Source organism: Cupriavidus sp. FW306-01-F10A, from assembly GCF_058782785.1.
On record NZ_JBYSYA010000001.1, the window covers coordinates 223,257 to 277,800 of the forward strand.

General features: G+C 68.3%; 55 protein-coding genes and 1 tRNA gene (1 of these 56 running past the window's edge). 25 read left to right on the forward strand and 31 right to left on the reverse strand.

What is annotated here, in order from left to right; genetic code table 11:
• Positions 1 to 1,550, reverse strand: the 5' portion of a protein-coding gene (locus AC3WLF_RS01060; protein ID WP_492317147.1) for a methyl-accepting chemotaxis protein. The gene continues 79 nt to the left of window position 1, outside the view; the window shows 1,550 of its 1,629 coding nt (coding positions 1-1,550); its start codon is at positions 1,548 to 1,550; the stop codon falls past the left edge of the window.
• Between the two features lie 230 nt (positions 1,551 to 1,780).
• Here AC3WLF_RS01060 and AC3WLF_RS01065 point away from each other — a divergent pair, with 230 nt between their 5' ends.
• Entirely contained in the window at positions 1,781 to 3,628 is a 1,848-nt protein-coding gene (locus tag AC3WLF_RS01065; RefSeq protein WP_492317146.1) for a phosphodiesterase, read from the forward strand.
• Here the strand turns inward: AC3WLF_RS01065 and AC3WLF_RS01070 are convergent.
• Positions 3,625 to 4,380, reverse strand: a complete 756-nt coding sequence (locus AC3WLF_RS01070; RefSeq protein ID WP_492317145.1) for a response regulator transcription factor — start codon at positions 4,378 to 4,380, stop codon at positions 3,625 to 3,627. The genes AC3WLF_RS01065 and AC3WLF_RS01070 overlap by 4 nt on opposite strands.
• A gap of 431 nt (positions 4,381 to 4,811) precedes the next feature.
• Between AC3WLF_RS01070 and cls the strand changes: the two genes are divergently transcribed.
• The 4 genes from cls to AC3WLF_RS01090 all read left to right on the forward strand — a co-directional run bounded on the left by cls (position 4,812) and on the right by AC3WLF_RS01090 (position 7,907).
• Complete coding sequence (gene cls / locus AC3WLF_RS01075; protein WP_492351905.1) at positions 4,812 to 6,248, forward strand: cardiolipin synthase; 1,437 nt, start codon at positions 4,812 to 4,814, stop codon at positions 6,246 to 6,248.
• Positions 6,249 to 6,376: 128 nt separating this feature from the next.
• Entirely contained in the window at positions 6,377 to 7,021 is a 645-nt protein-coding gene (locus tag AC3WLF_RS01080; protein WP_492351906.1) for a TetR/AcrR family transcriptional regulator, read from the forward strand.
• 314 nt (positions 7,022 to 7,335) lie between these two features.
• Positions 7,336 to 7,647 (forward strand): hypothetical protein, encoded by a 312-nt coding sequence (locus AC3WLF_RS01085; RefSeq protein WP_011617106.1) that lies wholly within the window; start codon positions 7,336 to 7,338, stop codon positions 7,645 to 7,647.
• A gap of 77 nt (positions 7,648 to 7,724) precedes the next feature.
• On the forward strand, positions 7,725 to 7,907 hold the full coding sequence (locus AC3WLF_RS01090; RefSeq protein ID WP_492317141.1) for a hypothetical protein: 183 nt from the start codon (positions 7,725 to 7,727) through the stop codon (positions 7,905 to 7,907).
• A 51-nt stretch (positions 7,908 to 7,958) separates the two neighbouring features.
• Here the strand turns inward: AC3WLF_RS01090 and AC3WLF_RS01095 are convergent, their stop codons facing one another.
• Entirely contained in the window at positions 7,959 to 8,384 is a 426-nt protein-coding gene (locus tag AC3WLF_RS01095; RefSeq protein WP_035823937.1) for a hypothetical protein, read from the reverse strand.
• 241 nt (positions 8,385 to 8,625) lie between these two features.
• The gene (locus AC3WLF_RS01100; RefSeq protein ID WP_492357669.1) at positions 8,626 to 9,753 is read right to left on the reverse strand and encodes a site-specific integrase; all 1,128 of its coding nucleotides are present in this window, start codon (positions 9,751 to 9,753) and stop codon (positions 8,626 to 8,628) included.
• Between the two features lie 113 nt (positions 9,754 to 9,866).
• Between AC3WLF_RS01100 and AC3WLF_RS01105 the strand changes: the two genes are divergently transcribed.
• The 3 genes from AC3WLF_RS01105 (at position 9,867) to AC3WLF_RS01115 (ending at position 11,915) form a co-directional block, all read left to right on the forward strand.
• Complete coding sequence (locus AC3WLF_RS01105) at positions 9,867 to 10,832, forward strand: DNA-binding protein (protein WP_492357670.1); 966 nt, start codon at positions 9,867 to 9,869, stop codon at positions 10,830 to 10,832.
• Positions 10,833 to 10,929: 97 nt separating this feature from the next.
• Complete coding sequence (locus AC3WLF_RS01110; RefSeq protein WP_492317120.1) at positions 10,930 to 11,445, forward strand: Xre family toxin-antitoxin system antitoxin; 516 nt, start codon at positions 10,930 to 10,932, stop codon at positions 11,443 to 11,445.
• The gene (locus tag AC3WLF_RS01115) at positions 11,442 to 11,915 is read left to right on the forward strand and encodes an RES family NAD+ phosphorylase (protein ID WP_492317119.1); all 474 of its coding nucleotides are present in this window, start codon (positions 11,442 to 11,444) and stop codon (positions 11,913 to 11,915) included. The genes AC3WLF_RS01110 and AC3WLF_RS01115 overlap by 4 nt, the downstream gene beginning before the upstream one ends.
• Positions 11,916 to 11,918: 3 nt before the next feature.
• On the opposite strand, the gene AC3WLF_RS01120 is transcribed toward AC3WLF_RS01115, so the two are convergent.
• The gene (locus AC3WLF_RS01120; protein WP_492352750.1) at positions 11,919 to 13,496 is read right to left on the reverse strand and encodes a fatty acid--CoA ligase; all 1,578 of its coding nucleotides are present in this window, start codon (positions 13,494 to 13,496) and stop codon (positions 11,919 to 11,921) included.
• 235 nt (positions 13,497 to 13,731) lie between these two features.
• On the opposite strand from AC3WLF_RS01120, the gene AC3WLF_RS01125 reads away from it, so the two are divergent.
• Both AC3WLF_RS01125 and AC3WLF_RS01130 read left to right on the forward strand, forming a co-directional pair.
• Positions 13,732 to 16,002, forward strand: coding sequence for an ATP-dependent DNA helicase (locus tag AC3WLF_RS01125; RefSeq protein ID WP_492357671.1), 2,271 nt, complete (start codon positions 13,732 to 13,734; stop codon positions 16,000 to 16,002).
• Positions 16,003 to 16,126: 124 nt separating this feature from the next.
• Positions 16,127 to 16,450, forward strand: coding sequence for a thioredoxin family protein (locus tag AC3WLF_RS01130; protein ID WP_010809389.1), 324 nt, complete (start codon positions 16,127 to 16,129; stop codon positions 16,448 to 16,450).
• A 17-nt stretch (positions 16,451 to 16,467) separates the two neighbouring features.
• On the opposite strand, the gene AC3WLF_RS01135 is transcribed toward AC3WLF_RS01130, so the two are convergent.
• On the reverse strand, positions 16,468 to 16,899 hold the full coding sequence (locus AC3WLF_RS01135; RefSeq protein WP_010809388.1) for a VOC family protein: 432 nt from the start codon (positions 16,897 to 16,899) through the stop codon (positions 16,468 to 16,470).
• A gap of 121 nt (positions 16,900 to 17,020) precedes the next feature.
• Here AC3WLF_RS01135 and AC3WLF_RS01140 point away from each other — a divergent pair, with 121 nt between their 5' ends.
• Positions 17,021 to 17,905 (forward strand): LysR family transcriptional regulator, encoded by an 885-nt coding sequence (locus AC3WLF_RS01140; RefSeq protein ID WP_492357672.1) that lies wholly within the window; start codon positions 17,021 to 17,023, stop codon positions 17,903 to 17,905.
• A gap of 10 nt (positions 17,906 to 17,915) precedes the next feature.
• Here the strand turns inward: AC3WLF_RS01140 and AC3WLF_RS01145 are convergent, their stop codons facing one another.
• The 7 genes from AC3WLF_RS01145 to AC3WLF_RS01175 all read right to left on the reverse strand — a co-directional run bounded on the left by AC3WLF_RS01145 (position 17,916) and on the right by AC3WLF_RS01175 (position 23,801).
• A complete protein-coding gene (locus AC3WLF_RS01145; protein ID WP_492357673.1) occupies positions 17,916 to 18,251 on the reverse strand; it encodes a cupin domain-containing protein in 336 nt (111 codons plus the stop codon).
• A gap of 105 nt (positions 18,252 to 18,356) precedes the next feature.
• On the reverse strand, positions 18,357 to 18,563 hold the full coding sequence (locus AC3WLF_RS01150) for a hypothetical protein (protein WP_492357674.1): 207 nt from the start codon (positions 18,561 to 18,563) through the stop codon (positions 18,357 to 18,359).
• A 92-nt stretch (positions 18,564 to 18,655) separates the two neighbouring features.
• Positions 18,656 to 19,009, reverse strand: coding sequence for a hypothetical protein (locus tag AC3WLF_RS01155; protein ID WP_492357675.1), 354 nt, complete (start codon positions 19,007 to 19,009; stop codon positions 18,656 to 18,658).
• Positions 19,010 to 19,190: 181 nt separating this feature from the next.
• Positions 19,191 to 20,654 (reverse strand): efflux transporter outer membrane subunit, encoded by a 1,464-nt coding sequence (locus tag AC3WLF_RS01160; protein WP_492357676.1) that lies wholly within the window; start codon positions 20,652 to 20,654, stop codon positions 19,191 to 19,193.
• A complete protein-coding gene (locus tag AC3WLF_RS01165; protein WP_492357677.1) occupies positions 20,651 to 21,559 on the reverse strand; it encodes an efflux RND transporter periplasmic adaptor subunit in 909 nt (302 codons plus the stop codon). The genes AC3WLF_RS01160 and AC3WLF_RS01165 overlap by 4 nt, the downstream gene beginning before the upstream one ends.
• Positions 21,556 to 21,774 carry a DUF1656 domain-containing protein gene (locus AC3WLF_RS01170; RefSeq protein WP_492317109.1) on the reverse strand — a complete coding sequence of 73 codons (219 nt, stop codon included), beginning with the start codon at positions 21,772 to 21,774 and terminating at the stop codon, positions 21,556 to 21,558. Before AC3WLF_RS01170 ends, AC3WLF_RS01165 begins: the two co-directional genes overlap by 4 nt.
• A gap of 26 nt (positions 21,775 to 21,800) precedes the next feature.
• Positions 21,801 to 23,801: an FUSC family protein gene (locus AC3WLF_RS01175; RefSeq protein WP_492357678.1), complete on the reverse strand. Its 2,001-nt coding sequence runs from the start codon at positions 23,799 to 23,801 to the stop codon at positions 21,801 to 21,803.
• Positions 23,802 to 24,010: 209 nt separating this feature from the next.
• Here AC3WLF_RS01175 and AC3WLF_RS01180 point away from each other — a divergent pair, with 209 nt between their 5' ends.
• A complete protein-coding gene (locus AC3WLF_RS01180) occupies positions 24,011 to 24,916 on the forward strand; it encodes a LysR family transcriptional regulator (protein WP_492317107.1) in 906 nt (301 codons plus the stop codon).
• A 21-nt stretch (positions 24,917 to 24,937) separates the two neighbouring features.
• Here the strand turns inward: AC3WLF_RS01180 and AC3WLF_RS01185 are convergent, their stop codons facing one another.
• Complete coding sequence (locus AC3WLF_RS01185) at positions 24,938 to 25,492, reverse strand: hypothetical protein (protein WP_492352756.1); 555 nt, start codon at positions 25,490 to 25,492, stop codon at positions 24,938 to 24,940.
• 180 nt (positions 25,493 to 25,672) lie between these two features.
• Here AC3WLF_RS01185 and AC3WLF_RS01190 point away from each other — a divergent pair, with 180 nt between their 5' ends.
• Complete coding sequence (locus AC3WLF_RS01190; RefSeq protein ID WP_492317105.1) at positions 25,673 to 26,179, forward strand: GNAT family N-acetyltransferase; 507 nt, start codon at positions 25,673 to 25,675, stop codon at positions 26,177 to 26,179.
• Between the two features lie 11 nt (positions 26,180 to 26,190).
• Here the strand turns inward: AC3WLF_RS01190 and AC3WLF_RS01195 are convergent, their stop codons facing one another.
• Entirely contained in the window at positions 26,191 to 28,533 is a 2,343-nt protein-coding gene (locus AC3WLF_RS01195) for a cytochrome P450/oxidoreductase (protein ID WP_492317104.1), read from the reverse strand.
• Positions 28,534 to 28,604: 71 nt separating this feature from the next.
• Positions 28,605 to 29,591 carry a Bug family tripartite tricarboxylate transporter substrate binding protein gene (locus tag AC3WLF_RS01200; RefSeq protein WP_492317103.1) on the reverse strand — a complete coding sequence of 329 codons (987 nt, stop codon included), beginning with the start codon at positions 29,589 to 29,591 and terminating at the stop codon, positions 28,605 to 28,607.
• Positions 29,592 to 29,772: 181 nt separating this feature from the next.
• On the opposite strand from AC3WLF_RS01200, the gene AC3WLF_RS01205 reads away from it, so the two are divergent.
• On the forward strand, positions 29,773 to 30,609 hold the full coding sequence (locus tag AC3WLF_RS01205) for an IclR family transcriptional regulator (RefSeq protein ID WP_011617123.1): 837 nt from the start codon (positions 29,773 to 29,775) through the stop codon (positions 30,607 to 30,609).
• Positions 30,610 to 30,795: 186 nt separating this feature from the next.
• On the opposite strand, the gene AC3WLF_RS01210 is transcribed toward AC3WLF_RS01205, so the two are convergent.
• The 7 genes from AC3WLF_RS01210 to phnG are packed head-to-tail and all read right to left on the reverse strand — an operon-like array spanning position 30,796 to position 36,674.
• Positions 30,796 to 32,013, reverse strand: coding sequence for an alpha-D-ribose 1-methylphosphonate 5-triphosphate diphosphatase (locus AC3WLF_RS01210; RefSeq protein WP_492317102.1), 1,218 nt, complete (start codon positions 32,011 to 32,013; stop codon positions 30,796 to 30,798).
• 24 nt (positions 32,014 to 32,037) lie between these two features.
• The gene (gene phnL, locus AC3WLF_RS01215) at positions 32,038 to 32,766 is read right to left on the reverse strand and encodes a phosphonate C-P lyase system protein PhnL (RefSeq protein WP_492357679.1); all 729 of its coding nucleotides are present in this window, start codon (positions 32,764 to 32,766) and stop codon (positions 32,038 to 32,040) included.
• Between the two features lie 5 nt (positions 32,767 to 32,771).
• Complete coding sequence (gene phnK / locus AC3WLF_RS01220) at positions 32,772 to 33,548, reverse strand: phosphonate C-P lyase system protein PhnK (protein ID WP_492352759.1); 777 nt, start codon at positions 33,546 to 33,548, stop codon at positions 32,772 to 32,774.
• Positions 33,545 to 34,447, reverse strand: a complete 903-nt coding sequence (locus AC3WLF_RS01225) for an alpha-D-ribose 1-methylphosphonate 5-phosphate C-P-lyase PhnJ (RefSeq protein ID WP_492317099.1) — start codon at positions 34,445 to 34,447, stop codon at positions 33,545 to 33,547. The genes phnK and AC3WLF_RS01225 overlap by 4 nt, the downstream gene beginning before the upstream one ends.
• A complete protein-coding gene (locus AC3WLF_RS01230; protein WP_492317098.1) occupies positions 34,444 to 35,568 on the reverse strand; it encodes a carbon-phosphorus lyase complex subunit in 1,125 nt (374 codons plus the stop codon). The genes AC3WLF_RS01225 and AC3WLF_RS01230 overlap by 4 nt, the downstream gene beginning before the upstream one ends.
• A gap of 1 nt (position 35,569) precedes the next feature.
• A complete protein-coding gene (gene phnH, locus AC3WLF_RS01235; protein ID WP_492317097.1) occupies positions 35,570 to 36,187 on the reverse strand; it encodes a phosphonate C-P lyase system protein PhnH in 618 nt (205 codons plus the stop codon).
• Position 36,188: 1 nt separating this feature from the next.
• Entirely contained in the window at positions 36,189 to 36,674 is a 486-nt protein-coding gene (phnG, locus tag AC3WLF_RS01240; RefSeq protein WP_492357680.1) for a phosphonate C-P lyase system protein PhnG, read from the reverse strand.
• A 179-nt stretch (positions 36,675 to 36,853) separates the two neighbouring features.
• Here phnG and phnF point away from each other — a divergent pair, with 179 nt between their 5' ends.
• From phnF to phnN, 3 genes are all read left to right on the forward strand, one after another.
• Positions 36,854 to 37,588, forward strand: coding sequence for a phosphonate metabolism transcriptional regulator PhnF (gene phnF, locus AC3WLF_RS01245; RefSeq protein ID WP_492352760.1), 735 nt, complete (start codon positions 36,854 to 36,856; stop codon positions 37,586 to 37,588).
• Positions 37,589 to 37,718: 130 nt separating this feature from the next.
• A complete protein-coding gene (locus AC3WLF_RS01250; protein WP_492317094.1) occupies positions 37,719 to 38,444 on the forward strand; it encodes a DUF1045 domain-containing protein in 726 nt (241 codons plus the stop codon).
• Positions 38,441 to 39,031, forward strand: a complete 591-nt coding sequence (gene phnN / locus AC3WLF_RS01255; RefSeq protein ID WP_492352761.1) for a phosphonate metabolism protein/1,5-bisphosphokinase (PRPP-forming) PhnN — start codon at positions 38,441 to 38,443, stop codon at positions 39,029 to 39,031. The genes AC3WLF_RS01250 and phnN overlap by 4 nt, the downstream gene beginning before the upstream one ends.
• A 41-nt stretch (positions 39,032 to 39,072) precedes the next feature.
• Here phnN and AC3WLF_RS01260 read toward each other — a convergent pair whose 3' ends face one another.
• The 6 genes from AC3WLF_RS01260 to AC3WLF_RS01285 form a co-directional block, all read right to left on the reverse strand.
• Positions 39,073 to 39,537: a GNAT family N-acetyltransferase gene (locus tag AC3WLF_RS01260; RefSeq protein ID WP_492317092.1), complete on the reverse strand. Its 465-nt coding sequence runs from the start codon at positions 39,535 to 39,537 to the stop codon at positions 39,073 to 39,075.
• The gene (locus AC3WLF_RS01265; RefSeq protein ID WP_010809362.1) at positions 39,534 to 40,070 is read right to left on the reverse strand and encodes a phosphonate degradation HD-domain oxygenase; all 537 of its coding nucleotides are present in this window, start codon (positions 40,068 to 40,070) and stop codon (positions 39,534 to 39,536) included. Before AC3WLF_RS01265 ends, AC3WLF_RS01260 begins: the two co-directional genes overlap by 4 nt.
• A gap of 4 nt (positions 40,071 to 40,074) precedes the next feature.
• A complete protein-coding gene (phnE, locus tag AC3WLF_RS01270) occupies positions 40,075 to 40,887 on the reverse strand; it encodes a phosphonate ABC transporter, permease protein PhnE (RefSeq protein WP_013952925.1) in 813 nt (270 codons plus the stop codon).
• Between the two features lie 80 nt (positions 40,888 to 40,967).
• The gene (gene phnD, locus AC3WLF_RS01275) at positions 40,968 to 41,960 is read right to left on the reverse strand and encodes a phosphonate ABC transporter substrate-binding protein (RefSeq protein ID WP_492317091.1); all 993 of its coding nucleotides are present in this window, start codon (positions 41,958 to 41,960) and stop codon (positions 40,968 to 40,970) included.
• A gap of 55 nt (positions 41,961 to 42,015) precedes the next feature.
• Complete coding sequence (phnC, locus tag AC3WLF_RS01280; protein WP_492317090.1) at positions 42,016 to 42,870, reverse strand: phosphonate ABC transporter ATP-binding protein; 855 nt, start codon at positions 42,868 to 42,870, stop codon at positions 42,016 to 42,018.
• A gap of 128 nt (positions 42,871 to 42,998) precedes the next feature.
• Complete coding sequence (locus AC3WLF_RS01285; RefSeq protein WP_492317089.1) at positions 42,999 to 43,763, reverse strand: SDR family oxidoreductase; 765 nt, start codon at positions 43,761 to 43,763, stop codon at positions 42,999 to 43,001.
• Positions 43,764 to 43,929: 166 nt separating this feature from the next.
• Here AC3WLF_RS01285 and AC3WLF_RS01290 point away from each other — a divergent pair, with 166 nt between their 5' ends.
• From AC3WLF_RS01290 to AC3WLF_RS01315, 6 genes are all read left to right on the forward strand, one after another.
• Complete coding sequence (locus tag AC3WLF_RS01290) at positions 43,930 to 44,862, forward strand: LysR family transcriptional regulator (protein ID WP_492357681.1); 933 nt, start codon at positions 43,930 to 43,932, stop codon at positions 44,860 to 44,862.
• Between the two features lie 168 nt (positions 44,863 to 45,030).
• The gene (locus AC3WLF_RS01295; RefSeq protein ID WP_010809356.1) at positions 45,031 to 45,510 is read left to right on the forward strand and encodes an Lrp/AsnC family transcriptional regulator; all 480 of its coding nucleotides are present in this window, start codon (positions 45,031 to 45,033) and stop codon (positions 45,508 to 45,510) included.
• Between the two features lie 165 nt (positions 45,511 to 45,675).
• Positions 45,676 to 48,372, forward strand: coding sequence for an alpha-ketoglutarate dehydrogenase (gene mdeB / locus AC3WLF_RS01300; RefSeq protein ID WP_492317087.1), 2,697 nt, complete (start codon positions 45,676 to 45,678; stop codon positions 48,370 to 48,372).
• 179 nt (positions 48,373 to 48,551) lie between these two features.
• Positions 48,552 to 49,742, forward strand: a complete 1,191-nt coding sequence (gene ampC / locus AC3WLF_RS01305; protein WP_492317086.1) for a class C beta-lactamase — start codon at positions 48,552 to 48,554, stop codon at positions 49,740 to 49,742.
• 157 nt (positions 49,743 to 49,899) lie between these two features.
• Positions 49,900 to 50,343: a CopM family metallochaperone gene (copM, locus tag AC3WLF_RS01310; protein WP_492317085.1), complete on the forward strand. Its 444-nt coding sequence runs from the start codon at positions 49,900 to 49,902 to the stop codon at positions 50,341 to 50,343.
• 36 nt (positions 50,344 to 50,379) lie between these two features.
• Positions 50,380 to 51,759, forward strand: coding sequence for a YncE family protein (locus AC3WLF_RS01315; RefSeq protein ID WP_492357682.1), 1,380 nt, complete (start codon positions 50,380 to 50,382; stop codon positions 51,757 to 51,759).
• A 35-nt stretch (positions 51,760 to 51,794) separates the two neighbouring features.
• Here AC3WLF_RS01315 and chrA read toward each other — a convergent pair whose 3' ends face one another.
• The gene (chrA, locus tag AC3WLF_RS01320; RefSeq protein WP_492317083.1) at positions 51,795 to 53,024 is read right to left on the reverse strand and encodes a chromate efflux transporter; all 1,230 of its coding nucleotides are present in this window, start codon (positions 53,022 to 53,024) and stop codon (positions 51,795 to 51,797) included.
• Positions 53,025 to 53,580: 556 nt separating this feature from the next.
• On the opposite strand from chrA, the gene AC3WLF_RS01325 reads away from it, so the two are divergent.
• The gene (locus tag AC3WLF_RS01325; protein ID WP_492317082.1) at positions 53,581 to 53,832 is read left to right on the forward strand and encodes a hypothetical protein; all 252 of its coding nucleotides are present in this window, start codon (positions 53,581 to 53,583) and stop codon (positions 53,830 to 53,832) included.
• Between the two features lie 207 nt (positions 53,833 to 54,039).
• Positions 54,040 to 54,186, forward strand: coding sequence for a DUF3096 domain-containing protein (locus AC3WLF_RS01330; RefSeq protein ID WP_010809333.1), 147 nt, complete (start codon positions 54,040 to 54,042; stop codon positions 54,184 to 54,186).
• 109 nt (positions 54,187 to 54,295) lie between these two features.
• Here the strand turns inward: AC3WLF_RS01330 and AC3WLF_RS01335 are convergent.
• Positions 54,296 to 54,371 (reverse strand) — tRNA-Met (locus AC3WLF_RS01335).
• Between the last annotated feature and the right edge of the window lie 173 nt (positions 54,372 to 54,544).

The following is a 54,544-nucleotide window of genomic DNA, read 5'->3' on the forward strand; positions in this document are numbered from 1 at the left end:
TCGACCAGCGCCGCGTTCTGCTGGGCGGTCTGGCGCAACTGCGATAAGGATTGTCCGGCGGCCTGCACGCTGCCGGCCTGCTCGTCGGCAAGCGTGCGCAAGGTCTCGGCCAGCGCATGGCTGTGCCCGACGGTAGCCGCGATGCGGTCCATTGCCGCCACCACGCTGGCGCTCAGGCGCGCGCCTTGCTCGATCTCGTGGGTAGCGGTGCCGACGATGCCGCCGATCTCGCGCGCCGCATCGGCGCTGCGCTGGGCCAGCGCGCGCACTTCTTGCGCGACCACCGCAAAGCCGCGGCCGGCGGGGCCGGCGCGGGCCGCTTCCACGGCGGCATTCAGCGCCAGGATATTGGTCTGGAAGGCGATGCCCTGGATCACGCCGACGATCTCGGCGATATGGCGCGAGTGGCCGTGCAGCGTATCCATCGCGCCGCGCATCTGCTGCACCACGGCAGCGCCGGCATCGGTGGCGGCGCGTGCCTGGCTGGCCATCTGGCTCGATTCGGTGGCCTGGGCGTGCGCGTCGGCCACGCGTGCGGCCAGTGCCTGCATGCTGCCGGTGGTGGCATCGAGCGCGCTGGCCTGCCGCTGGGTGCGCGCCGACAAGGCGTGGTTGTCTTCGGCGATCTGCTGGCCGGCCGCGGTGATCTCCTGGGCGCTGGCCTGGATACGGGCCAGCACGCCGGCAAGCTGGTCGCGCATGCCGGCCATGTGGTGCAGCATGCTGCTGTGGTCCGACGGGCGCAGGGCGATGGTGGCGGTCAGGTCGCCGGCGGCTATGCGGCGAGCGATCTCGGCGGCGTCGCGCGGCTCGCCGCCAAGTTCGGCACGCAGGCTGCGCGCCGCGATCCACGCCAGCGCGGCGGCCGCCAGCAGGCTGGCGCCGAGCAGGGCGGCCATCCATGCCTGCGCGCGCAGCTGGCTGGCCGCCACGCTGGCCACCGTGGCGGCGGCCTTTTGTTCCTGCTGCTGGCGCACGGCTTCCACCTGCCGGCTGAGGGATTGCAGCTGTTCAGTAACGAAGTGGCCGTCGACCGAGACCGCGCTGTCGAATTGCAGCGAGTCCAGCGGCTGCTTGCGCAGCAGCGCCACGTAGGCCTGCACCAGCTCGCCGGTGCGCTGGCGTTCGCGCAGCAGCGGCGCGGCCTGTGCCGCTGCGGCCTGGCGTACGCCGGCCAGCGCAGCATCGAGCTGCGACAGGCTGCGCGCGACGTCGGCGGCGGCATCGTCGCGCTCGGTGCTGCTAGTGGCCATGGTCAGCGCCAGTTGGGCACGGCCAAGGGTGGCCAGTGCCGACTGCGCGCGCTCGGCCGAGATGGCACCGTGCATGTCGTGCTGGTACAGGGTGTCGGTGCGCGCCTTGATCGACACCAGGTTGGCGATCCCCGTCAACCCGACCGCGGCACCGAACAAGTACACCAGGGCAAAGGCGCCGCACAGGCGCGCCACCAGCGGCAGGCGGCCCAGTCGTACGGAAAACCGCGTGAACAGCCGAGCGGGGGCAGCTGCCCGGCTGCGGCCGGGCAGGCGTGTCTTGATGACTTGCAACACGGAGAAGACTCCAAACGGGCGTGCTGGCTCCAGAAGGATGCACGGCCCGGGCTTGACCCGAATTGCCGCGCGCGCTGTCCTCTGTCCGGGACGGTCGCAGGCGGCGCACGGATGGTCGGTCATCAACGTGACGCCGGCGTGACATGGGATGAGGATTTTTGTCATCACGCTGTCATATCCATGTCATGCAATGTCGCTCGCCCTCTTGCTCTATCCCCGGATTTCCCGCCATGACAGGCCTGCCTGCCGCCACGCCTTTGCACGACCGCGCACCTGTCGCAGCTGGTACCCCCATCGCGGCGGCGCTCGCGCATGCGCGGCTGCCGCCGCTGCATGCGGTATTCCAGCCGATCGTGCAGGCGGACAATGCCGAGATCCTCGGCTACGAGGCGCTGATCCGGGGCCCGGCTGGCTCGCCCTGGGCGAGCCCGGACGCGTTGTTCCGGCTGGCGCAGGGCGTTGCCGCGACCATGGCGCTGGAGATCCACGCGGCGCGCACCGCGCTGGCCGCCTGGCGTAGCCTGGACCTGCCCGGCAAGCTCTTCCTCAATTTCAGCCCCATGACGTTGCGGCACCTGCTGGCCGAGCGCGGGCGGCTGATGGCGGCGCTGCTGGAGGCCGGCATTGCGCCGTCGCGCCTGGTGATCGAAATCACCGAACAGACCCCGATCGGCGATGCCGCCAGCTTTGCCCAGGCGATGGCGGTGCTGCGCGAGCTTGGCATGCAGTACGCGCTGGATGATTTCGGCACCGGGCATGCCAACCTCGACCTGCTTGCGCACCTGTCGCCGCAGTTCGTCAAGATCGACAAATCGCTGGTGCGGGGCATTGCGTCCTGTTCGCGGCGGCTGGAGATCCTGCGCGCGCTGCTGCGCGTGATGAGCGCCTTTGGCGGGCGCGTGATCGCCGAAGGCATCGAGGACGAAGACGAGCTCGCCGTGATCCGCGACCTGGGCGTGGCCGGCGCCCAGGGCTACTACGTGGGCCGGCCCTCGGCGCGGCCGGCCGCGCAGGCGCCGCAGCACGTGCACCAGACGCTGGCTTCGAGGCATATCGCCGTGTTTCCGCAAATGGTGCGCTCAGGCTGGTCGGGCATCACCGCCGGGCGCCTGCTGCGGCCTGCGCCGACGGTGTCGCCTGCCACCAGCAACGATGCGGTGCTGCGCGTCTTCCAGGACCAGCCCGACCTGCAGGCCGTGGCCGTCGTCAATGACGAAGGCCGGCCGCTGGCGATCATCAGCCGCCAGGCCTTTATTGACCGCTACGCGGCGCCGTTCCATCGCGAGCTGTATGGCAAGAAGGCCTGCATCGCCATGGCCAACCGCGAGCCGGCCTGCTTTGACCATCGCGCCAGCCTGGAGGAGATGGCGCAGATCCTGTCCGGCGAGAACACGCGCTCGCTTGCCGATGGTTTCGTGATTACCGAACAGGGCCGCTATATCGGCCTGGGCACCGGCGCTGACCTGATCCGGGCCATCACCGAAGTACGCATGGAGGCGGCGCGCTACGCCAATCCGCTGACCTTCCTGCCCGGCAATATCCCGCTGAACCAGCATATCGAGCGCCTGATCGAAGCCGCCAGCGAGTTCCGCGCATGCTATGTCGACCTGAACCACTTCAAGCCCTTCAACGACAAGTATGGCTACTGGAAGGGCGATGAAATGCTCAAGGGCGCGGCCGCCATCCTGGCCGAGGCCTGTGATCCCGCACGCGATTTTCTCGGCCACGTGGGCGGCGACGACTTCCTGGTGCTGTACCAGAGCAGCGACTGGGCCGCGCGCCTGCAAGCTGCGATCCGGCGCTTCAACGACGCGGCGCGCGCCATGTATTCGCCCGCCGATCGCAGCGCCGGCGGCATGCATGGCGAAGACCGCCACGGGCGGCCGGTCTTCTTTGCGCCAGTGTCGATGGCGGTTGGCGTGGTGTGTGTGAGCGGCGAGGGCGTGGCGGGCCTGCAGCGGCTGGGCAGCCAGCATATCGGCGCCGCGGCGGCGGCGGCCAAGCGCGAGGCCAAGCGCTCGGCAACCGGCATGGCCGTGCTGGATTTCCTGTCGCTGGCCGCGACGCTGTCGGTCTAGCGGTCCGGCTGCCTGCGCCTGGTGACCCGGCGGTCCGCCGCGGGCAGCCTGGGCGCGGCGCCCCCTTCCAGTACGTCGAGCCGGTAGCCGTGCGCGTAGACGACGGTGATGACGATGCCGTTGGCGATGCCGATGCGCAGGGTCTTGCGCAGGCGCGAGATCAGTCCCGCCAGTGCCCGCGACAGCGGCGCCAGTTCATGCCGCCACACGGCTTGCTGGATGCGGTCGCAGGACAGGACCCTGCCGACATTGGAAAACAACAGCATGGCCAGGTCGAATTCCTTCGGCGTCATTTCGATGCGCTCGTCGCGCAGCGTGGCAAAGCGGCCCACGCTGTTGAGCTGGTAGGGGCCCACGCGCACCACCAGGCCCTGGCGCAGGCGCTCGCCGGTCACCCGGCGGCGCAGCGCCGTGATGCGTGCCATCAGCACGCGCACATTGAGCGGGCGGCACACGTAGTCATCAGCGCCGGCATCGAGTGCATCGATGAGGCCGTCTTCACTGCTGTCGGCCGCAAGCATGATGATGGGTACATCGCGTGAGCGCGCACAGCGCACGGCACGGATAACGTCGATGGCCGGCAGGTCTGGCAATTCATCATCGATCAGCAGCATGTCGAACGGTACCTGGCTGACACCGTGGATCAGGTCGCGGCCCGTTTCAAACACGTTGCAACGATAACCGGAACGTGCCAGCAGTTCCGGCACCGGCCGGAGTTGGGGCGACTTGCCCATGAGCAGCGCAATATTCATCGATGGCGAAATACGAGAGCCGTGGCAGGGACGGCCGGACCGCGGCAGGGCTGGAGCCGGACAGCGAGGGAACGAAGGCAGGCGCCAGGCGTGCGCGCAGCACTACCGTTCGCATGCAGCAAGCGTACAAAAAGTGTGGTCCACAGGACAATCAGACATTTCTGAGATTTCTGCTGTTTTTTGATGGTGCTCGCGTTGGTCGCGTGACGAGCGTTTGTCGGCGGGGCCGATGGCGATATGGAAAGTTGTCCACAGCTCCTGTGGACAAGCCAGTGCGCAGTGGCCGGACTGCGGCCTGGCACCGTGGTGCTGTCGGCGTGCCAAAAAAGAAGGCAGCGCGCGGGCACTATGGGCGCCGTGCTGTCAACATTCGGGCAGGGTGTGCCAAAATAGCGCGCATCGCGTTCCGGTCCGGGGACTCAAGCCCACCGATGCTGCAGAGCCCGAGTGTCATCGCCATCATCGTCCTGTGCTTTCACGTCGTCGGCGTGGTGGCTGCCCTGCATGCCGTCATGACGGTGCGCACCGCGCCCGGCGCGATCGCGTGGGCGGGGTCGCTGCTGATGATGCCGTACTTCACGCTGGTGCCCTACCTGATCTTCGGGCGCAGCACCTTCGCCGGCTATGTCGACGCCCGGCGCTTCAATGACGACCACCTGCGCGAGCTGCGCCACGGCATGACCCCGCGCGAGCGCGAGGCGCGCAGCGCCTGCGTGGTCCATGCGCCGGCGCAGGCCTGCATGCGTGCACTGCCCCGGCTGACCGGCATGCCGTGCCTGGCCAACAATGACGTGCGCTTGCTGGTCAACGGCGAGCAGACCTTCGAGGCGATCTTTGCCGCGATCGCGCGGGCCAGCCAGGTGCTGATCGTGCAGTTCTTCATCGTGCATGACGACGCGCTGGGCCAGCGCCTGCAGGCGCTACTGTGCGAGCGCGCGCGGGCCGGCGTCAAGGTGTACTTCCTGTTCGACCGCATCGGCTGCCACGCGCTGCCGCGCCGCTACGTGCGCACGCTGGCCGAGGCCGGCGTCGATGCGCGGGCGTTCTCCACGCACCGCGGCTTTGTCAACCGGTTCCAGCTCAATTTTCGCAACCATCGCAAGCTGGTGATCGTCGATGGCAGCGAGGCCTTTGTCGGTGGCCACAACGTCGGCGTCGAATACCTGGGCGAACGCCCGCCACTGGCGCCGTGGCGCGACACCCATATTGCACTGCGCGGCAGCGCCGTGCTGGACCTGCAGATGGCCTTTGCCGAAGACTGGTTCTGGGCCGCGCGCGAGGTGCCGCACCTGCTGATGCCGCCGCCAGAAGTGGGCGGGCGCATGACCTGCCAGGTGGTGCCGTCAGGCCCTGCCGACGCGCAGGAGACCTGTTCGCTGTTCTTTGTCGAGGCCATCCAGGCGGCGCGCCACCGGCTGTGGATCACGTCGCCGTATTTCGTGCCCGACGAGGCGGTGTTTGCGGTGCTGCGGCTGGCCGTGCTGCGCGGCGTGGATGTGCGCATCCTGATTCCGGCGCGGCCCGATCACCTGGTGGTCTATGCCGCCTCCACCATCTATGCGTACCAGGCCGTGTCCGCGGGCATCAAGCTGTATCGCTACCAGCCGGGCTTCCTGCACCAGAAGGTCATCCTGATCGACGACGAAGCCGCGGCCGTCGGCACGGCCAACCTGGACAACCGCTCGTTCCGGCTCAACTTCGAGCTGATGGTGATGACTGCCGACAAGGGCTTTGCCGCGAGCGTGGCCACCATGCTCAAAGCCGACTTCGCCCAGGCCCAGCGCGTCGGGCTGAACGAGTTCCTCGATGCGCCGGCGCCGCTGCGCGTGGCGATGCACGTCGCCAAGCTGTTTGCGCCCATCCTCTGAAGCCCGCTTCCGGTCCGCTGGTTCCTGCAATCCTCAATGCAACAGACTTGTTGCGGCCTGATTGTGTACACTGTTCACTATAAGCGTATGCACATCATGAACCGTTATCCATATTCAAGGGGAGCCGCATGACCCGGGCTGTCCCCGCGCCTCCGGCGCGCGCCACCTACCGCCACGGCGACCTGCGCCGCGCGCTGCTGGAAGCAGGCATCGACCTGGCACGCGAGGGTGGCCCCGACGCCATCGTGCTGCGCGAGGCCACACGCCGTGCCGGCGTGGTGCCCAATGCCGCGTACCGGCACTTCGCCAGCCGGCAGGACCTGCTGCAGGCAGTGCGGGCCTCGGCCTTGTCGTCGCTTGCCATTGCCATGGAAGGTGAAATCGGCGGGCTGCGCCCGGGCCGTGGAGCCGCTGCGCATGCGCGTGCCTGCCTGCGTGCGGTCGGCACCGGCTACCTGCGCTTTGCGCTGGCCGAGACCGGACTGTTCCGCACCGCGTTTTCGATGCCGGATGAAGTGGAAGATGATGCCGATCCGGCCAAGGCAGGCAACAGCGGCCTCAATCCGTTCCAGCTGCTGGGCGCGGCGCTGGACAAACTGGTGGAAGCCGGCGTGCTGCCGCCCGAGCGCCGGCCGGGTGCGGAGTACCTGGCGTGGTCGGCCGTGCATGGCTTGGCCATCCTGCTGATCGACGGCCCGCTGCGCAGCCGCGCCAGGGAGCAGGCAGAGATCCTCGGGCAGCGCCTGCTCGACATGGTCGAGAAGGGCCTCTAGCGCCTGCAGCAGGATCACGGCGAAAAAAATGCCACGATGGCGAGAACCATCGTGGCAGTGTAAGGAACCAGGAAGGGGGTCAACCTGGCTCTGTCGGGGCACCCGCGGGCCGGGTGCAAGAGGACTGTATTCCGTTGCTTCTCATCTGAATATCGGACATTTCTTAAATATCGCCCTGAATTGTCTCGATCTACGCACGTCGATTGCCGCGCGCTATCAGGGCGCGTCCGCATTTCGAGGAATTGCGCGGCCTGCAGAACAGTCTAACTGGCTGTCAGGCAGCCGAACGCCGGCGCCACGGTGAGGAGCGGATCATGCGATATGGATTGGGAGCGGCCCTCTGCGTGGCAGTGCTGGCTGGCTGCGTCGCCTATCCCTATGCAGGCGACTCTTACTATCCGGCTTATCCGGCTTATCCGGTTTCCTCTGCCTACTATGACGGTTACCCGGCGCCGGCGTACTACCCGTACTACCGTCCTTGGCCGGGCTACGGTGGTTTCTACGGCAGCTTTACCTATATCCACGGCGGCAGCTACGGCAGGCATGGCGGGCATCACTGGCATGGCGGTGGTGGCCGTGGGCACGGCGGCTGGCATGGGGGCGGGCGCGGCGGCAGGGGGCGATGAGCCTGCGTCGCCGTGATGGCAATGCGGCCTGCACGGGACTACCATCGGCTCATGGATGCCAACGGAGCCCCATCGCCATGACCAAGCCCGCAACGCAGAAGCACCAGACGCCAGCCTCCCGTGAACAACAGCGCAAGGATGAACTGATCGAGCGCGAACTGGACGAGGGGCTGAAAGAGACATTCCCGGCGAGCGACCCGGTGGCAGTCGATACCCATGCGCCGCGCAAACCCAGGCCGGAACCGAAACCGGCGAAGTAGGCGGGCAGGCTATGCCGCGGCGCGCGCAACGCGCCCGCGCGGTCCGGCGTGCTATGGCAACTGGCGCAGCTGCCCGATCACCGACATCAGCCGTCCGTGCGCCACGATGACGCCGGACTCGTCCTGCAGGGCTTCCTGGTAACGCTTGCGAAAGGCCGGGTCAGAACCGTCGCTGAACAGTCTTTCCGCTGCGCGTCCGACTGCACGGCAGGTTTCGTCGTGGTGTTCCTTGGCCTCCAGCTCTTCGTCGATCTCGATGATCAGGCGCGACAGCGGGTCAAGCCAGCGGAAGTAGTTGTCTTCAGTCACCAGTTGCACAAACAGGCCTGCAGGAATCGGGCCGTTCAGGCGCTCATACTGGGTCCTGTCATAGCCGATGACTTCCTTGTGAACCTGCAGCAAGGCAGCCCGCAGGGCTTTCAGCCCCGAGCGCCGGGTTTCCTGGGTGGCGAGGAATTGTTCGTTGGGCATCCCCATCTCCGCGTTTCTACTTGTTCCGGTCCAGGCAGGCGGTGCGCAATTGCATCCCATGGGCCGCCGCATCGTGCCAGTGGCGATTGCCTGCCGGATTCTCCGGGCGCGGCCGGCCATGCCTGGCACTGTGCGGCGCGCTGCCAGTATAGGCACCCCCCGCAGCCCGAGCCAGCGCTGCCAGCTAGCGAAATACCCGTATTTGCGCCGGCTGCGCGGCATGATTGGCGCCAGTTGCAAGCCGCCCTCAGTCGCCTCCGGCGGATTGCGGCGCTTGCGCCAGCAGGTCGGCAGCACGCGAGCGCCGTGCGTCCGCGGCGCGGAAGTAACGCACTACCGTCGACACGCTTGCGTGGCCGGTCATGGCCATGGTCTCGGCCAGTGGCACCTGTTGCGCAGCAGCCTCGGTGACAAAGCCCGAGCGCAGTGAATGCGCTGAGTAGTCGCCCTCCAGTCCCGCCAATGCGCAGCGCGTCTTGACGATGCGGCTGACCGCCGCATCGGACAAACCTTCTCCCACATGCCCGCCGCGGCGGATGCGGCGAAACAGCGGCCCGCTGTTGATGCCGGCGGCAGCAAGCCATGCCTCCAGCGCCTGGCCGGCGGCACCGGTGACGGGCTTGGCGGTATCGGCGCGCTCGTTGCCTGACTGGTTGGTCTTGGACCAGCCCAGTGCATAGACGAAATCACCGGGGCCGAGCCGGGTGAGGTGGCCGAGGGTCGCGCGCGCGACTTCAGAGCGGCGGCGCCCGCCACTGGCCCAGGCAAACAGCAGCAGCGCGCGGTCGCGCAAGCCGCGCAGCGAGTCATCGCAGGTATCGAGCAGGCGCAGCAGCGGATCGCGGGACAGCGCCGCCTTGCGCGCCTGGCGCTGTCCGCGGCGCGCATAGGCGCGCCGGATGCCAGCCATCAGTTCGCGCACCGCAGCTTCGGCGCAAGGGTTGGGCAAGGCCTGCAGGCGGTGGGCCTTGGCCAGTACCGCCAGCCGGTGCGTCAGCGTGGACAGCGCGGGCGGGCCGGGTCGTGCCTTGTATCCGTCATCGACCAGCGCCTGGTCGATGACCGCGGGCATCTCGCAGACAGGGCCTTGCGGCGTCTGTCGCGTGGCGTGGTCGACGATGAACTGGATGACGACGGCAGGCGCGAGCGGGAGCTGCACAGGTTGTCGGTAGCGCAGGACATACCAGGCAGACCAGTAGCGCAGTGCGGACCGGTAGCTTGCCACCGTGTTTCGGGATTCGCCTTCGCGGCGCAAGGCATTGGCCGCTTGCTCGGCAAGGGGATCCAGTTCGGACGGGCGAAGCGGCGCCGGTAGTTCGACATCGGATGCAATCGGTGGAAAGTAGGCTTCGTGGGCTTCTCGGATTTTTATCATATTAAATATGATGTATGCTGTAATATATCATACGAAATAGACAAATAACAGCCGATAAGTCTCCATTATCGAACCTTATTTGCCTTCCTCAAAGACTTTTGCCGGATCCCATCATGGAAACCCTCCGCAGCCGTGGCATTACCCGAGACGACGTCTGGCAGGCCGCCGACAGCCTGCTCAAGGCCGGCCAGCGGCCCACCATCGAACGCATCCGCCTGCACCTGGGGCGGGGCTCGCCCAATACGGTCAGCCCGCACCTGGATGCCTGGTTTGGGGCGCTGGGTGGACGTATCCAGGATCCACAGGGCTTTGCGCCCGCACCCGGATGCCCGGAGCCAGTCACGGAGGCAGCGCGCTACCTGTGGGAAGCGGCGCTGCAGGTGGCCAAGGCTTCGGCCGAGGCCGCGCTGGTGCAGCGTGAGGCGGCGCTGGCCGAGGCCCGGGCGGCTCTGGACCAGGAGCGCGAAGCCCTGGAGCAGGAGCGCCAGGTCATGCAGGCCCGACTGGAAGGGGCCGAGGCGGCAATGGCGGAACTGACACGTGCCCGCGACGTCGCCACGGAGCGCGCCGCGCGCGCTGAAGCCGCAGCCACCGCCCTGCAGCATCAGGGGGAGACAATGCGCGCAGAGTCGGCCGCGGCTCTGTTGGCACACAACGCGATGCAGCAGGATTTCGCCGCGCAGCGGGCGGCGTGGGACCAGGAGCGGGAAACCATGACCCAGCGCGCCGCCGCCAATGAGCGTCGTATGGCGCTGGAGCTGGACGCGGCGCGTGTGGCGGCCAAGGAGACCCAGAAGCTGCTGGAAGCCGAGCGCAAGGCGGCCGTTGAGCGGCTGACGCGTGCCGCCGAGGCCGCGTCGCGGCAGGGCAGCGAGATGACCCGCCTTGGCCAGGCGCTCGCCGTTCTGGAAGAACGGGTGCGGCAGCGGGAGAGCCTGCTGGCCGAGTATCGCGACCAGGCGGGTGCCGCAACCACGGCCACCGCTGGCCCCGTCAGTCCGGCCGTCCGCCGCACACGGCCTGCCCGCGCTGCACTGGCTGCCGGCAAGGGCAGCCGGCGATACACGCGAGGCTTATAATGTGCCTGGCAGAGCAACCACCCACGGATGCATGGCGGGTGCGCAGGCGGCTTTTGTCAATTGAGCTATACTGAATGCTCATTTGATGGGGGCTGCCATGCCGCTCACACTCACTCCCGACGGCCGTTATCCGCTGGCTCATGAACGCCCGGCTCCGCCCGAGCTGAGCGTCAACAACTACGTCGCCGTCTATGAGGCCAGCCTGTCGACGCAAGGCGCCATGTCGGTCATCCGCGCGATTCGTGAAGGCGTGCCGGCTTCAGACCTGACCCGCCTGGCCGAATCCATGGGCACCACCAAGGAGCAGCTAATCAAGACACTGGACTTGCCGCGCGCCACCGTGGACCGCAAGGCGCGGGCGCACCAGAACCTGTCGAGCGAGCAGAGCGAGCGTGTGCTGGGCATGGCGCGGCTGGTCGGGCAGGTCCAGGCGCTGGTGGAAAGTTCGGGCGATCCGCGCGGGTTCAGCGCGGCACAGTGGGTGGCGCAGTGGCTGGAGCAGCCGTCGCCGGCGCTGGGCGGGCGCCGCCCCGCTGAGCTGATGGATACGCTCGCCGGCCAGCGCATCGTTTCCGACCTGGTGGCCAGGATGCAGAGCGGGGCGTACGCGTGAGGCCAGCCTGGCGGATCGCGACCGACACCCCAGACTACACTGCGGACGATGCCAGCGGCGCCGGCGCCAAGGCTACCGGCGGGCGCTGGAACCGGCAGGGCACGCCCTTGATCTATGCGGCGTCCAGCATCGCGCTGGCTTGCCTGGAAACGCTGGTCCACCTGGGCGCGGGCGGGCTGCCGCTGAACCGCTACCTGGTCCGGATCGACATCCCCGACGAGCTATGGGCGGCCGCGCAGCAACTGAGCGCGGACACCGCCCCCGTTGGCTGGGATGCCATTCCCGCCGGCAAGACCAGCCTCGACACCGGCGAAGCCTGGACCGCCGCGGGCACCAGCGCCTTGTTGCTGGTGCCTTCCATCGTCATTCCCGAAGAGCACAACGTGCTGGTCAACCCGGCACACCCCGACGCCGCGCGGCTGGCCTACGTCAAGCTGCGCCGCTGGCAGTACGACGCGCGCCTGGTCTGAGGCTCAGGCGGTGGCGCCGGCGCGCAGCATGTGCTTCTGGATCTTGCCGCTGGTGGTCTTGGGCAATGCATCCAGGAAGTGATAGCGGCGCGGGCGCTTGTACGCTGCCAGCCGGTCGCCCTGCAGCAGGAAGGCGTCGAGCTGCGCCGCGCTGACCGGTGCGTCGCCGTGTGTCACCACATAGGCGCCGACGACCTGGCCCCAGGTCGGATCGGGTTCGCCCAGCACCGCTACTTCCAGCACGGCCGGGTGCTCGATCAGCGCGTCTTCCACCTCGCGCGGATAGACGTTCTCCGCGCCGGAATTGATCATGTAGTCGATACGGTCGCGGATCCACAGGTAGCCGTCCGCATCCAGGCTGCCGAGGTCCCCGGTGTGGTACCAGCCGTGCGCGAGCGCGCGCGCATTGGCTTCCGGGCGGTTCAGGTAGCCCTGCATCATGCAGGGGCCACGCACCAGCACTTCGCCGACTTCACCGGGCGCGCACGGCTGCATGGGGTCGGTCGGCTCGCCGTCGTCGCGCAGCCTGGCCACCACCAGGTCATGGCCGAGCGCGGGCAGGCCTGCCGAGCCGGCGTGGCTCAACTGCTCATGCGGGTAAAGCACCGACATGCACGGGCCCATTTCCGTGGTGCCGTACACCTGCACCAGCCCGGCGCCGACCTTGCGGTCCCATTCGCGGATCAGGTGCGGCGCCATCGACGCGCCGCCGTATTCCACCAGCCGCAATGAAGACACGTCGCGTTTTTCGGCATCCGGATGGTTCAGCAGCATGCCCACCATGGTCGGCGCGGCAAAGAAATGCGTGACGCGCTCGCTTTCCACCAGTCGCCAGGCCTCGCCCGCGTCGAAGCGGCGCTGCAGCACCTGCGTGGCGCCAAGCTGCAGCCGCGGCAGGAAGCTGGTGTGCAGCTCGGCGGTATGGTTCAGCGGCGCCACCGACAGGCCTACGTCCTCGCGCGACAGCGTCATGGCCTGGTGCATCATCGCGTTGTGCTGCAGCTTGCTGCGATGGGTGTGCACCACGCCCTTGGGGCGGCCGGTGGTGCCGCTCGTGTACATCAGGATGCAGGGGTCGTCTTCGTGGACCGTCACCGCGGGCAGCGTGGCCGGCTGGCCCACAACCAGCGTGTCGAGCCGATGTGTGGCAAAGGCGGGCGCGGCATCGGGGTCGGCATAGATGCGCAGCGCGGTGACGGGGGCCAGTTCGGCCGCCTTCTCGACGACGCCCGCGCCTTCCTGCTCGAACAGCACTGCCTTGGCACCGCCATCGTTCAGGATGTATGCCAGTTCCTGCGCAGCCAGGCGGTAGTTGACCGGGTTGTAGACCGCGCCGATGCGCGCCGTGGCCAGCAGCGTGAAGACGAAGGCCGGAGTGTTATAGAGGAAGGCCGCGACTACGTCGCCCTTGCCGATCCCCAGCGACTGCAGTGCGTGCGCGTGGCGGTCGACCTCGGCATCGAGCTCCGCGTATGTCCACGCGCGTCGCCCGGCGCCAATGCCGCTGACCAGCGCGGTCTTGCGGGGCAGGTAGCGCGCGGGCCAGGAGAGGGTGTCGCCAAGGGTGATGCCGCGGGTCAAGGTTGTGCTCCGGTCATGGTCCGCCGCCGGCTTGCCGGCAGGCGGTTGTTGTCTTGTAAGCCGGACAATATAGAGCGGCGGGTGGGGCACATGGAAATAACGTTTTGCTCTTTCCTTATGCCGGAGCGGCGGTCACGCGATAAGGCTCTTGCGTGATACTGTATATTCATACAGTTACCGCCGCGCCCCGTTTCCTGTGTCCGCCGTCCCGCCACCCATTCCAGCCCCGCCTGCCATGCCAGCCGCACCGGCCTACGTGGTGGCCGTGCGCGCGCTGTGCGAATTCACCGCCAAGGCGGGCGACCTGGACCTGCGCTTCGTGCCGACGCCATCGGCGCAGGAGGGCGTGGCCGGGCATGCGGTAGTAACCAGCCGGCGCGGGGAGGCCTACCAGGCCGAAGTGGCGCTTGCCGCCGATTTCGGGCCCTTGCGTGTGCGCGGCCGTGCCGACGGCTACGATCCCGTCGCCAACCGGCTCGAAGAAATCAAGACCGTGCGCGGCGATGCCGCGGTGCCGGACAACCACCGCCACCTGCACTGGGCGCAGGCCAAGGTCTATGGCTGCCTGCTATGCCGCAAGCTGGGGCTCCCCGGGCTGGAGATCGCGGTGGTCTATTTCGACATCATCAGCCAGCGCGAGCACCCGGTTGCGGAGCACTTCACTGCGCAGGCGCTTGAAGCCTTCTTCGTGCAGACCTGCGAGCAGTTCCTACACTGGGCGCAGGCGGAACTGGCCCACCGGCAGGCACGCGATGGCGCGCTGGCGCAGCTGGCCTTTCCGCACCAGGGTTTTCGCCCGGGCCAGCGGGAACTGGCGCAGGCGGTCTACAACGCCAACCGCGCGGGCCGCCACCTGCTGGCGCAGGCGCCCACCGGCATCGGCAAGTCGGTCGGCACATTGTTCCCGGTGCTCAAGGCCATGCCGGGGCAGGGCATCGACAAGGTGTACTTCCTGTCGGCCCGCTCCACCGGGCGCGGGGTGGCGCTGCACGCGGCCAATGCGCTGCGCGGCCACGGCGCGCAGCCGCTGCATGTGCTGGAGCTGGTGGCCCGCGACAAGGCCTGCGAGCATCCGGAGCTGGCCTGCCACGGCGAGTCCTGCCCGCTGGCGCGCGGCTTCTATGACCGCCTGCCGGCAGCACGCGAAGCGGCGCGCGGCGTGCCGGTGCGCGACCACGCCGCGGTGCGCACGCTGGCACTGGCACACGGGATCTGCCCTTACTACCTGTCGCAGGAGCTGGTGCGCTGGAGCGACGTGGTGGTGGCCGACTACAACTACTACTTCGACCGCAGCGCGTTGCTGTATGCGCTGACCGCGGCCAATGGCTGGCGCGCCAGCGTGCTGGTGGACGAGGCCCACAACCTGGTCGAGCGTGGCCGCGCCATGTACACCGCCGAACTCGACCCCCAATCGCTGCGCGAGGTGCGCCGCGGCGCGCCGGCCGTCGTGCGCAAGCCATTGGCGCGGCTGGCCCGGCAATGGAGCGCGCTGGCGCGCCAGGGCGACGACGCCTATGAAGTCCTGCCCGAAGTGCCCGCCGCCTTCCGCCGCGCGCTGGACGAATGCTGCGCGGCGGCACTGACGCATATGACGGAGCATCCAGGCGCGCAGGATCCGGCGCTGCAGCGATTCTATTTCGATGGGCTGCATTTTGGACGCCTGGCCGAGCAGCTCGACGCGCATTCGCTGTTCGATATCCAGCGCGTGCCGCGCAGCGGCCGCGGCCACCATGCGCGGCTGTGCCTGCGCAATGTCATCCCGGCTCCGTTCCTGCGCCCGCGCTTTGCAGCCGCGCATTCGGTCACGCTGTTCTCAGCGACCCTCGACCCCGCCGCCTACTACCTCGATACGCTGGGTTTGCCGGCCGATTGCGCGCGGGTGCAAGTGCCATCGCCGTTCCGCGCCGAGCAACTGTCGGTGCGGATTGCAGCGCGCATCTCCACCCGCTATGTGCGGCGCGAACAATCGCTGCCGGCCATCGTCGCGCTGATGGCCGGCCAGTTCCGCGCGCGGCGCGGCAACTACCTGGCGTTCTTCAGCAGCCACGAGTACCTGCAGCAAGCCGTGGCCCGCTTTGCCCAGTCTCACCCCGATATTCCGCATTGGGTGCAGTCGCGGGGCATGGACGAAGCCGCGCAGGCGGCGTTCCTGGGTACGTTTGCGGAAGGCGGCGAGGGCATCGGCTTTGCGGTGCTCGGCGGCGCCTTTGCCGAAGGCGTGGACCTGCCCGGCGAGCGCCTGATCGGCGCCTTCGTTGCCACCCTGGGGCTGCCCCGGTTCAACGCGGTCAACGAGCAGTTCCGCGCGCGCATGCAGCAGGCGTTCGGGCGGGGCTATGCCTATGCCTACCTGTATCCCGGACTGCGCAAGGTGGTGCAGGCGGCGGGCCGGGTCATCCGCACGCAGCAGGACCAGGGCGTGGTCTACCTGATCGACGACCGCTTTGCCGCGGCCGAGGTGCGCGAACTGCTGCCGGCATGGTGGGAAATCGCCACGGCGGCGTAGAAATTACACAGCCGGGCCGGTCTGGGGCATCCTCTTTGCGCGGAGCCTGCCCGGAGTCGCCGCTGGAACGAATCTGGCAGGCATGCGGATACCATCAGCCAGCTATCGCGAAAGGATCAGATCCATGCCCATGACCCAGCAATACGCGGCCACCGAGCCGACCCGCACGGAAGTGGATGCGCTGCCGGGCGCCACCGTGCTGGAATTCGGCGCGCCGTGGTGCGGCTACTGCCAGCGCGCCCAGCCGGCGCTGGCCGAGGCCTTTGCCGTGCATCCGGCATTGCGCCATCTCAAGATCGAGGACGGCAGCGGGCGCCGGCTTGGCCGGTCGTTTCACATCAAGCTGTGGCCGACGCTGGTGTTCCTGCGCGACGGGCAGGAAGTGGCGCGGCTGGTGCGCCCGACCGAGTCCGAGCCGATCCGCGAGGCCATGCGCCGCATTGCCTAGCCCGGCCGCGCGCTGCCTTACTTGGCGAACACCTGGCTCAGGTCGCCAAAGGCCTTGAACTCCAGCGCATTGCCCGAAGGGTCCAGGAAGAACATGGTGGCCTGTTCGCCCACCTGGCCCTTGAAGCGCACATGCGGCTCGATCACGAACTGCGTGCCCGCCGCGCGCAGCCGCTCGGCCAGGGCCTCCCATTCGGCCATCGGCAGGATCGCGCCGAAGTGCCGCACCGGCACGTCGTCGCCATCGACGGCACTGGTGGCGCGGTGTCCGCACTCCTCGGGCGACAGGTGCGCCACCACCTGGTGGCCATAGAAATTGAAGTCCACCCAGGCCTCGGAACTGCGCCCTTCGGGGCAACCAAGCAAGTCGCCATAGAAGCGCCTCGCCTCGGCCAGGTCGCGCACGGGGAAAGCCAGGTGGAACAGGGGAATAGAGGAAGTCGCGCTCATGCGGGGGCCTTTATCGGGGGTCGTTATGCGGGCAGGCGTTGGCCTGCGCGTTGATTGTAGCCAGCACAACCCGTAATATGAAGCGAATCATTTTTGCCCTGAGCATCAGACTTTTCGATAGATGATCCGCTACTTCCAGACCTTCCTGGTGGCCGCCGAAACCGGCTCGTTCTCCGCCGCCGCGGCGCGGCTGGCGCTGACGCAGTCGGCCGTCAGCACGCAGATCCGGCGGCTGGAAGAGGACCTGGACTGCGTACTCTTCGATCGCACCGGCAAGTCGGTCGCGCTCAGCGAAGCCGGGCGCCGGCTGGTGCCGGAAGCGCGGCGCTTTGTCGAGCTCTATGCCGCGATGAAGGAGCGCGCCGGCCCGCATGCCGACGCCGCGCCGGTGGAGCTGGGCGCGGTGTCGACGGTCCAGGCCACCTTGCTGGCCGATGCGATGCGGCATTTCCGGGGGCGGTTTCCGGACTCGCACGTCAACGTGGTGCCGGGCATGTCCACCCAGCTGCTGACGCAGGTGGATGCGCGCGAGCTGGACATCGCCGTGCTGATCCGGCCGCGGCTGGGCTTTCCGCCGGACCTCAAGTGGGTGCCGCTGGTGCGCGAAGGCTTTGTCGGCATCGGGCCCGCCGGTGCGCCTGCAGACCTGCGCGCGTTGCTGGAGACGCTTCCGTTCATTCGCTACAACCGCCACAGCACCGGCGGGCAGCTGGTGGACGGCTACCTGAAGCGGCAGCGGCTATGGGTCAGGGAAGGGATGGAGCTGGATGAGCCGGCCGTGATCCTGCAGATGGTGGCAGCGGGCCTGGGTTGCGCCATCATCCCGTCCGAACTGGTGCCGTTGCAGCAGTCCGCGGGCGTGGTGCAGGCGCCATTGCCGGGCGGGCCGCTCTATCGCGACGTGGGCGTGCTGGTGCGCGAATCGGCACTGCGCCGCGCGCCGGTGGCGGCGCTGATCGATGCCTTTGTTGCTGCCAGCGCACGCTGGCAGCCTGCCGTGGTGTAAGGCGCGATACTCAGCGGCTGCCGGGCAGGACCAACGTGACCAGCACCGAGGCATCGGAGATGGCGGTCACGTCGTAGCGCACGCTCGGCCCCAGGTAGAGCAGGTCGCCCTGGTGCAGCTGGCGCTCGGCGCCGTCCACCCGCACGCGCACCTCGCCCTCCAGGCATTGCACGGTCATCGGGCCATCAACCGCATGGGGCGGCACATGCTTGCCCGCCTTCAGCACCAGCCGCATCACTTCCAGCGGGCCTTCCTTGAACAGGGCCTGGGTGGCGGTCTGGTCCAGCCGTGTGCGCAGTGGCAGCACGCTGGCGATCTGTCCGGATTCAAGATGGGGAAGGGACATGCGCGGCTCCTCGCTCTTCTGGTGGGGTGGCTTGTCAGGCACGGCCGGCGCCTGGCGGCGGCACGCCTTCTCAATCTAGCACCCGAGCGCGCATCTCAGAAGCGCTCAGCGTGATGTAACCGGCGAAGTCGCGGATGCGGCGACTTCCGCTTGTGCGCAAGGCGTGGCATTGCGGGCTTGTGCGGTGCGCTCGGCAGCAGTCCTGGCAGCGGCGCGGCCGCGCTCGATCACAGCCCAGTCAGGACCGGCGGCCGCGGGAAAAGACGCGGCCAGGGCGCCAAGGCCGAGCAGCGCGAACAGGATGGTTTTCATGAGGGGGGCTTCAGGGAGGTACGGGAAAAGAGACGGGGCCTTGCGCCCCGTCGACACGCCACGGCGGCTGCCGTGGCGCGGGCAGGCGCCGGTCAGGCGGCAGCCGATACGCGTGAGCCGCCATGGGCCGGCGGTGCCGACACGCCGCTGCGGTCCATGCCTGCCACTTCCATGCCGGCGGCAGCGCGGTTGGCGCCGTCGGTGAACGGGTCGCGCCGGTCGTTGACGCGGGCGCCATCGGTGAAGGGGTCGCGCTTGCCATTGACGTGCGCACCGTCGATAAGCGGGTCGCGCTTGCCGTTGTGCAGGTTGTAGCCGTAGCGGTCGGCGGCGACGCCGCGGTCGTTCAGGCCTTGCGCCATGGCAGGGCTGGCCAGTGCGGCGGCACCGAGGGCTGCAATCGAGAGGGTCGTGGCAAGAAGGGCTTTGAGAGCGTTTTTATGCATGTCTGCTGTTTTTGGGTGGGTGGACGGCATGGCCCGCGAAGGGCCGCGCGGGGATGGCGGATCTGCCTCCCGCGCCGTCCGGGTTCGCCTTTTGGGCGGTGCGGTCGCGTGGGAAACGCGCGGCACGGGACGAAGTTTAGCCAGGCCGATGCATTCCTGTGATGATTTAAATGTCGAAAGATCAGTCGTTTTTTTCATCGAGAGTCGAATGGGCGGCAGCCACCTTGCGGCCGGCCTGCCACCCCCCGCCGAGCGCGAGGAACAGGTCGACCTGGCGCGCGGCGACATGGCCTTCGGACGCAGCCAGTGCGGCCCCCGCATCGGCCAGCGTGCGCTCGGCGTCCAGGTGCGCCAGGTACGGGATGCGCCCCGCCTGCTGCAGGCGGCGCTGCAGCCGCGCAGCTTCTGCGGCCTGTTCGCGCGCCGCGTGCAGGGCGTCGTGCCGTTCCAGTTCGCGCGTGTAGGCCGACAACGCCGTTTCGGTTTCCTGCAATGCGCGCAGCACCGCGCCATCAAAGCGCGCCAGGGCGGCGTCGGCCGCGGCTTCATGCCCGTGGATGCGATGGCGCACGCCGTTGGTCGGCAGCGACCAGCTCAGCAGCGGCCCCACGCTCCAGCGCGCCGTCGGGCCGCTGCCAAGGTGGCTCAGCACGCCGGTCAGCCCGGCGCTGGCGCCGATGCGGATCGATGGATACAGGTCCGCCGTGGCTACGCCGATGCGAGCGGTGGCCGCGGCCAGTTCGCGCTCCGCCTGGCGGATATCGGGCCGGCGCCGGAGCAGCGCTGCGCCGTCACCCACTGGCAGCGGCACGCGCAGCGTGGGTTCGGCATGGCAGTCCACCTCGGCCTCTGGCAGTGCCGCAGGCGGCTTGCCCAGCAGCAGCGCCAGCCGGTGGCGTGCGGCGCTACGCGCGGCTTCCAGCGTTGGCAAGGCAGCGCGCAGCGCTTCGGTGCGGGCACGCTCGCGCGCTATGTCGGCGGGTTCGCCGCGGCCGGCGCCGACCAGGCGGCTGGTGGCGTCCAGCGTGCGTTGCTGTACCGCGAGCTGCTGCGTGGCGGCGGCCAGTTCATGCGTGGCGGCGCAGCCCTGCACGTAGGCGCGCACCGTCTGCGCCGCCACTGTGACGCGCACCATGTCGAGCGTGGCCTCGCTGGCTTCGGCGCCGGCCAGCGCGGCCTCGTCGGCGCGGGCCAGCTTGCCGAAAAAATCGATCAGGTAGGACACGCCGAAACCGAAGTCGCCCAGGTTGAATACCGGTGGCCTGGTGGTCTGCAGGAAGCTCTCGCCCGACAGCTGCGCGCGCGAAGCGCTGGCGCTGGCGCCGCCCTGCGGCAGGTTCTCGGACTCCACCTCGTGCAGGAGGGCCACCGCGCGGCGCAGGTTGGCGCTGGCGGCGCGGATGTCGGTGTTGGCGGCCAGCGCCTCTTCGACCAGCCGGTTGAGCCGCGCGTCGTCATACAGCCGCCACCAGTCGTCGGGCACGGGCGCGATGGCCACGCCGTGCGCTTCGGCGCCCTGAAGCGGGCCGTTGGCGGCGGCCGCGCGCACCGCCGCATGATCCGGCACGCGATAGTCCGGGCCCACGGTGGTGCAGGCGCACAGGCAGGCCGCGGCGCACGCCAGCCAGGGATGGCGCCGCTTCACGACCGGGGCCCCGTGCGGCGGCCGGCGTCATCGTCGCGCCGGGCTTCGTGAACGGCCACAGTCGCGGTGCGGCCGGACACCAGGCGCACATCCGCGGGCACGTCCTCCAGCACGATGCGCACCGGCACGCGCTGTGCCAGCCGCACCCAGTTGAAGGTCGGGTTGACGTTGGGCAGCAGGTTCGAGCCCGCGCTGCGGTCGCGGTCCTCGATGCCGGCGGCGATGCTCTGCACGTGCCCGCGCAGGCGCCGGGGCTCGCCCATGATATGCACGTCGACCGGGCTGCCGATGCGGATCCGGTGCAGCTTGGTTTCCTCGAAATAGCCTTCCACGTGGAAGGACCCGGCATCGACGATCGACAGCACCGGGCGGCCGGTCGAGACATAGTCGCCCAGGCGCGGCAGCCGATCGTTGAGGTAGCCCGCCACCGGGCTGCGCACGCTGGTGCGCTCCAGGTTCAGCCGGGCCAGCCGCAGCGCGGCTTCGGCCAGCGCCAGCGCGGCTTCGCCTTGCTCTACGCGGGCACGCCCCTGTTCCGCGACTTCGGCGGCAACCAGGCCGTCGAGATTGCGGTTGCGCGCGGCTTCGCGCCGCGCCTGCGCCAGCGCGGCGCGCTGCGTCGCTACCGCGGCCAGCGCCTGCTGCAGGGCCAGCGCGTAGCGGTCGCGGTCGATCTCGAACAGGACTTCGCCTTGCTGCACATGCTGGTTGTCGCGCGCCAGCACGCGTGTGACCAGCCCGGACACATCGGGCGCCACCTGGATGATGTCGGCACGCACATGGCCGTCGCGGGTCCATGGTGCGGCCGTGTAGTAGTCCCACAGGTGGCGCAGCACCAGCAGGGCGGCAATGGCTGCCAGCAGCGTTGGCAGCAAGGGAAGCAGGGGGCGGAGTCGGAAGGTCATGACGGCAGTCCCGGCACCGCGACAAAGACTGCGGCCACGGCGCCAAGGACGATCACATAAAGGGAAAGGTTGAACAGCGAGCGGTGCCAGATATGCCGGTAGCAGCCCAGCGCGGCCAGCGCCATGCGGATCGCGGTAGTGACGGCGAAGGCCAGCACCATCAGCACCAGCACGCCTGGCACGAACACGCCATAGAGGTCGATTTCACTGAGCATTCGGCGGCAGCGGAGAGTTGGGGAGGTCAGCGGGACAGGGCAGCCGCCGGGCCAGGCAGCAGCGTGACCTGCAGCACCACCAGCGCGCCGAGCGTGCCGCGGTAGTCAGGGCGGCCACCTGCGGGCAACGCGGCCACGCTGGCGATGGCATCGGCCACCCAGGCGGCCAGCCCCGCCGGAGCCGGCACGGCATGGCCCGCGCGCAGCCGCGCGCGGAAATGCCTTGCCACCGCGGCCAGCACGCGGCGCACCGGCTTGCGTGCCGCGGGCGGCAAGGCCGGCAGCGCCTTCTGCAGCGCCAGCGCGCAGTAGCCGACTTGCAGCGCGTGGAAGCCGTCGGAAGACAAGGGATCGCCGGCAGCCCCCAACCGCGGCACCAGCTGGCCGAGCCGGTCCAGCATGCGCGCGCCCAGCCGCGCATCGCCATCGGCCGCGCGCAGCGTGGCGGCCTGGGCCAGGTCCCGCCAGCTGGCGCGCACCAGCCGGTGCGCCGCCGCGCGCGCGCCGAACGGGCGTACCGCCATCGACCACAGCGGCGCGAACAGCATTGCCGCGGCGCTGGCCAGGCAGGTATTGAAGGTGCCGAGGAAATCCGCATCGAACACGGCCTGCACGTTGGCGAACGAGGCCGTGTTGACCGACAGCAGCATCGCAATCAGCTGGAAGCCGGGCCGCGCAATCAACAGGCCAATGCCGAGATAGGGCAGCGCCAGCATCGCGGCCAGCGCTTCAAAGGTGTGCGCGTGCGGCACCACCAGGAACAGGTAGCCGCACGACACCAGCAGGCAGATCGTGCTCCAGCGCAGGAAGGCACCGGCCATGCGGCGCGGCTCGTCGATGGCCGCAAAGAAGCAGCAGGCGATCGATGCCACCGCGACCGCGCCGGCGCCGTCCTCCCAGCCCGAGAAGATCCACAGCAGCCCCGCGCAGAATACGGCCAGGCCGCTCGACACGGCGCCGAACAGCAGCATGCCGTGGTCGTGGTGATGGCCTGCAGCGTCCGGGGCCGCGTTGCCGCGCAGCGGCGGCGCGCCGGCGCTGCGGTCGCCTATGCCTTGCTGCAGGGCGTGGCATTCAGCGTACAAGGTGCCCAGGCGCTGCAACTGGTCCGCCGCCGTGGCGGCAAGGCCGGCTTGCCAGTCGACCTCGCCCGCGCGGCCATCGGCAGGCCACCTGCGCGTGGCGACTGGAGGCGGCGTGGCAGCATCGGTCGCCAGCCAGGCGGTCGTCGCCGCCATGGCCTCGCGCAGTGACAACGGGATGCCGTCCGGATGGCCGCGCAGCGCCTGCAGCACGTTTTCCAGCGACGACAGCAGCGGCATCAGCATGGTCATGCGCTGGCGCAGCGCGCGGGCATGGCGCAGCGTGTGGCTGCCCTCGGTGTCATAGGCCAGCTGGCTGACCAGCTGGTCCAGCGCCAGGATGTCGGCGGCGAGCCGGTGGCGGCTGTCGTCGGCGCGCGGGCTGCCGGTGAGGATGTCCGATGCCCAGGCCGCCGCGTCGGCCAGCCAGGTGGCTGCGCGGGACCGCAGCGCGGGCGCCACCTTGGCCGGGAAGACGACCGAGCCCACCAGCCCGGCGCAGACGATGCCGATCACGATTTCCTCGATCCGGGCCACGGCAATATCGAAGATCTGCGCCGGCGCGCTGACGGCCGGCAGCGCGACGATCGGCAGGGTGTAGGCCGCCAGCAGGTACACATAGCTGCGCGGCGTGCGCTGCAGCAGCGACAGGTACACCAGCACGGTGATCCACAGCGCGATCGCACCCATCAGCACGATCGGCATGTTGACCAGTTGCGGCACCGTGGCCACCGCGGCGGTGGCGCCCAGCATCGTGCCGGCCACGCGGTAGGCCGCCTTGGAACGGGTGGCGCCGGTCAGGGGATGGGAAACAAAGTGCACCGTCGCCATGGCCCAGTAAGGCCGAGGCAGGCCTAGCGCCAGCGCGATATAGAGCGCCAGCATCGCGGCGGCGAATGCCTTCAGCGAGAACAGCCACTGTCGTGCATTCGGCCAGCTAGCCATGGAGCGGGGTCTTCAGGAAGCGTTGAGGGCACGCCGCGGCCTGCCGCTCCACGCTTCATTTGGCGGCGCGGTTGGGCGGGGGCGATGTGTGAAAGCGAAGTGTAGCCAAATCTTTCGCATTCCATTCATGATTTAATATTGGTCTTTCCATTCCCTTTGTTCATGGGTGGCGAAACTGGCCTGCCGGCAGCCCGCCGTCCCTCAGCACCATGCCCATCGATATTCGCGCGCTGCGCTATTTCGTCGAGACTGCCCGGCTGCGCAGCTTTACCCAGGCCGCGGCCTCGCTGTTTGTCACCCAGTCGACCATCAGCAAGATGGTCAAGCAGCTGGAGGACGAGGTCGGCCAGCCGCTGCTGATCCGTGAAGGCAAGAGCGTGCGGCTGACCGACGTGGGCCGCGTGGTCTACGAGCGCGGGCAGGAGGCGCTGGGCGTGGTGCACCGGCTCACGCTGGAGGTGTCCGACCTGTCCTCGCTGGGCCGGGGGAAGCTGACCGTGGGGATCCCGCCGATGGTCAACCTGTTCTTTTCACCGGCGGTGAGCGCGTTCCGGCAGCGCTATCCCAACCTGTCGCTGACGCTGGACGAGCACGGCGGCCAGGTGGTGGAGCAGCTGGTGGCAAGCGGCGAGCTGGAGGTCGGCGCCACGGTGCTGCCGGGCGACAGCGGCCTGGCGCTGGAAACGCGCCAGTTCGGCCGCTACCCGATCTGGGCCGTGGGGCCGCGCAAGGCCGCCTGGGCGCGCGGGCGCACCGTCACGCTGGCGGCGCTGCGCGATGAGCCGCTGGTGATGCTGACCGATGACTTCTCGCTGACGCGCATGCTGCGGCAGGCATTTCTGGAGGCACGCATCGAGCCGCGCGTGGTGGCGCACAGCGGGCACTGGGATTTCCTGGCATCGATGGCGGCGGCGGGGCTGGGCACTACCTTCCTGCCGCAGCCGCTGGCTGAGCGCCTGCAGGGCCAGGACGCACTGGCCATGGCGCGGCTGACCGCGCCGGCAATGGACTGGACCATGGCGCATATCTGGTCGCCGGGACGCTACCTGTCGCATGCGGCGCGGGCATGGCTGGCGGTTTGCGAAGAGGTGCTGGGGGGCGGAAAGGGATCTTGAACCGGCGCGCTTGCGGCGGCCTCACTTCTTCAGGCACTGGTCCGGCGGGATATCGAGCAAGACCAGCGATTTCTGCCCGGCTACGTAGTGGTAGCGCAGCCTGACCCCCAGCTTGCCGAGCACCGGCACATCCGGGTTGCGGCAGATGCCGCGCTCCAGGATAGGCTTGGCCGTCGCCATGAACTCGCGGGTATCGTCGCGCGCCGCATCCACTCCCGAAACCTTCAGCTGGAATTCGACGATCTTGCCCGGACGCGTCATGCAGCCGTCGAAGCGGGTGGTGTCGTCCAGGTCGACCGGACCGGCGCGCATCAGCTCCTGGCAGGCCATGCGCAGCTCACGGTCGACATCGCCCGCGGTCAGGCGGGTCACGCCGTTCATGCCCGTAGGCTTGCCGCGCACCGTGCCCAGCAGCAGCGTGGCCAGCCCGGACAGTTGCGGGGACGGCGCAGGCGCGGCGGCCACGGTGGCGGAAACGGCAAGTGGCCCGGCCAGCAGGGACAGGCCCAGGCACACAGCGGCATTGCGCAAAGGATGGTGATCGGGGACGGCGGGGGCAGCGGGGGCAGGGCGCATGACGCAACGGGAACAGGATTGCTTGGGGTTCGCGCTGCTACTTTAGCCTTGGCGCCTTGCCGCCGTTGTCAGGCGTTGTCCTACGGCGCAACGGTGGCTTGCCCTGGCGGCCGCGGCATGCCAGTGAAGGGGAGCGTAGAATTCGGGTTCCCAAGACCTGATCGAAGTCCGAGTCCCGCCATGTCCGTGCAGATCCGCCCAGAGTCGCCGTCCGACGCCGACGCCATCGCCCGGCTGACCACCGCCGCCTTCCTGACGGCGCCGCATACCAGCCACACCGAGGCGTTCGTGGTCAATGCGCTGCGCCGCGCCGGCCAGCTGACGGTGTCGCTGGTGGCACAGGCAGGCGATGAGCTGGTGGGACACGTGGCGATTTCGCCGGTTACGGTCTCATCCGGCGCGACCGGCTGGTACGGACTGGGCCCGATCTCGGTGGCGCCGGACCTGCAGGGGCAGGGCATCGGCTCGCAACTGATGCGCGCGTCGCTGGACCAGCTGCGCCGCCTTGGCGCCGCCGGCTGCGTGGTGCTGGGCGATCCCGGCTACTACGGCCGCTTCGGCTTTGCCGTTCGGCCCGGGCTGGTGCTGGACGGCGTGCCGCCCGAGTACTTCCAGGCACTGGCGTTCGACGGCGGCTATCCGGCGGGCAGCGTGCAATACCACGACGCCTTCAACGCCACCGCCTGACGGGCGGGCGCTCAGAGCTCCAGCACCAGGCGGCCGCCGCCGCAGGCGCGCGAGCAGCACGCCATCATGCGCTGGTTGGCCTCGCGCTCGCTGCGCGTGAGCACCACGTCGCGATGGTCGACCTGGCCGGCCAGCACGCGCACCTCGCAGGACCCGCACAGGCCTTCCTCGCAATCGCTCTGCACGTCGATATTGGCGCCGCGCAGCGCGCTCAGCAGGGTCTGGCCGGCCGGGACTTCCATGACCAGGCCGGAGTCCTTCAGCTCGACGGTGAACGGCAGTTCCTTCGACGCATCCAGCGTGCCCAGCTTCGATACGAAGTGCTCCACGCGCAGCGCATCTTCCGGCCACGCCGCGCAGCACCCGGCCAGCGCATCCAGCATGCGCTGCGGGCCGCAGGCGTAGATCTGGGTGCGCGGGTCCGGCCGCGCCAGCAGCTTGCCGAAGTCGGCGCGCTGGCCTTCATCGCTGGCATGGATGTGCAGCCGTGCACCGTGCAGGGCCTGCAGTTCATCCAGCATCGCCATGGCCTGGCGCGAACGGCCGCAGTAGTGGAATTCGTAGTCGATGCCAAGCGCACGGGCGCGCCGCGCCATCGCGCTGACCGGCGTGATGCCGATACCGCCGGCGATAAAGATGGCGCGCCCGCAGCTTTCATCGAAGCGGAAGTGGTTGCGCGGCCCGCGGATGCGCAGGCGGTCGCCGGCCTGGACGCTGCCATGCACCCAGGCCGAGCCGCCGCGGCTGTCGGGGTCGCGCAGCACGGCAATCTCAAGCGCCGCGGCGTCGTCCGGATCGCCGCACAGCGAATATTGGCGCGACAGCCCGGTATCGCCGCATTCCACGTCGATATGCGAGCCCGGGGCCCAGCGCGGCAGTGGCTTGCCGTCAGGCGCCGCCAGCCGCAGCCGGACCACGCCGTCGGCGGCGGGCGTGACGCGCTCGACCACCACCGTGCGGGCGATGGTGTGCGCGGACGGCTCGCCGATGCGCACCGGCTGGTGCACCTCGAGCAGGGCCGGGTCGCGGCGCTCGGGGTTCTGCGCGGGGTTCCATTCCACCAGCAGGTGCTCGGGGCCGCGGAACGAGGTGTTGGGCACGTAGGTGAAGGTCTGCCCGGCCAGGCGCATATGCGGCAGCCGGCGTGTCAGTTCCTCCAGGAAGACCTGCATCTCCATGCGCGCCAGGTTCTTGCCCATGCACTGGTGCGAGCCGTAGCCAAAGGTCAGCTGCTCGCTGGCGTTGTCGCGGCGGATGTCGAACAGGTCGGCATCGGCAAAATGGCGCTCGTCATGGTTGGCCGAGGACGTGACGATCAGCAGCTTGCTGCCCGCCGGCAGGCGGATGCCGCCGACCTCGGCGTCGCGCGTCACCAGCCGCCGCCATGCGGCGACGGAGCCGTTGTGGCGCAGGCATTCTTCCACCGCGTTGGGGATCAGCGATGGATCGTCGCAGATCTCGCGCCATGCATCCGGATGCTGCAGCAGCAGCTTGATGGCATTGGCCGAGGCATTGGCGGTGGTCTCGTGCGCAGCGACGATGCCGGCCATCATCATCGAATGCAGGTAGGAGTCGGTGACGACATCGGGTAGTTCTTTCTGCTTGCGCAGGCCGTACTGCATCCAGCCCGGGCCGGACGGGTCCTCGCGCATCTTGTCCAGGATGCGGCCCGCCAGCTGCCAGAAGTTGCCCACGGCATGCGCCACCGCCACCTGTTCCTCCGGCTTTGGCCGGCCCCAGGTGTTGACGGTATGGGCGATGGAGTACTGGCGCAGCAGGTCCATGTCCTCTTCGGGCACGCCCAGGAAATGCAGGGCCACGGTCAGCGGCACTTCCCACAGCATCTGGTCGACCAGGTCGGCGCGGCCATCGTCGATAAAGCGGTCGACATACTCGCGTGCCAGGCGGCGCACCAGTGGCTCATGGTGCGCCAGTTCCGCGGGCGTGAAGGGCGCCATCAGCGCGCGCCGGCGCGGCATGTGGGCGGGCTCGTCCTCGTTGACCAGCGTGCGGTTCATGGCATAGCCATAGGAGGCCAGCACGGCATTGGCCTCGTCGCCGGTGGGCGTGATCTTCTCCAGCGCGATCGACGGGCTGAAGGTCAGGTTGTCACGGAAGATCGCCTTGATGTCTTGATAGCGCGTGACCACCCAGTAGCCCAGCCTGGGGCTGTAGAACACCGGCTCCTGCTCGCGCGACCAGCGCACGTATTCGGGCGGGTCCTGCTGGTAGCCGTCGCCGAAGGGATCGAATTGCGCCGCGTTGTGGCTGACCGGGCAGCCGTTGGGCGCGGTCAAGGCGCTGTGGTCGATCGGGCAGCCGCTGCGCGCGGCGCTGGGGGAGGGGTTGGCCATACTGCGTACTCCTGGCGAAAAACAGGGCCGTCCGGTCAGGGCCGGACGGCCATTCGGTGTTGCGGCCGGGCTCAGTTGTCCAGCGTGATCTTCAGGTCGCGGATCAGCTTGGTCCAGCGGGTGGACTCGCTGCGCAGCAGCTCGCTGAACTGAGCCGGCGAGTTGCCGACCGGCTCCACGCCGAAGTCCACCAGCCGCTTGTTGACAGCGGGCTCGCGGATTGCCGCGACCACATCCTTGTTCAGCGTGTTGACCACCTCCGGCGGCGTGCCGGCCGGCACCACCATGCCCACCAGCGCGGCAGCTTCCACGCGCGGGTAGCCCAGTTCGGCAAAGGTCGGCACGTCGGGCAGCTGCGGCAGCCGGGTGGCATTGGCCACCGCCAGCGGCCGGACCTTGCCGCCCTTGATAAAGCCGGCGCCGGCGGCGTAGTCCACCATCATCGCCACCACCTGCCCGGCGGCCACGTCCGACAGCGCCGGCGCGGCGCCGCGGTAGGGGGCATGCGTCATCGACAGGCCGGCTTCCACCTTCAGCAGCTCCATCGCCAGGTGGTGCGGGCTGCCCGCGCCGGCCGAGCCGTAGTTGATGCCGCCCTGGGTGGCCTTGGTCTGGGCGATGAATTCCTTGGCGCTCTTGACCGGGCTGGTCGCGCCCACCACCAGGATCATCGGGAAGCGGCCCAGCAGCGTCACCGGAGCCAGGTCCTTGCCAGGGTTGTAGGAGAGCGATTTGTACAGCACCGGGTTGAACACCAGCGTGCCGTTGTCAGCCGACAGCACGGTATAGCCGTCGGCGGCCGAGCGCGCCGTCTCGGCCGCGCCGATGGCGGTATTGCCGCCCGGCTTGTTGTCCACCACCACCGGCTGGCCGACCTTGGCCGACAGCCCCTGGCCGATGGTGCGCGCCAGGAAGTCCGAGCCGCCGCCGGCGGCGTAGGGGACGATCCAGCGGATCGGCTTGGCAGGGTAGGCGTCGGCGGCGTGCGCGGGGGCGGCGGCCAGCATCGGCAGGGCCAGCGCGCCAATGGCCAGGCGCTTGAAGTTGAGGCGGGGCATGGGGGCTTGTCTCCTTGTTGGTCAGCCCGGTGTACGGCACCGGTGTTTCTATTTTGCGTAAATCATATACGCATTGCGTAATGATTGAATGCGGGTTAACCTTGAACTGTCCTGCGGCGGCCGCATGGCTTGATCCGCCTTCCATGTGATGACCGCTCACCGTTTGCCGGATCTTCCCGCCATGCCCCGACCGAAAGCTGCCCAACCTCCGATCGAACCCGCCGACGCGCCCCGCACGCGCGAACGCCGCCAGCGCGTGCAATCGGCGGTCACCGGCATGGCCGTGCTCAAGGGACTGGCCCGGCTGGGCGGACGCGCCAGCCTGACCGCGCTGGCCGCGCATATCGACGAAAGCCCGGCCAAGGTGCACCGCTACCTGGTCAGCCTGGTGGAAGAGGGGCTGGTGGCGCAGGAGACGGGCACGCAGCAATACCACCTGGGCTTCGAGGCGCTGCAGATCGGCATGGCGGCGATGCGCCAGGCCGACCCGATCCGGCTGGCCGAAGCCTCGTTGGTACGCCTGCGTGAAGCGCTGGAGGTGACCTGCTTTGTCGCGGTGATGGGCAACAAGGGGCCGACCATCATGCGCTTTGAGGAACCGGGTTTGCCGGTGACGGTGAACGTGCGCGCGGGCTCGGTGATGCCATTGCTGTGGTCGGCCACCGGGCGCGTGTTCCTGGGCCTGCTCGATGAAAAGCGCGTGCATGCCCAGGCCGAGGAGGAACTGGCCGCGGCAAGTCCGGCGCGGCTGGCGCTGCTCGATGGCAAAGACCCCATCGGCGCGCTGCGCCGCGCGGTGCAGGCCGACGACTGCGCCTGGGTGCGCGACACCAACCTGACCGGCATCAGCGCCGTGGCGGCGCCGGTGCGCGACTACACCGGGCGCGTCTGCGCGGTGCTGACGGCGCTGGGCGCCACCGGCGGCTTTGATCCCGCCATCGACGGGCCCATCGGCAGCGCCGTGCGGCGCGAGGCGCGCGCGGTCAGCACGGCGTTGGGGTTCAACCCCGGGGCCTGATCCGATCGCTCAGCCGGTGAAGCCGCCATCGGCCAGCAGCGAACGGCCGTAGCCAGCGCTACTGTGTTGCCGGACTGACCGGCGCTGGCTCGTCCAAGCGCTGATCGAGATTGCGCTCGATTTCCTGTTCAAATCAGCAGTCTGGCGGAGGCGCAGCGGAATTTTACGAATCCCGGCCAATCCTCCTTATGCCACCTCGCGCAGCGCGGTTTCGCGCAGCAAGGCGGCATCGCCAACGTGCCGCACCGACGGATACCCCGCCGCAAACACCAGCCGCCCGCCAGACCAGGTATGCGTGACCATCGGCTGGCCTGCCACGCCGGACACGGCGATCACGTCCGCGCGCAGCCCCGGCGCCAGGCGCCCGCGGTCGTCCAGCAGGCAGGCGTCGGCCGGATTGGCGGTGACCAGCGCCAGCGCCTGGTTCAGCGGCAGGTCGGCCAGGCGCGCGGCGGCATACGCGGCGGCGATCAGCGTGGACGGCTGGTAGTCCGAGCACAGGATGGTGCCCACGCCGGCGTGAATGGCGTCGATGGCGCGCATCGAGCCGCTCTGGCTCTTGCCGCGCAGCACGTTGGGCGCGCCCAGGATGGTCGGCAGCGCCTGGGCGCACGCGGCTTGCGCGGTTTCCAGGTTGATCGGGAACTCGCTCATGCGCACGCCCAGCGCGCGCATGGCGGCGATGCGCTGCGGAGAATCGTCGTCATGGCTGGCGGTGGGGATGCCCAGCGCATGCGCGCCGGCCACCAGCCGGTTGACGCGCTCATGCGCGCCTTCCAGCGCGGCGGCCTTCTTGTCGGCCGCATCGGCGGCTTGCTCGCGGCTCATGCCGTGGTTGCCCATCATGTAGGCCAGGTAGGCATCCATGGTCTTGAACTGGCCCTGGCCCGGCGAGTGGTCCATCACGGACAGCAGGTCGACCACGCCCTCGGCCATCAGCGCTTCCAGCACCGGCACGGCGCTGGAATCGGTGACTTCGTAGCGGCAATGGATGCGGTTGTCGACCAGGCTGTGGCGGCGATACGCGGCCAGGGTGCGCACCAGCGTGGCCGCGGTGTCGACATTGCGCACGCCGAACTGGTTGCCCGCGAACGACAGCGCGTGGTACGGCGTGGTGATGCCGGCCGCGGCGTTGCGGCGGTCCACCTGGGCCACGGCAAAGTCCAGCGGGAACAGCACGCTGGCGCGCGGTTCGACTTCCTTCTCGATGGCGTCGCAATGCACGTCGACCAGGCCCGGCATCACCGTGTGGCCATGCAGGTCGATCACGGCGGCATGGGCGGGGACCGCTGCGGGTGCCGGTTCGATGGCGGCGATGCGGCCATCCTCGATCAGCAGCGCGCTGTCGTGCAGCACGCGGTCCGGCAGCACCAGGGTGGCGTGCGTCAGGTAGGTAGCAGACATGTCCGGCTCCGTTCTGGGATCAAATCAGGCGAGGGCGCTAGCGGGTTGCAGCGGCAGCAGGCGCGTGGCCACGGCATCGCGCACGGCTTCATCGTGGAAGATGCCGATCAGCGCGCGGCCTTCGGCCAGGGCCTCGCGGATCAGCTCGACCACCACGGCGCGGTTGTCGGCGTCCAGCGAGGCGGTGGGCTCGTCCAGCAGCAGGATCGGATGGCCGCCGATCAGGCCGCGCGCGATGTTCACGCGCTGCTGCTCGCCGCCGGAGAAGGTGGCCGGCGGCAGGTCCCACAGCCGGCGCGGCAGGTTCAGCCGTGCCAGCAGTTCTGCCGCGCGGGCACGGGCTTCCTCATGGCTGGCGCCGCGCTGCTGCAGCGGATCGGCCACCACGTCGAGCGCGCCGACGCGCGGAATCGCGCGCAGGAACTGGCTGACATAGCCGATCACGTCGCGGCGCAGCTTCAGCACGCGTTGTTCGGGGGCGTGGGTCAGCTCGACCCACGGCTCGTCTTCGGCGCTGGTATCGCGCAGGCGGATGCTGCCTTCGGTGGCCAGGTAGTTGCCGTACAGGCAGCGCAGCAGCGTGCTCTTGCCGGTGCCCGAGGGCCCGGACAGCACCAGGCATTCGCCGCGGGCGGCATCGAAATCCATCGCGCGCAGCACCGGCAGGCGGATGCCGCCCTGGTTGTGCAGCGTAAACATCTTGCCGAGGGCGCGAACCTCGACCAGTTTCTGTGGGTGGTGTTCTGCGTGCATCGTCGTCAGCCCTGCAGGATGGAAGAGACCAGCAACTGCGTATACGGGTGCTGCGGGTCATCGAGGATCTGGTCGGTCAGGCCTTGCTCCACCACGCGGCCGCCTTGCATGACCAGTGTGCGGTGCGCCAGCAGGCGCGCCACGGCCAGGTCGTGCGTGACCAGCACGGCGGCGAGGCCAAGGTCCGCCACCAGGCGGCGCAGCAGGTCTAGCAGGCGGGCCTGCACCGACACGTCAAGCGATGCGGTGGGCTCGTCCATGAACACCAGGCGCGGGTGCGTGACCAGGTTGCGCGCGATCTGCAAACGCTGCTGCATGCCGCCGGAGAAGGTGCCGGGCACGTCGTCCAGCCGGGCCAGGTCGATCTCCATCTTCTCGAGCCAGGTGGCGGCGACTTCGCGCAGGTTGCCGTAGTGGCGCTCGCCCACGGCCATCAGGCGCTCGGCGATATTGGCGCCGGCGCTGACCTGCATGCGCAGGCCGTCGCGCGCATGCTGGCGTACGAAGCCCCAGTCGGTGCGGGCCAGCAGCCGCAAGCGCGCGCTGGACAGCGTGGCCAGGTCGGTCAGGCCGGACTCGCGCATGTCGTAGCTGACGCTGCCGCGCTGTGCCGGCGCCTGCATCGACAAGGCCTGCAGCAGCGTGCTCTTGCCGGAGCCCGATTCGCCCACCACGCACAGCACCTCGCCCGGGTACAGGTCGAAGCTGACGTCATGGCAGCCGTGCAGGCCGTCCCAGGTGCGCGTCAGGCCGCGCACCGACAGCAGCGGGGTGGCGCTCATCGGGCACCTCCGGCAGCGGCCTTGACGGCCTGGGCCGCCTGGCGGTCGGCGCAGTATTCGGTGTCGGAGCACACGAACAGGCGCGTGCCGGCGTCGTCGGTGATGATCTCGTCCAGGTAGCTGTCGGTGGCGCCGCACTGGGCGCAGCAGCTGGACCACTTTTCCACCGTGAAGGGATGGTCGGCGAAGTCCAGGCTCTTGACCGCGGTGTACGGCGGCACGGCATAGACGCGCTTCTCGCGCCCGGCGCCGAACAGCATCAGCGCGGGGCTGCGGTCGAGCTTGGGATTGTCGAACTTGGGGATCGGCGACGGCCGCATCATGTAGCGCTGGTTGACGATCACGGGGTAGTCGTAGGTGGTGGCGATATGGCCGTGATGGGCGATGTCCTCATACAGCTTGACGTGCATTGCGCCGTACTCGGCCAGTGCATGCATGGTGCGGGTCTCGCCCTCGCTCGGCTCCAGCCAGCGCAGCGGCTCGGGGATGGGCACCTGGAACACCAGGGTCTGGCCCGCGCGCAACGGCGTTTCCGGAATCCGGTGACGGGTCTGGATGATGCTGGCCTCGGCGGTGCGCTCGGTGGTCTGCACGCCGGTGACGCGGCCGAAGAAGCGGCGGATATTGATGGCGTTGGTGGTGTCGTCCGAGCCCTGGTCGATCACCTTGAGCACGTCATCCTTGCCGATGATGGCGGCCGTCACCTGGATGCCGCCCGTGCCCCAGCCGTAGGGCAGCGGCATTTCGCGGCTGCCGAAGGGCACCTGGTAGCCGGGAATCGCCACGGCCTTGAGCAGCGCGCGGCGCAGCATGCGCTTGGTCGACTCGTCCAGGTAGCCGAAGTTGTAGTGGTCGTCGCGGGCAATGCCCGTGGCCATGGTGGTGTCGGGGGTGGTCATGCCAGCGTCTCCTCTTGCGGCTGCGGTTGCGCCTGCACGGTAGCGGTCACGGCGCCATCCTGTTCCGCGCGCAGCCGGCGCAGCAGTTCCAGGTTGGCCTGGAAGTCCACGTAGTGGGGCAGCTTCAGGTGCTGCACGAAGCCGGAGGCCTCGACGTTGTCGCTGTGATACAGCATGAATTCGATATCGTTGGCCGGGGCGTCGGCGGCCTCGCCCAGTTCTTCGGCGCGCATGGCGCGGTCGGCCAGCGCCATCGACATGGCCTTGCGCTCGTTGTAGCCGAACACCAGCCCGTAGCCGCGCGTGAAACGCGGGGCTTCGTCGGCATTGCCGGCGAACTGGCTCACCATCTGGCATTCGGTCAGCTCGATCTCGCCGATGGTGACGGCGAAGCCAAGCTCTTCCACGAACAGTTCGACCTCGGCCGCGCCATAGCGGATTTCGGCCGCGAACGGGTGCGAGTTGCCGTAGCCGCGCTGGGTGGAATAGCCCATCGACAGCAGGAAGCCTTCATCGGCGCGCGCCAGGTTCTGCAGGCGCGCGGCGCGGCTGGCGGGGAAGGTCAGCGGCTCGCGCGTCAGGTCGGGCGGCGCGGGGTCGCCCGCGGGGATCTGGTCGGCTTCGACCAGTTCATCCGCTTCCAGCAGGCCGGTCACGCGCGGCATGCTCGCGGCGAGCGGTTCGGGCGAGGGCGGCAGCGGCTCGGGGTCGCGGCCGGCTTCGAGCGTGAAATCCAGCAGGCGCTGGGTGTAGTCGTAGGTCGGCCCCAGCACTTGGCCGCCCGGCACGTCCTTGAACGTGGACGAGATCCGGCGCTGCAGGCGCATCGAACCCGTATCCACCGGCTGGGTATAGCCAAAGCGCGCCAGTGTTGTGCGATAGGCGCGCAGCAGGAAGATCGCCTCGATCTGGTCGCCGGCGGCCTGTTTCAGGGCCAGCGCGGCCAGGTGCGGATCGTACAGCGAGCCCTCGGCCATCACGCGCGACACCGCCAGCGGCATCTGTTCGCGGATCTGCGCCAGCGTGAGTTCCGGCACCGCGGTATCGCCGCGGCGATAGGCATCGAGCATCCGGTAGGAATTGAGGATGGCGCGCTCGCCACCTTTGACGGCTACGTACATGTCAGTCCTCCACCAGCGTGGTGCGCGTCAGGGCGCAGAATCGGTCGCCGCTGGCCAGCAGCAGGTCCACGCCGAGCGGGAAGCCGGCGTTGTTGGCGCGCCAGCCGGCGCGGAAGTCCGCGGGCAGCCCGGCCACGCGCAGCACCTGCGTGGTTTCGATGCCGGGGCCGCGCAGCGTGAGGGTGTCGCCAGCGGCAAGCGAGGCCACCTCCACCAGCAGCGTGGCCGAGCGGTCGGGGAAGGCCGGGTCGCCTTGCGCGCAATCCGCCAGTGCCGGCACGGCATAGCCGGCGGGCACGCAGACAAAGGCGGCGGCGCGGAGATCGTCGGTCAGCGGGCAGCCGCAATGGAAGCGCAGGAACGCGCGCGCCGCGGCCGGCACGCCGGCAGGCAGCCAGACCGGGGTATCGGGATCGGCCAGCGTCAGCAGCAGCGCGGCCAGCGCGGGCGACAGGCCGTCGGGCAGGCCGCTGGCCACGGGCAGCGTCTGCAGCCGGCCCGGATGGGCAAACGCCTGCAGCGCGGCGCGGAAGACCAGCTGGGCGTCGTCGACCGGGTTGTTGAAACCCGGCAGCAGCGAGGCGGCCGGGGTGGACAGGATCGGTTGCATGGCAGTCATCTCAGTCCTCTCCCCGGACCATGGTGAAGAATTCGACGCGGGTCTGGGCGGCGGTGGCCGCTGCGTGTGCGGCGCGCTGCGCCTGCGTGCTTGCCAGCGGCGCCAGCACGAGCTCCTGCACGCGCTGGCGCCAGGCCGGGCGCTGCAGCAGCGCGTCCAGCACCGCGGCCTGTTCGGCGTGGCGGGCGCTGCGGCCCTGGATATAGGCCACGCCTGCAGCGGCCCCGGCAGCGCCGTCTTCGAGCACGACCGCGCAGCGCGTGACCGTGATTTCCCCCAGGTTGAACTGGGCACCGGTACCGCCTGCGCGGGCCCGGACCATGGCCATGCCGGACTCCGGCTTGCGCAGCAGCCGGTAGGCCGGCAGCGCTTGCGCCTGGCCAAGCCGCTGGTAAGCGCCGTCGAGCGCGTCGGTGGGCGCCGTCGCCAGGATCCGGAGCCAGGCGGCGCGGGCGGCATGGGCCTGCGCGGTTTCGCTTTGCATCATCACCCCTATACGTCTATACGTTTAGATGTCACTGCTTGAACACGCAGCTACTAGACCACAGGCAGATGAACGTTTCATGACGGGGGCGGGGCATTGCTCGGGCACCCCGCCATGGCGGCGCGGTTGAGGCACAATCGCATGGCAATGGTGAACGCTTGATGACAAGAGGGCAGCGCGAGATGTCTGATCGAGAAGTGGAACGGGGTTCCGGCGTGGCGGTATGGCGCCAGATTGGCGAGGCGCTGGCGGACGACATCCGCAAGAAGCTGTACCTGCCCGGCGAGCAGCTGCCCCCTGAGCCTGAACTGGCCACGCGCTTCGCGGTCAACCGCCACACCATCCGCCGCGCCATGGGCGAGCTGGAGCTGAGCGGCCTGGTGCGGATCGAGCAGGGCCGCGGCACTTTCGTGCAGGAGCATGCGATCGACTACGCGATCGGGCGCCGCACGCGCTTCTCGCAAAACCTGGCCGCGCAGGGCATGCGCGGGCATACCGAGATCATCGACAGCCAGGTGGTGCGCGCGCCGGAAGTGGCAAAGCAACTGGGCCTTGCGCGCACGGCCGAGATCCTGCACGTGCAGATGATCGGCAAGGCCGAAGAGCGCACCATCGACGTTGCCGAGCACTACTTCGACCTCAAGCGCTTCCCGGGCATCGACGAGGTGCTGCGCGCCAGGCAATCGGTGTCGCGCGCGCTCGCGCATTTCGGCATTGCCGACTACACGCGCAAGTGGTCGCGCATCACGGCGGCCATGCCCAGCGCCCCGGTGGCGCGCCTGCTGAACCAGCCGAAGACGCGCCCGGTGCTGCAGGTTGAGGCGCTGAACGTCGATATCGACGGGGCGCCGGTGCAGTACAGCGTGGTGCGGTTTGCCGGGGACTGGGTGCAGCTGACGGTTTCCGACGGTGACTGAGGCGGGGCGCCGCGGCATTGGTCTAGACATCCGGCTGTCATCTGCCTGCGCTAAGGTGTCTGCGGTCCAGACCACAAAACCAGCACAGTCGCCGCCGCCGGGCGTCAGGCGCCGCTGGTAACCTTGCCGCATGACCTTGCCAGCGCACCGTTACGCCATCTACCTGGCGCCCTCAGATCCATTCCGCACGTTTGGCAGCCAGTGGCTCGGCCGCGACGCCGATACCGGCGCCGCGCTGTCCGCGCCGGCGGGCATGACGGCGCCGCCCGCCGAATGGGTCCAGGCCCCGGCGCACTACGGCCTGCATGCCACGCTGAAGCCGCCGTTCCGGCTTGTGCAGGGCAGCAACGGGCCGATGCTCGACGCCGCCGCACGGGACTTCGCGCGTAGCCGCGAGGCATTCGACGCACCGCTGGCGCTGCGTGCGCTGCGGGGTTTTGTGGCGTGGTGCCTGGCCGATGGCGGATCGCCACCGATGCAGGCGCTGGCCGATGCGTGCGTACTGGCATTCGAGCGCTTCCGCGCGCCGCCCACGGCCGAAGAACTCGGCCGGCGCAAACCGGACCAGTTGACCGATGAAGAGCGCCGCATGCTCGACAAATGGGGCTACCCGTATGTGTTCGGCACCTTCGTCTTCCATATCACGCTGACCGGCATGCTTGACGCTGCCAGCCAGCGCGCCGCCCTCGAGCGCCTGGGGGCCGCGAGCGGCAAGCTGCTGCAGGCGCCGCTTCATGTGGACGGGATCAGCGTATTCGTGCAGCCGGCGCCGGGCGACGACTTTATCGTTGCCCGCCACTACGGTTTCAACGGCAGCACCACCGACGGCGCCGGCGCGGCGTACCTGGACGCATGAACGCACATGGCGCGGCCGACGGACACGGCCTGTTCTACCTGATGGGGCCGTCCGGCAGCGGCAAGGACTCGCTGCTGCGCGCGCTGCGCGAGCGCCTCGGGCCGGACCACCGCATCGTCATCGCGCATCGCTATATCACCCGCGAGGCCGATGCCAACGAGGCCTCCGTTGCGCTGACCACGGATGAATTCCGGCGCCGCCAGGCGCTCGGCTGCCTGGCGCTGGACTGGCACAGCCACGGGCTGCATTACGGCATCGGCATCGAGATCGAGCAGTGGCTGGCCAGGGGCCTGACGGTGATCGTCAATGGCTCGCGCGAGTACCTGCCGCAAGCCGTGGCGCGCTACCCGAAGCTGTGCGCCGTGCATGTGCGCGTGCGGCCGGAGGTGCTGGCCACGCGGCTGCGCCAGCGTGGCCGCGAGTCGGAAGAAGCGATTGCCCGGCGCCTGGCGCGCGCGACGCAGGCCTTCACCGTGCCGGCAGGGTGCCGCCTGGTCGAGTTCGACAATAGCGGCGCCCTGGAAACCGCGGCGGAAGCGTTCGCGCGGCTGGTTGGGGCTACCTCCGATAGCGCAACGTTGAGCTGATAAACCCGTGCCGAAGCGAGGCCTCCGGCACGGCCTTGCCATCAGAGTTCAATGCTGAAACTGATGCCGTGCTCGGTGAACCCGAGCCGGCGATAGAACTGGTGGGCCTGCAGGCGCCGCGCGTTGGACGACAGCGCCAGCTTGGCCGCCCCGGCCTCGCGGGCCAGGCGCATCGCTTCGCGCATCATCGCCTTGCCGACGCCCATGCCGCGCGCGGACGGCGTCACCACCACGGCCTCGACAATCGCCTCGGGACGCCCGTCGTGAACCATCACGGGAAATACCAGCAGGCTGAAGGTGCCCAGCGGCACCTCGTCCTCGTCCACCATCATGTAGCAGCGGTAGTCCGGATAGCGGCGCATGGTCGCGTAGCGCTCGCGCATGGTGGCCAGCGGCAGCGGCGCTTCATCGTCCATCGCGGCCAGCAGCGCGGACAGGTGCCTCAGTTCCGCGTCGGAACCGCGCACTTCACGCAGGGTAAGCACGGCTTCAGCGATGGTGTTCATGCGCCAGTCCGCGCGCAACGCGCGGCCATGTCCAGGTAGTGCGCCAGCCGCGGCGTGGCCAGGCCGACCACCTTGGCCAGGTCGTCGTAGCGGCGCAGCCGCACCGCGGCAGCGGCGTGGCGGCTGGCGGTGAACGCTTCGGCCTGTGCGGCGCCGAACGGTCCGCCTTGCAGCGCCAGGCTTTGCGCTGAAGCCGGTGACAAGGTGGCGAAGTACGCCGGATCGGCCGCGCACAGATAGCGCTTGGCCGCTACGTGCAGCCGCACGGGTTCTGTCACTTCGTCACCGAACAGTTCTGCCAGCGCATCGGCTGCGGCCTCCTGGTGGCGCATGTCGGTGGTGGTGCTTTCGGCCAGCAGCAGGTGGCCAACGTCGTGGAGCAGGGCCGCGACGATCAGCGGCTCGGGCTCGCCGGCCTGCTCGGCCAGTTGCGCGCATTGCAGCGCGTGCGCGGTCTGGCTGATGGCTTCGCCGCCGTACCAGGCGTTGCCATGGTCGGCAAACAGCGTTTCGATGCGGGACAGGTTCAGCATGATGTCAGACCAGTACCTTGCGGATTTGCGCGGAGATGATGTCGATGGCCGAGACGAACAGGATGATGATGATCATCACGGCACAGGTCTGCCCGTACTGGAAGCTGCGGATGATCTCCCACAGCACGGTGCCGATGCCGCCGGCGCCGACGATGCCCACCACCGAGGCCGAGCGCACGTTGGACTCGAAGCGGTACAGCGCGAACGACAGCCACAGCGGCAGCACCTGCGGGATCACGCCGTAGACGATCTCCTCGATCGGGCCGGCGCCGGTGGCGCGCACGCCTTCCACCGGGCGCGGGTCGATGGCCTCGACGGCTTCGGCGAACAGCTTGGCCAGCACGCCGGTGGTGTGGATCCAGATCGCCAGCACGCCGGCAAACGGGCCCAGGCCGACCGCCACGATGAACAGCATGGCGAACACCATCTCATTGATGGCGCGGCAAGCGTCCATGATGCGGCGTGCGGGCTGGTAGGCCCACGCCGGGACGATATTGGCCGAGCACAGCAGGCCCAGCGGCACCGCCATCACCACGGCCAGGGCGGTGCCCCACAGCGCGATCTGCACGGTGACGAGCATCTCGTCCAGGTAGTGCCGCCAGTCGCGGAAGTCGGGCGGGAAGAAATCGGCGGCAAATTTCGCCATATTGTCCGAGTCGCGCAGCAGGTCCAGCGGGCGCATGTCGGCCCCCTGCCAGGACAGGGCGAGCATGGCCAGCAGGACTGCCCAGGTCAGCATCACGGCAAGGGAAGTGCGCGGCGGGCGCACGTTGCTTCGGGGCGTGGGAGGCAGGCCGGGCCTGGCGGTGACAGTCATGGGGCAATCCGGAATCAAGCGGGGGAACGAAAGCGATGCGGGGCCGGCGGCGGGGGGCCGCCGGCCTCGTCGGGGTGGGCTTATTGCGTGCTGGTGGCGTTGCCGGCGGCCTTGTCCAGCTCGGCCAGGCGGCGGGTCACCTCGGCCAGCCGCTTTTCCTTGTCGGCAGCGGCCAGGGTGGTGTCCGATTCGATCTTCGCCTTCTCGCGGGCCAGTTCGATCTGGCGGATCGGCACCAGCTGCGCATCGCTGGCGCTGCGGAAGCCCTGGTAGGTCAGGGTGGCCAGCACCTGCTTTTCACGCGCGGCGTCTGCGCCCTTGCCGTAGTTGACGAAGAAGGCCTGGATCTTCTTCTTCACCTCCGGCGGCAGGTCCTTGCGATAGACCATCGGATCGGCCGGGATCAGCGGCGACTTCCACAGCACCCGCACCTGGTCATAGGCGTTCTTGCCGGTGTTGATGCGATAGCGCTCCATGTTCTCGGTGTTGTTCACCGCCACATCGACCTGCTTGTTCAGCACCGACAGCAGGTTGGTCTCGTGGTTGCCGATGCGCACGGCCTTGAACAGCGTCTTGGGCTCGACCTTGTTGGCGGTCCACAGGTAGAAGCCCGGCACGGCCGTGCCCGAGGTGGAGTTGGGGTCGCCGGCGCCGTAGCTGAGGTCCTTGCCGCGCTTGATCACGTCTTCGACGCTCTTCAGGTCGCTGTCCTTGTTGACGATCAGCACCGACCAGTAGCCCGGGTTGCCGTCCTTGTCGATCACCGAGGCAAAGACCTCGCCGTTGGCACGGTCCACGGCCTCCATGGCCGACTTGTTGCCGAACCAGGCGATCTGCACCTTGTTGAAGCGCATGCCCTCGATGATGCCGGCGTAGTCGGACGCAAAGAAGGGCTTGACGGGTACCCCCAGCGTCTTGCTGAGATCGTCGATCAGCGGCTGCCAGGCGGACTTCAGGTTCGACGACGATTCGGTCGAGATAAAGCCGATGTTCAGGCTCTTGGCATCCTGCGCGAAGGCGGGCAGGGCGACCACGCCCGAAGCCACGACGGCGAGAAAGGTTCTGCGAAGCATGGACAACTCCGGTGGGAAGCGGTTTTGGGATAAAGCGGTCTGGACAGGCGGCCGTTCAGGCGGCCGCCAGGTTCATCGTGACCATCGCCGGTGCCGGCATGGCCGCAGTGGATACGTCTTCGTCGGGCACGGAATCGAGCAGCAGCTCGTCGGCTTCGGTGCCGTAGAGATCGCGCAGCATGCCGGGCGTGAGCGCGGCTGAGGGGCCGTCATAGACCACCTTGCCGTGGCGCAGCGCCACCACGCGGGGGCAGTAGCGCATCGCCACGTCCACCTGGTGCAGCGACACCAGCACCGCGACCTTGCGCGTGCGGTTGATCTGCCTGAGCAGCGACATCACCCGGCGCGACGATTCCGGGTCGAGCGAGGCGATCGGCTCGTCGGCCAGGATCACGCTGGCGTTCTGCACCAGCGTGCGGGCGATGGCGGCGCGCTGCTGCTGGCCGCCCGACAGCGTCGAGGCCCGTTGAAACGCATAGTCGTCTATACCAACTTGCGCAAGCGCATCGAGCCCGCCCTGGACTTCATCGGCCTTGAAGATGCGCAGCAGGCTGCGCCACCTGGGCACGCGGGCCAGCATGCCGACCAGCACGTTGGTGATGACCGGAAGACGGCCCACCAGGTTGAACTGCTGGAACACAAACCCGATCTCGCCACGCACCTTGCGCACGTTGCGGGCCAGGCGGCCGTTGCGCTGCACATGGCGGCCGTTGACGAGGATTTCGCCGGCGCCGGCATCGCCCGTGATGAATCCGGCCACGTGGCGCAACAGCGTGGACTTGCCCGATCCCGATGCACCCAGCAGGGCGACCATCTCGCCTGGCGCGATGTGCAGCGTGACATCGTCAAGCGCCTTGCGGTCCGCGCGGAACGATTTGGAAAGCCCGCGGACTTCAATTGCGTGCGTCATGTCGACTCCCTGACGTGAATGACCTGCGCATTCTGGCCGGGGCGGATGACAGAACGATGACTTGAGCGGAAGGTGGCTGAAACCGGGTGGCAGCGCCGGCGGCCATGCTGGCCGCCGGCGCCGGTGGGTCAGGTGCGCGTGATCGAGACGCCGCCATCCACCAGCGACGCCGTGCCGGTGACGAAAGCCGAATCGTCCGATGCCAGGTACAGCACCGAGCGCGCCAGTTCTTCCGGCGTGGCCACGCGCTTGAGCGCATGCAGGTTGGTGATGAACGCCTGTGATTCCGCGGTGTCGTTCATGGTGCGATACATGTCCGTGTCCACGGCGCCCGGCAGGATCGCATTGACGCGGATGCCCTGCGGCCCATACTCGGCCGCAAGCGCCTGCGTCAGGCCGATCAGGCCGGACTTGCTTGCCGCATACGCGGCCACGCCGGGAAAGGCGACGGTGTAGCCAACGAAGGTCGATGTGAAGATCACCGAACCGCCGCCGTCCTTCAGCATCTGTGCAAGCTGGTGCTTGGCGCCGAGGAATGCGCCGGTGAGATTGATGGCAAGGGTGTCGTTCCAGCCCTCCGCCGAAACCCCGGTGCTGGGCCCGCCCTCGCCGAGCGTGCCGGCGTTGTTGAAGGCGATATCCAGGCGGCCATAGCGCTCGACCGCCAGCGCCACCAGCGCGCTGGCGTAGTCCTCGCGCCGCACATCGCCGGCGAGCGCCACCGCGTCGCCGCCGGCGTCACGGATCTGCGCCACCAGGCTGTCCAGTTCGGACTGGCGGCGCGCACCGACTACCACCCTGGCGCCCTCGGCGGCAAACAGCAAGGCCGTGGCGCGGCCAATGCCGGCACTGGCGCCGGTAATGATGGCAACTTTTCCTGACAAACGTCCCATGATCGATCTCCGGTCTGGCGCGCGGGGCAACTTGCTGGTCCCCGGCGCCGGTTTTGCGGGTAGGGCAGCAGGAACCGTCCCGCTGCCTCGTGAAACCAGTATCGGCACCGCGCGCGGTTCGCACTAGACTGAAGACCGCGGAACAACTTTCCGGATATGCCGAACAATGTTCAAGCTAGAGGGTGTCGCCAGCTTTGTCGCCGTGGTGGAGGCAGGCTCCATCAGCGAGGCCGCGAGGCGGCTCAACTTGTCCAAGTCCGTTGTCAGCGAACGCCTGGCCGAGCTTGAAAAGGCGATTGGTGCCAACCTGCTGCGCCGGACCACGCGGCGGCTGTCGCTGACCGAGGACGGCGCCGCCTTTCTGGAGCGGGCCACGCGCATCCTGCATGAAGTGGAGGCGGCGGCAACCGATGTTGCCGAGCGGCGCGGCACCCTGGCGGGGTCGTTGCGGATTTCCGCGCCGGTCACATTTGGCCGGATGCACCTGGGGCCTGCCATCTATCCGTTCCTGGCCCGGCATCCGGAACTGGAGCTGAGCCTGGACCTGGACGACCGCCGCGTGGACGCGGCCACCGACAGCTATGACGCCGTGGTGCGGCACGGCCCGCTGGAGAGCTCGCGCCTGGTGGCATGGGAGCTTGCCCCCAGCCACCGCCTCCTGGTCGCATCCCCGGATTACCTGGCGCAGATGGGCACGCCGGCAACGCTGGCGGAGCTGCAGCAGCACCGTGGCATCTTCTACGCCAACCGCGGCGCGGCTGACTGGCGCCTGCACGGCCCCGACGGCACCGAAATCGCCCGTGCCGCCGTTGCGCTGCGCGTCAACAACGGCGACATGATGCGCGATGCCGCCATCGCGGGGGTCGGTATCGCGTTGTTGCCGACCTTTATTGCCGGTGATGCCATCCGGCAGGGGGCGCTGGCCGTGATCGAGGTCGGCCTGCGGGCCGAGCCGGAATCCATCTATATCGCCCACCCGGAAGGCCGGCGGGTGTCGGCGCGGCTGCGCGCGTTTGCGGAGTGCGTGCGCACGGCCATCGGCAGTCCGCCGTACTGGGACGCATGGGCGCAGGCACGCGGGGAGGGCGCGGGAACCTGATGCCGGCTGCTGGCCGGATTCCACGATCGCCATGTGGCAGCCCTGCAAGCCTGGAGGATTGCCGCCCGCGCCGCGCGGCCTGTATTCTAGTGCTGTGCCCGGCGCCCCGTTTCCGCAAGGAGGCAGGGCGCCATGCACTTCACATCGAGCCGGCCATACAGGAACCCCATGCAGGAACCCGAACTGGATGAAATCAATATCCGGATCCTCGAGGCGTTGCAGCGCGACGCCAGCCTGACCAACGTCGAGCTGGCCGCGCGCGTCAACCTCTCGCCGTCGCCCTGCCTGGCGCGCGTGCGCGCGCTGGAGCAGCGCGGGATCATCCGGCAGCGCGTGACGCTGCTCGATCCGCAGAAGCTTGGCCTCAACGTCAACGTCTTTATCCACGTGTCGCTGGAGCGGCAGGCGCGCGAGGGGCTGGATGCCTTCGAACGCGCCGTGCGCGCGCTGCCCAACGTGATGGAGTGCTACTTGATGACGGGCGACGCCGACTACCTGATCCGCGCCGTGGTGGCCGACGTCCAGGCCGTGGAGCGGCTGATCGTCGACGAGATCACGCGCATCCCCGGCGTCGCCAACATCCGCAGCAGCTTCGCACTCAAGCAAGTGATGTACGACACAGCCTTGCCGCTGCGCAATCCTCGCTAGCCTGGCGTTCGGCGTGGGATATGCCGCAGCCTCGGCATTTTCGAGTGGTTTTTATGGTGAGCGGCAGTGGATTGTGCTGCCACCTGCCGGATAGGCAGTCAACTTCAGCACCTCATGCGGGAGGGCACTCCATAGAATGGGACAAAACCCATTGGAGACTTCCCCATGACCGACCTTGCCTCCCCACACGCCCGCCTGCTCGCCCAGGCCACGCCCGGCGGTGACGACGATCCGCAGGAGACGCGCGAATGGCTGGACGCGCTGGAGGCAGTGGTGGCGCAATGCGGGCAGGAGCGCGCGCGCTTCCTGCTCGGCCGGCTGCTCGATGCCGCCCCCGCGCTGGGTGTGTCGACCACGGCGCAGAGCAACACGCCTTACCTGAACACCATCCCGGTCGAGCGCCAGCCGCCTTATCCGGGGGATCTGGCGATGGAAGAGCGCATCACCGGCATCGTGCGCTGGAATGCCCTTGCCATGGTGGTGCGCGCCAACCAGGCCTACGGTGAGCTGGGCGGGCATATCTCCAGCTATGCCTCGGCGGCGGACCTGTTCGAGGTCGGCTTCAACCACTTCTTCCAGGGCGCCGATGCCGGCAACGGCGGCGACCTGGTCTACTTCCAGCCGCACTCGGCCCCGGGCGTGTACGCGCGCGCCTTCCTGGAAGGGCGCCTGTCCGAAGCCCAGCTCGACAACTTCCGCCGCGAGGCGGGCGGGCAGGGCCTGTGCTCGTACCCGCACCCCTGGCTGATGCCGGACTTCTGGCAATTCCCGACCGGCTCGATGGGGCTGGGCCCGATCCAGTCGGTCTACCAGGCGCGCTTCATGCGATACCTGGAGCACCGGGGGCTGCAGGCCACTTCGGGCCGGCACGTGTGGGGCGTGTTCGGCGACGGCGAGATGGACGAGCCCGAATCGATCGCCGCACTGCCGCTGGCAGCGCGCGAGAAGCTCGACAACCTGACCTTTGTCATCAACTGCAACCTGCAGCGCCTGGACGGTCCGGTGCGCGGCAATGGCCAGATCGTGCAGGAGCTGGAAGCGCTGTTCCGCGGCGCGGGCTGGAACGTGATCAAGGTGCTGTGGGGCAGCGCCTGGGACCCGATCTTCGCGCGCGATCACTCCGGCGCGTTGCTGCGCGCCTTCGCCTCGACCATGGACGGCCAGTTCCAGACCTACAAGGCCAAGGACGGCCACTACGGGCGCGAGCATTTCTTCGGCCAGAACGAAGCGCTGAAGGCGCTGGTCGCGCATATGACGCCGGATGAGGTGGCGGCGCTGAACCGCGGCGGGCATGACCTGCGCAAGCTCCATGCGGCCTTTGCCGCGGCACGCGCGCACAAGGGCCAGCCCACGGTGATCCTGGCCAAGACCATCAAGGGCTATGGCATGGGCAATGCCGGCCAGGCGCAGAACACCACGCACCAGCAGAAGAAGCTCGACATCGAGGCGCTGAAGGCATTCCGCAGCCGCTTCGGCCTGGAGCTGTCCGACGAGGACCTGGAATCGATGCGCTTCTATCGCCCGGCCGAGGACAGCGCTGAGCTGCGCTACCTGCGCAAACGCCGCCAGGCGCTGGGCGGCTACCTGCCGGCGCGCCGGCGCCAGGCCGACGCCGTGGCGGTGCCGCCGCTGGCGCAATACGGCCAGTTCGCGGTGGACGCCGGCCAGAAGGAAATGTCGACCACCATGGCGATGGTGCGCATGCTGACCGGCCTGCTCAAGGACAAGACGCTCGGCCCGCGCGTGGTGCCCATCGTCGCCGACGAGGCGCGCACCTTCGGCATGGCCAGCCTGTTCCGCCAGGTCGGGATCTATTCATCGCAGGGCCAGCTGTACGAGCCCGAGGACGCCGGCTCGATGCTGTACTACCGCGAGGACATCCGCGGCCAGATCCTGGAAGAGGGCATCACCGAGGCCGGTGCGATGTCGTCGTGGATTGCCGCGGGCACCGCCTACAGCAACCATGGCACGGCCATGCTGCCGCTCTATATCTACTACTCGATGTTCGGCTTCCAGCGCATCGGCGACCTGATCTGGGCCGCCGGCGACCAGCGTGCGCGCGGCTTCCTGGTGGGCGCGACGGCCGGCCGCACCACGCTCTCCGGCGAAGGGCTGCAGCACCAGGACGGCACCAGCCACATCATTGCCGCCACCATCCCCAACTGCCGCGCCTATGACCCGGCCTATGCCTATGAACTGGCAGTGATCGTCGACGCGGGCATGCGCGCGATGATGGAGCGCCAGGAGGACGTGTTCTACTACCTGACCGTGATGAACGAGAACTACGCCCAGCCGTCGATGCCGGCGGGCGTGGAGCGCGACATCGTGCGCGGCATGTACCGGCTTGCGCAGGTGGAAGGCGGCGGGCGCGCCAGGGTGCGGCTGCTCGGCAGCGGCACCATCCTGCGCGAGGTGGAAGCCGCGGCGCGGATGCTGGCCGAGGACTGGCAGGTCGACAGCGAGGTGTTCAGCGTCACCAGCTTCTCCGAGCTGGAGCGCGAGGCGCGCGAGACCGTGCGCCAGCGCCTGCATCATCCGCAGGACAGCATCGCCCCCAGCCATGTGGAAGCGCTGCTGGCCGGCGACGCCCCGGTGGTGGCGGCCACCGACTACGTGCGCGCCTACCCGCAACTGATTGCGCCCTATGTGCCGGCTCCCTTCACGGTCCTGGGCACCGACGGCTATGGCCGCAGTGACAACCGGCCGTCGCTGCGCCGCTTCTTCGAGGTCGATCGCGCCTATGTCTGCGTGGCGGCGCTGCGCGCGCTCGCGGTGCAGGGCGCGGTGCCGGCCTCGGTGGTGGCCGAGGCGATCACGCGCTACGGCATCGACACGGAAAAGCCTGCGCCGTCCGCGCTCTGATATCGCCCGCTTCGCCCTGCAGGCCCGGCGGGGCGATTCGGTGCGGGACTCCACATGCTCCGGCTGCGGCTGTTAAGCTTTGCCCTTCTGCAGCCGCTCCAGTTGCGCGCCCATGCCACCACGGGCGCGCACCGCCATGGTCCGGCGCCGCCCCCCAGCATGATCGCCAAGCGCCGGATATGAAACGGATTCCTGTTGCCCGCATCGCCACCATCGTCATGGCCTGCAGCCTCTTCGCAGCCAATGCCAGTGCCGCCGACAGTGTCGGCCAGCGCCAGATAGAACGCGCTGTCAACGATGCCATCCGCCCCCTGATGGCGGCGCACGGCGTCCCCGGCATGGCCGTTGCCGTCACGGCCGGCGGCAAGCGCTATGTTTTCAACTACGGCGTCGCGGCGAAGGAAGGCGGGCGCAAGGTCGACGGCGACACGCTCTTCGAGATCGGCTCGGTCAGCAAGACCTTCACCGCGACGCTCGCATCCTACGGCCAGGCCCGCGGCACCCTGTCCCTGGCCGACCCTGCCGGTAAATACCTGCCGGCGCTTGCGGGAAGCAGCCTGGGCGCGACCAGCCTGCTCGATCTTGGCACCTATGCCGCCGGCGGCCTGCCGCTGCAGTTTCCGGATGCGGTCACCGATACCAGGACGATGGTCGATTATTTCCGGGGCTGGCGCCCCAGATATGCCGCCGGCACCCATCGCCAGTATTCGAATCCCAGCATCGGCTTGTTCGGCTACCTGGCTGCCAGCAGCATGGGCCAGCCCTTCGATGACCTGATGGAGAAGACGCTGTTCCCGGCGCTCGGCCTGGCCCACACCTACATCAGGGTGCCGAAAGCGCGCATGGGCGACTACGCCTATGGCTATTCGAAAGACGGCAAGCCGGTGCGCGTGACGCCCGGCGTGCTCGATGCCGAAGCCTACGGCGTGAAGACCACCGCGGCCGACATGATCCGCTTTGTCGAAGCCAACATCGACAGCGCCGGCCTGGACGACAAGCTGCGGCGTGCCATTGCCGGGACGCACACCGGATACTTCAAGGTCGGCGACATGGTGCAGGGGCTGGGCTGGGAAATGTACGCCTGGCCTACCCGGGTCGACAGCGTGCTGGCCGGCAGTTCACCGCAGGTCGTGTTCGAGGCGAACCAGGTGAAGCGGCTGGAGCCGCCGTTGTCATCGCCCGCCGATGTGCTGGTCAACAAGACCGGCTCCACCAATGGCTTTGGCGCCTACGTGGTCTTTGTGCCGGCGAAGCGGATTGGCATCGTGATGCTGGCGAACAAGAATTTCCCGGTGCCGGAGCGGGTGAAGGCAGCGTTTCGGATACTGGCGGTACTGGATGGTGTGCCGGGAGGGGCGGATACACGGTAAGGGGAGGGTGGGGCTGCGTCACGCATCGCAGGCCTGTCCAGCGGCTGGTCCGCAAAAAATCCGGCTTTCCATGGAATAGTCCACGCCTCCCATGTGTATACGCAGGTAACCCCCGGCCGCCGGCTAACGCCAGGCCCGGAAGAAAGGAGACCCTGCAATGCAACGGAGAACCCCAAGCAATGGCGTCTGCACTGCGGCACGCATCATGCCGGCGCTGTTCCTATGGGCTGCAAGCTTTGCCGCGCCAGCCCAGGAAGCCCACCACCATCACCAAACCACCGCGGGGCAGGCACCGCCGCCCTTTGTCGCCAGCACCGCAAAGCCATTCTCCGGCCTGATGGGTGACGCCATGGCCGTGATGGATCACGGCATGGCGCAGGCAGCCATGAACGGCATCCCCGACCACGACTTTGTCACCATGATGATCCCGCACCACCAGGGCGCGATCGACATGGCCAAGGCGCTGCTGCTGTATGGCAAGGACCCGGAGCTGCGCAATCTTGCCCAGGCCATCATCACCGAGCAGCAAAACGAGATCCGCCTCATGCAAGCCTGGCTCCAGCGCAGCCAGGCCAGGGCGCCTGCCGCCAATCCTCGCTAACCGGCGGACCTGCACCGCCCGAATCAGGACCGAACCATGAAAAGACATGCCCTTATCCTTGCCATGGCCGCGCCTCTGGCAATCGCCGCGCCGCAGCCACAGGATCGCGTTTACACCGCCGACCAGAACAGCAACACCGTTTCAGTGATCAATCCGGCGAGCAACACCCTGCTTGGGCAGATCCGCCTTGGCAACGCGCGGCCGGACGTGCTGTCTCCGCTTTACAAGGGCGAGCTCAATGTCCACGGCCTTGGCTTCTCGCCCGACCATCGGACCCTGATCGCGATCTCGAACGGATCGAATTCCGTCGCGTTCATCGATACGGCAACCAACAAGGTCAAGGGCATTGCCTATATCGGGCGCTCGCCGCATGAGGGCTTCTTTACCGCGGATGGAAAAGAGGTGTGGGTAGTCGTGCGCGGCGAGGACTATATCTCCGTCATCGATCCGGTGACGTTCCGCGAGACCCGCCGCATCCAGACCACGGCAGGGCCGGGCATGGTGCTGTTCCATCCTGCCGGCAAGCTCGCCTTCGTGGTGTCCAGCTTCAACCCCGTGGTGGATGTCATCGATGTCAGGGCACACAAGGTGGTCAAGCGGCTCAGTGTCACCAGCCCGTTCTCACCGTTCCTGCAGTTCACGCCGGACTTCCGCGAGGTGTGGATGACGCACAAGGACGTGGGCAAGGTCACCCGCATCGACACCGAAAAACTGGAAGTGAAGGGCGTCTTCGACTCCGGCTTCATCACCAATCACCTTGCCTTTGCCAGGACCGCGCGTGGCACGTTCGCCTATGTGACAGTGGGCGGCGAAAACGTGGTCAAGGTATTCACCACCGAGGCCGAACCGCGGCTGGTCGCGACCATTCCGGTCGGCGCGCTGCCGCACGGCATCTGGGCTGCCGATGACGGTTCACGCATCTATGTCGGCCTGGAAAACGGCGACGCCGTCGACGTGATCGACACCGCAACCAACCAGGTCACGACCCGCGAGCCGGTTGGCCAGGCCCCGCAGGCGCTGGTCTATGTCTCCAACGCCGTGCCAGGCGGCGACGGGACCGCCAACCTTGTGCAGAGAGCGAACAGCGATCCGGTCAACATCGCCCTTAAGCCGGTCCGTGGCGATGCCAAGGGCTTTGTGGTCGCGCGCAATCTCGGTGTTGTCGACGCGCTGGAAGTATCCCTGTTCAAGCTGAAGCCGCAAACCACCTACAGCGTCTATGTCGCAGGACAGGCCGCGCCCGTGGCAAGCTTCCGCACCAATGCGGCCGGCATGGCCAACGGCACCGCCATTGGCCCGCTGCGCGAAGTCGTGACGACGCTCTCGCCAAAGAGCGCCGCCCCAGCCAAGCTGATCGTCATGGAGGGCGACGCGGCGGCGGATCCGGCTACGGCGGTGTTGGTGAGCGCGCCGTGAGCTGAGCCTGGCGACCTGGGTAAGCGGATGCCCGGCTAGAGCGCCAGCATCCATCCGCCCAGCGCCGTGCCGGCCACCACCAGCACGGGGGATACACGGCCGTAGACGAGCAGGCCGAAGGCCGCCAGTGCCAGGCCGAAATCCGCCTTCGAGTGAATCGCGCTGGTCCATACCGGGTCGTACAGCGCGGCGGCCAGTACGCCAACGACGGCTGCATTGATGCCACCCATCGCGCTCTGCACCCCATCGCGCTGGCGCAGGCTTTCCCAGAACGGCAATGCGCCGGCCACCAGCAGGAACGCCGGCGCAAAGATCGCGAGAAGCAGCACCAGCGCGCCCACCCATCCACCCAGTGGCGCGGGCGAGAGCGCCCCGAGGTACGCGGCAAAGGTGAACAGGGGGCCCGGAACGGCTTGTGCCGCGCCGTAGCCCGCCAGGAATGCATCATTGCCGACCCAGCCAGGGGGCACCACGCCAGCCTGCAGCAGCGGCAGTACGACATGGCCACCCCCGAAAACCAGCGCTCCGGCCTGGTAGAAGACAGACACGGCGGACATCGTCATCGAACCAGTCATTGCGGCAAGGGCCGGGAGCAGCACCAGCAGCACGCCGAACAGCGCGAGCAGCAAAGCGCCGACCCGGCGACTCACACCGTAGTTGAGATGCTGGGCAGGAGGCAGATGGTTCAACTGCAAGGTCCAGCGCGCAACCAGGCCACCCAGCACAATGGCAGCAACCTGGCCCACCGCACTTGGCACCGCGAGAACCAGAAGCGCGGCCACGACCGCGATGCCGGCGCGCAGCCGGTCCGGACACAGCGACCTGGCCATGCCCCATACCGCCTGTGCGACAACCGCCACGGCCGCCACCTTCAGGCCGTGGACTGCCCCGGAATCCGCAACGCCGGACCAGCGCGCAACGCCAAAGGCAAACAGGACAAGTGCAATCGCAGAGGGCAGGGTAAAGCCCACCCAGGCGGCCAGCGCGCCAAGCCAGCCCGCCCGCTGCAGCCCCAGCGCCATGCCAACCTGGCTGCTGGCTGGCCCCGGCAGGAATTGACACAGCGCGACCAGGTCCGAGTAGCTCTTGTCATCGAGCCAGCGGCGGCGCTCCACGAACTCGGCGCGGAAGTAACCGAGGTGCGCGATCGGGCCGCCGAACGAAGTCAGGCCAAGTTTCAGGAACGCCCGAAGGACCTCTGGAGCCGTGCCACGTGTGGTTGCGTCAGCGGCGCGGTTTGTGTCCTGGGCGGGGTTGGGGGGCATCGGCGATTTTCTCGGTTAAGGCTTCGTCGACCGGTTCCGCGAGCCGTGGGCGCAAAGCCCCCAGCGCCTGACGGCCCTTGTCCGTGGCGACGTAATACGGCTGGAGACTACCTTAGGGGTGGCGTGCTGTCGATCGCACATCTTGCCTGCTGATGTGACCGCCTTCTACGTCACTCGCGCCCTGAAACCCCGCGCCTCCCAATGGCGGTTCCCTGGCTGGGCTCAAGGCCGTACAGGTTACCTGGGTCAACTCGGACATTTTCGACTCGGACATTTGAATCGGGCTGACCATAGATACAACTTTGCCGCTACAGATTAGTTTCGCATAATAAGTGTTATGTTAAATTTACCAACAGATGGTGACGGCCTTGGCACCAAGCGTGAACCTATGTACAAGACTCTCACCCAGAATGCTGAAACGCGCCTTCCCGATGCGTACGGCACCGGACTGACTTGAGAATCCGTCACAACTATCCTCTGGGTAGGTAACACAAGCGGCGTACGGCGACGTCAAGGCGGATATCAAGAGGCTGAGCAACAGAATCAGGAGACACCCATGCTGGAGACGATGCTGGATCAGTTCCCTCCGCTGGAACAGGAAGCTTTCCGCGAGACCTGTCTGCGTAACGGGGTCGCACCCGACGGATTTACCGTGACAGCCGTTGAAGACGCTGCAGGCGCCGCGCCGGCACGCAGGCGCACCGTCTCGGTAGGCTTCGGGAGGGAAATCCGCCAATACAACGGAAACTTGGGGGCGCAATGGACTGTCGATTTCGAGGACGACCTGAGATCGCGTGTGTTCGGCTGAGCTTTGCCTCTCTGCATCGCCGTTGCGCCCGGTACGTCAGCGGACCGACTACTTACGCCTGTGGGGACAACATTTTCGACACAGGCAATCAGGTCGGCAAGTAGCGCCAGCGGCGCGGCGCTATCGGGCCGCGCAATGCTTCATACCTCGAGCACTGGCGCGAAAGAAGCGCCGCGGCCAGATCAACCCCAATCACACAGGCCCATCATGGACTTCATTACCAGCGCCGGCCCGCTAATCTCGTTGATCGCCGGCATCCTTATTCTTGTCATTCCGCGGCTGCTTAACTATATCGTCGCCATTTACCTCATCGTCATCGGCCTGCTCGGACTGTTTGGCGGGCACCTGCGCTGAGCGAAGCCGGGGAACGGCAGCCATAAGGCGGAAGGCTATGCGTGCATCTAGAGGCGGGCACTAAAGCAAAAGCCCCGCGCGGATGGATCCGGCGGGGCTTGGGCGAATGTGGTTGCGGGGGCAGGACTTGAACCTGCGACCTTCGGGTTATGAGCCCGACGAGCTGCCAACTGCTCCACCCCGCGGGGCGAAATATACGCGGGTTGGCAGCACTTGGATACCCCTTCCCCCAAAAAAACTGTGCAGAATGCCGGGCAGCCTTCTCGGGCCGGCCGCTTTTGGCATTGGCTCCCGGAAGCTCGCTCTTGCTGGAATCTCGCTACAAGGGAGATCTACCTTTGCCAAGGCGTGTCCTGGC

Bases quoted from the DNA above. Each gene is read 5' to 3' on its own strand.
- AC3WLF_RS01065 (WP_492317146.1), top strand. From the start codon at position 1,781: ATGACAGGCCTGCCTGCCGCCACGCCTTTGCACGACCGCGCACCTGTC.
- AC3WLF_RS01070 (WP_492317145.1), bottom strand. From the start codon at position 4,380: ATGAATATTGCGCTGCTCATGGGCAAGTCGCCCCAACTCCGGCCGGTG.
- cls (WP_492351905.1), top strand. From the start codon at position 4,812: ATGCTGCAGAGCCCGAGTGTCATCGCCATCATCGTCCTGTGCTTTCAC.
- AC3WLF_RS01080 (WP_492351906.1), top strand. From the start codon at position 6,377: ATGACCCGGGCTGTCCCCGCGCCTCCGGCGCGCGCCACCTACCGCCAC.
- AC3WLF_RS01085 (WP_011617106.1), top strand. From the start codon at position 7,336: ATGCGATATGGATTGGGAGCGGCCCTCTGCGTGGCAGTGCTGGCTGGC.
- AC3WLF_RS01090 (WP_492317141.1), top strand. From the start codon at position 7,725: ATGACCAAGCCCGCAACGCAGAAGCACCAGACGCCAGCCTCCCGTGAA.
- AC3WLF_RS01095 (WP_035823937.1), bottom strand. From the start codon at position 8,384: ATGGGGATGCCCAACGAACAATTCCTCGCCACCCAGGAAACCCGGCGC.
- AC3WLF_RS01100 (WP_492357669.1), bottom strand. From the start codon at position 9,753: ATGATAAAAATCCGAGAAGCCCACGAAGCCTACTTTCCACCGATTGCA.
- AC3WLF_RS01105 (WP_492357670.1), top strand. From the start codon at position 9,867: ATGGAAACCCTCCGCAGCCGTGGCATTACCCGAGACGACGTCTGGCAG.
- AC3WLF_RS01110 (WP_492317120.1), top strand. From the start codon at position 10,930: ATGCCGCTCACACTCACTCCCGACGGCCGTTATCCGCTGGCTCATGAA.
- AC3WLF_RS01125 (WP_492357671.1), top strand. From the start codon at position 13,732: ATGCCAGCCGCACCGGCCTACGTGGTGGCCGTGCGCGCGCTGTGCGAA.
- AC3WLF_RS01130 (WP_010809389.1), top strand. From the start codon at position 16,127: ATGCCCATGACCCAGCAATACGCGGCCACCGAGCCGACCCGCACGGAA.
- AC3WLF_RS01135 (WP_010809388.1), bottom strand. From the start codon at position 16,899: ATGAGCGCGACTTCCTCTATTCCCCTGTTCCACCTGGCTTTCCCCGTG.
- AC3WLF_RS01140 (WP_492357672.1), top strand. From the start codon at position 17,021: ATGATCCGCTACTTCCAGACCTTCCTGGTGGCCGCCGAAACCGGCTCG.
- AC3WLF_RS01145 (WP_492357673.1), bottom strand. From the start codon at position 18,251: ATGTCCCTTCCCCATCTTGAATCCGGACAGATCGCCAGCGTGCTGCCA.
- AC3WLF_RS01150 (WP_492357674.1), bottom strand. From the start codon at position 18,563: ATGAAAACCATCCTGTTCGCGCTGCTCGGCCTTGGCGCCCTGGCCGCG.
- AC3WLF_RS01155 (WP_492357675.1), bottom strand. From the start codon at position 19,009: ATGCATAAAAACGCTCTCAAAGCCCTTCTTGCCACGACCCTCTCGATT.
- AC3WLF_RS01165 (WP_492357677.1), bottom strand. From the start codon at position 21,559: ATGACCTTCCGACTCCGCCCCCTGCTTCCCTTGCTGCCAACGCTGCTG.
- AC3WLF_RS01170 (WP_492317109.1), bottom strand. From the start codon at position 21,774: ATGCTCAGTGAAATCGACCTCTATGGCGTGTTCGTGCCAGGCGTGCTG.
- AC3WLF_RS01175 (WP_492357678.1), bottom strand. From the start codon at position 23,801: ATGGCTAGCTGGCCGAATGCACGACAGTGGCTGTTCTCGCTGAAGGCA.
- AC3WLF_RS01180 (WP_492317107.1), top strand. From the start codon at position 24,011: ATGCCCATCGATATTCGCGCGCTGCGCTATTTCGTCGAGACTGCCCGG.
- AC3WLF_RS01185 (WP_492352756.1), bottom strand. From the start codon at position 25,492: ATGCGCCCTGCCCCCGCTGCCCCCGCCGTCCCCGATCACCATCCTTTG.
- AC3WLF_RS01190 (WP_492317105.1), top strand. From the start codon at position 25,673: ATGTCCGTGCAGATCCGCCCAGAGTCGCCGTCCGACGCCGACGCCATC.
- AC3WLF_RS01195 (WP_492317104.1), bottom strand. From the start codon at position 28,533: ATGGCCAACCCCTCCCCCAGCGCCGCGCGCAGCGGCTGCCCGATCGAC.
- AC3WLF_RS01200 (WP_492317103.1), bottom strand. From the start codon at position 29,591: ATGCCCCGCCTCAACTTCAAGCGCCTGGCCATTGGCGCGCTGGCCCTG.
- AC3WLF_RS01205 (WP_011617123.1), top strand. From the start codon at position 29,773: ATGCCCCGACCGAAAGCTGCCCAACCTCCGATCGAACCCGCCGACGCG.
- AC3WLF_RS01210 (WP_492317102.1), bottom strand. From the start codon at position 32,013: ATGTCTGCTACCTACCTGACGCACGCCACCCTGGTGCTGCCGGACCGC.
- phnL (WP_492357679.1), bottom strand. From the start codon at position 32,766: ATGCACGCAGAACACCACCCACAGAAACTGGTCGAGGTTCGCGCCCTC.
- phnK (WP_492352759.1), bottom strand. From the start codon at position 33,548: ATGAGCGCCACCCCGCTGCTGTCGGTGCGCGGCCTGACGCGCACCTGG.
- AC3WLF_RS01225 (WP_492317099.1), bottom strand. From the start codon at position 34,447: ATGACCACCCCCGACACCACCATGGCCACGGGCATTGCCCGCGACGAC.
- AC3WLF_RS01230 (WP_492317098.1), bottom strand. From the start codon at position 35,568: ATGTACGTAGCCGTCAAAGGTGGCGAGCGCGCCATCCTCAATTCCTAC.
- phnH (WP_492317097.1), bottom strand. From the start codon at position 36,187: ATGACTGCCATGCAACCGATCCTGTCCACCCCGGCCGCCTCGCTGCTG.
- phnG (WP_492357680.1), bottom strand. From the start codon at position 36,674: ATGATGCAAAGCGAAACCGCGCAGGCCCATGCCGCCCGCGCCGCCTGG.
- phnF (WP_492352760.1), top strand. From the start codon at position 36,854: ATGTCTGATCGAGAAGTGGAACGGGGTTCCGGCGTGGCGGTATGGCGC.
- AC3WLF_RS01250 (WP_492317094.1), top strand. From the start codon at position 37,719: ATGACCTTGCCAGCGCACCGTTACGCCATCTACCTGGCGCCCTCAGAT.
- phnN (WP_492352761.1), top strand. From the start codon at position 38,441: ATGAACGCACATGGCGCGGCCGACGGACACGGCCTGTTCTACCTGATG.
- AC3WLF_RS01260 (WP_492317092.1), bottom strand. From the start codon at position 39,537: ATGAACACCATCGCTGAAGCCGTGCTTACCCTGCGTGAAGTGCGCGGT.
- AC3WLF_RS01265 (WP_010809362.1), bottom strand. From the start codon at position 40,070: ATGCTGAACCTGTCCCGCATCGAAACGCTGTTTGCCGACCATGGCAAC.
- phnE (WP_013952925.1), bottom strand. From the start codon at position 40,887: ATGACTGTCACCGCCAGGCCCGGCCTGCCTCCCACGCCCCGAAGCAAC.
- phnD (WP_492317091.1), bottom strand. From the start codon at position 41,960: ATGCTTCGCAGAACCTTTCTCGCCGTCGTGGCTTCGGGCGTGGTCGCC.
- phnC (WP_492317090.1), bottom strand. From the start codon at position 42,870: ATGACGCACGCAATTGAAGTCCGCGGGCTTTCCAAATCGTTCCGCGCG.
- AC3WLF_RS01285 (WP_492317089.1), bottom strand. From the start codon at position 43,763: ATGGGACGTTTGTCAGGAAAAGTTGCCATCATTACCGGCGCCAGTGCC.
- AC3WLF_RS01290 (WP_492357681.1), top strand. From the start codon at position 43,930: ATGTTCAAGCTAGAGGGTGTCGCCAGCTTTGTCGCCGTGGTGGAGGCA.
- AC3WLF_RS01295 (WP_010809356.1), top strand. From the start codon at position 45,031: ATGCAGGAACCCGAACTGGATGAAATCAATATCCGGATCCTCGAGGCG.
- mdeB (WP_492317087.1), top strand. From the start codon at position 45,676: ATGACCGACCTTGCCTCCCCACACGCCCGCCTGCTCGCCCAGGCCACG.
- ampC (WP_492317086.1), top strand. From the start codon at position 48,552: ATGAAACGGATTCCTGTTGCCCGCATCGCCACCATCGTCATGGCCTGC.
- copM (WP_492317085.1), top strand. From the start codon at position 49,900: ATGCAACGGAGAACCCCAAGCAATGGCGTCTGCACTGCGGCACGCATC.
- AC3WLF_RS01315 (WP_492357682.1), top strand. From the start codon at position 50,380: ATGAAAAGACATGCCCTTATCCTTGCCATGGCCGCGCCTCTGGCAATC.
- chrA (WP_492317083.1), bottom strand. From the start codon at position 53,024: ATGCCCCCCAACCCCGCCCAGGACACAAACCGCGCCGCTGACGCAACC.
- AC3WLF_RS01325 (WP_492317082.1), top strand. From the start codon at position 53,581: ATGCTGGAGACGATGCTGGATCAGTTCCCTCCGCTGGAACAGGAAGCT.
- AC3WLF_RS01330 (WP_010809333.1), top strand. From the start codon at position 54,040: ATGGACTTCATTACCAGCGCCGGCCCGCTAATCTCGTTGATCGCCGGC.